Source organism: Paraburkholderia nodosa DSM 21604 (assembly GCF_000519185.1).
Lineage (GTDB): Bacteria > Pseudomonadota > Gammaproteobacteria > Burkholderiales > Burkholderiaceae > Paraburkholderia > Paraburkholderia nodosa.
Genome location: NZ_JAFA01000004.1, coordinates 228,857 through 285,195 on the forward strand (window position 1 = coordinate 228,857; position 56,339 = coordinate 285,195).

51 protein-coding genes (2 of these 51 running past the window's edge) are annotated in these 56,339 nt (G+C 65.2%); 14 read left to right on the forward strand and 37 right to left on the reverse strand.

Annotation, left to right across the window (positions count from 1 at the left end; all coding sequences use genetic code 11):
• The 4 genes from A3CW_RS0107475 to A3CW_RS0107490 all read left to right on the forward strand — a co-directional run.
• Positions 1-766: the 3' portion of a type 2 periplasmic-binding domain-containing protein gene (locus A3CW_RS0107475; protein ID WP_028203008.1), read on the forward strand. 128 nt of this gene lie to the left of the window's left edge; the window shows 766 of its 894 coding nt (coding positions 129-894); the start codon falls outside the window, past its left edge; its stop codon occupies positions 764-766.
• A gap of 25 nt (positions 767-791) precedes the next feature.
• Positions 792-2,105 (forward strand): MFS transporter, encoded by a 1,314-nt coding sequence (locus A3CW_RS45545; protein WP_051481292.1) that lies wholly within the window; start codon positions 792-794, stop codon positions 2,103-2,105.
• Positions 2,106-2,245: 140 nt separating this feature from the next.
• Positions 2,246-3,445, forward strand: a complete 1,200-nt coding sequence (locus tag A3CW_RS0107485; RefSeq protein ID WP_407669717.1) for an MFS transporter — start codon at positions 2,246-2,248, stop codon at positions 3,443-3,445.
• A gap of 502 nt (positions 3,446-3,947) precedes the next feature.
• A complete protein-coding gene (locus A3CW_RS0107490) occupies positions 3,948-5,537 on the forward strand; it encodes an aldehyde dehydrogenase (NADP(+)) (protein ID WP_028203010.1) in 1,590 nt (529 codons plus the stop codon).
• A gap of 139 nt (positions 5,538-5,676) precedes the next feature.
• On the opposite strand, the gene A3CW_RS0107495 is transcribed toward A3CW_RS0107490, so the two are convergent.
• Positions 5,677-6,840 carry a DegT/DnrJ/EryC1/StrS family aminotransferase gene (locus A3CW_RS0107495; protein WP_028203011.1) on the reverse strand — a complete coding sequence of 388 codons (1,164 nt, stop codon included), beginning with the start codon at positions 6,838-6,840 and terminating at the stop codon, positions 5,677-5,679.
• Positions 6,841-7,005: 165 nt separating this feature from the next.
• Here A3CW_RS0107495 and A3CW_RS54255 point away from each other — a divergent pair, with 165 nt between their 5' ends.
• Positions 7,006-8,538: a methyl-accepting chemotaxis protein gene (locus A3CW_RS54255; protein WP_028203012.1), complete on the forward strand. Its 1,533-nt coding sequence runs from the start codon at positions 7,006-7,008 to the stop codon at positions 8,536-8,538.
• 59 nt (positions 8,539-8,597) lie between these two features.
• On the opposite strand, the gene A3CW_RS0107505 is transcribed toward A3CW_RS54255, so the two are convergent.
• The 9 genes from A3CW_RS0107505 to A3CW_RS0107545 form a co-directional block, all read right to left on the reverse strand.
• A complete protein-coding gene (locus tag A3CW_RS0107505) occupies positions 8,598-9,761 on the reverse strand; it encodes a lactonase family protein (protein ID WP_028203013.1) in 1,164 nt (387 codons plus the stop codon).
• 249 nt (positions 9,762-10,010) lie between these two features.
• Positions 10,011-10,931, reverse strand: coding sequence for a helix-turn-helix domain-containing protein (locus A3CW_RS0107510; protein WP_028203014.1), 921 nt, complete (start codon positions 10,929-10,931; stop codon positions 10,011-10,013).
• A 221-nt stretch (positions 10,932-11,152) separates the two neighbouring features.
• The gene (locus tag A3CW_RS0107515; RefSeq protein WP_028203015.1) at positions 11,153-12,178 is read right to left on the reverse strand and encodes a porin; all 1,026 of its coding nucleotides are present in this window, start codon (positions 12,176-12,178) and stop codon (positions 11,153-11,155) included.
• Positions 12,179-12,452: 274 nt separating this feature from the next.
• Entirely contained in the window at positions 12,453-13,310 is an 858-nt protein-coding gene (locus A3CW_RS0107520) for an HpcH/HpaI aldolase family protein (RefSeq protein ID WP_028203016.1), read from the reverse strand.
• 46 nt (positions 13,311-13,356) lie between these two features.
• Positions 13,357-14,343 (reverse strand): DODA-type extradiol aromatic ring-opening family dioxygenase, encoded by a 987-nt coding sequence (locus tag A3CW_RS0107525; protein WP_028203017.1) that lies wholly within the window; start codon positions 14,341-14,343, stop codon positions 13,357-13,359.
• 128 nt (positions 14,344-14,471) lie between these two features.
• Positions 14,472-15,752, reverse strand: coding sequence for an MFS transporter (locus A3CW_RS0107530; RefSeq protein ID WP_028203018.1), 1,281 nt, complete (start codon positions 15,750-15,752; stop codon positions 14,472-14,474).
• Between the two features lie 97 nt (positions 15,753-15,849).
• Positions 15,850-16,701: an amidohydrolase family protein gene (locus A3CW_RS0107535; RefSeq protein WP_028203019.1), complete on the reverse strand. Its 852-nt coding sequence runs from the start codon at positions 16,699-16,701 to the stop codon at positions 15,850-15,852.
• 44 nt (positions 16,702-16,745) lie between these two features.
• Positions 16,746-17,771 carry an amidohydrolase family protein gene (locus A3CW_RS0107540; RefSeq protein WP_028203020.1) on the reverse strand — a complete coding sequence of 342 codons (1,026 nt, stop codon included), beginning with the start codon at positions 17,769-17,771 and terminating at the stop codon, positions 16,746-16,748.
• Between the two features lie 16 nt (positions 17,772-17,787).
• The gene (locus A3CW_RS0107545) at positions 17,788-18,762 is read right to left on the reverse strand and encodes an ABC transporter substrate-binding protein (RefSeq protein WP_028203021.1); all 975 of its coding nucleotides are present in this window, start codon (positions 18,760-18,762) and stop codon (positions 17,788-17,790) included.
• Between the two features lie 426 nt (positions 18,763-19,188).
• On the opposite strand from A3CW_RS0107545, the gene A3CW_RS0107550 reads away from it, so the two are divergent.
• Positions 19,189-19,413: a hypothetical protein gene (locus tag A3CW_RS0107550; RefSeq protein WP_028203022.1), complete on the forward strand. Its 225-nt coding sequence runs from the start codon at positions 19,189-19,191 to the stop codon at positions 19,411-19,413.
• Between the two features lie 86 nt (positions 19,414-19,499).
• Here the strand turns inward: A3CW_RS0107550 and A3CW_RS0107555 are convergent, their stop codons facing one another.
• The 6 genes from A3CW_RS0107555 to A3CW_RS0107585 form a co-directional block, all read right to left on the reverse strand.
• On the reverse strand, positions 19,500-19,862 hold the full coding sequence (locus A3CW_RS0107555; RefSeq protein ID WP_028203023.1) for a copper resistance protein CopC: 363 nt from the start codon (positions 19,860-19,862) through the stop codon (positions 19,500-19,502).
• Between the two features lie 28 nt (positions 19,863-19,890).
• A complete protein-coding gene (locus A3CW_RS0107560; RefSeq protein WP_051481293.1) occupies positions 19,891-20,772 on the reverse strand; it encodes a hypothetical protein in 882 nt (293 codons plus the stop codon).
• A 133-nt stretch (positions 20,773-20,905) separates the two neighbouring features.
• Positions 20,906-21,451 carry a DUF2946 family protein gene (locus tag A3CW_RS54260; protein WP_081771556.1) on the reverse strand — a complete coding sequence of 182 codons (546 nt, stop codon included), beginning with the start codon at positions 21,449-21,451 and terminating at the stop codon, positions 20,906-20,908.
• An 18-nt stretch (positions 21,452-21,469) separates the two neighbouring features.
• Positions 21,470-22,954, reverse strand: a complete 1,485-nt coding sequence (locus A3CW_RS0107575; protein WP_051481295.1) for an aldehyde dehydrogenase family protein — start codon at positions 22,952-22,954, stop codon at positions 21,470-21,472.
• Positions 22,955-22,972: 18 nt separating this feature from the next.
• Positions 22,973-23,923 carry an agmatinase gene (speB, locus tag A3CW_RS0107580; protein ID WP_028203026.1) on the reverse strand — a complete coding sequence of 317 codons (951 nt, stop codon included), beginning with the start codon at positions 23,921-23,923 and terminating at the stop codon, positions 22,973-22,975.
• A 151-nt stretch (positions 23,924-24,074) separates the two neighbouring features.
• Positions 24,075-24,905, reverse strand: a complete 831-nt coding sequence (locus A3CW_RS0107585) for a helix-turn-helix transcriptional regulator (RefSeq protein WP_028203027.1) — start codon at positions 24,903-24,905, stop codon at positions 24,075-24,077.
• 166 nt (positions 24,906-25,071) lie between these two features.
• Between A3CW_RS0107585 and A3CW_RS0107590 the strand changes: the two genes are divergently transcribed.
• From A3CW_RS0107590 to ampC, 5 genes are all read left to right on the forward strand, one after another.
• A complete protein-coding gene (locus A3CW_RS0107590; protein WP_028203028.1) occupies positions 25,072-25,416 on the forward strand; it encodes a cupin domain-containing protein in 345 nt (114 codons plus the stop codon).
• Between the two features lie 68 nt (positions 25,417-25,484).
• Positions 25,485-26,918 carry an NAD(P)/FAD-dependent oxidoreductase gene (locus tag A3CW_RS0107595; RefSeq protein WP_051481296.1) on the forward strand — a complete coding sequence of 478 codons (1,434 nt, stop codon included), beginning with the start codon at positions 25,485-25,487 and terminating at the stop codon, positions 26,916-26,918.
• Positions 26,919-26,930: 12 nt separating this feature from the next.
• The gene (locus A3CW_RS0107600) at positions 26,931-27,860 is read left to right on the forward strand and encodes a LysR family transcriptional regulator (protein ID WP_028203030.1); all 930 of its coding nucleotides are present in this window, start codon (positions 26,931-26,933) and stop codon (positions 27,858-27,860) included.
• Positions 27,861-28,021: 161 nt separating this feature from the next.
• Positions 28,022-29,602: a purine-cytosine permease family protein gene (locus tag A3CW_RS45555; RefSeq protein ID WP_051481297.1), complete on the forward strand. Its 1,581-nt coding sequence runs from the start codon at positions 28,022-28,024 to the stop codon at positions 29,600-29,602.
• An 88-nt stretch (positions 29,603-29,690) separates the two neighbouring features.
• Positions 29,691-30,863 (forward strand): class C beta-lactamase, encoded by a 1,173-nt coding sequence (gene ampC, locus A3CW_RS0107610; RefSeq protein WP_063750815.1) that lies wholly within the window; start codon positions 29,691-29,693, stop codon positions 30,861-30,863.
• Between the two features lie 25 nt (positions 30,864-30,888).
• Here ampC and A3CW_RS45560 read toward each other — a convergent pair whose 3' ends face one another.
• The 10 genes from A3CW_RS45560 to A3CW_RS0107660 form a co-directional block, all read right to left on the reverse strand.
• Complete coding sequence (locus tag A3CW_RS45560) at positions 30,889-32,289, reverse strand: ATP-binding protein (RefSeq protein WP_051481298.1); 1,401 nt, start codon at positions 32,287-32,289, stop codon at positions 30,889-30,891.
• Positions 32,286-32,948 carry a response regulator gene (locus A3CW_RS0107620; RefSeq protein ID WP_028203032.1) on the reverse strand — a complete coding sequence of 221 codons (663 nt, stop codon included), beginning with the start codon at positions 32,946-32,948 and terminating at the stop codon, positions 32,286-32,288. The genes A3CW_RS45560 and A3CW_RS0107620 overlap by 4 nt, the downstream gene beginning before the upstream one ends.
• A gap of 86 nt (positions 32,949-33,034) precedes the next feature.
• Positions 33,035-34,048, reverse strand: coding sequence for an Ldh family oxidoreductase (locus tag A3CW_RS0107625; RefSeq protein WP_028203033.1), 1,014 nt, complete (start codon positions 34,046-34,048; stop codon positions 33,035-33,037).
• Positions 34,049-34,142: 94 nt separating this feature from the next.
• Positions 34,143-35,057 (reverse strand): dihydrodipicolinate synthase family protein, encoded by a 915-nt coding sequence (locus tag A3CW_RS0107630; RefSeq protein ID WP_211254045.1) that lies wholly within the window; start codon positions 35,055-35,057, stop codon positions 34,143-34,145.
• 180 nt (positions 35,058-35,237) lie between these two features.
• On the reverse strand, positions 35,238-36,020 hold the full coding sequence (locus A3CW_RS0107635; RefSeq protein ID WP_028203035.1) for an AraC family transcriptional regulator: 783 nt from the start codon (positions 36,018-36,020) through the stop codon (positions 35,238-35,240).
• Positions 36,021-36,109: 89 nt separating this feature from the next.
• A complete protein-coding gene (locus A3CW_RS0107640; protein WP_028203036.1) occupies positions 36,110-37,378 on the reverse strand; it encodes an FAD-dependent oxidoreductase in 1,269 nt (422 codons plus the stop codon).
• On the reverse strand, positions 37,375-37,650 hold the full coding sequence (locus A3CW_RS0107645) for a 2Fe-2S iron-sulfur cluster-binding protein (RefSeq protein ID WP_028203037.1): 276 nt from the start codon (positions 37,648-37,650) through the stop codon (positions 37,375-37,377). Before A3CW_RS0107645 ends, A3CW_RS0107640 begins: the two co-directional genes overlap by 4 nt.
• Entirely contained in the window at positions 37,643-38,800 is a 1,158-nt protein-coding gene (locus A3CW_RS0107650) for an NAD(P)/FAD-dependent oxidoreductase (protein ID WP_035512517.1), read from the reverse strand. The genes A3CW_RS0107645 and A3CW_RS0107650 overlap by 8 nt, the downstream gene beginning before the upstream one ends.
• Positions 38,800-39,759 (reverse strand): 4-hydroxyproline epimerase, encoded by a 960-nt coding sequence (locus A3CW_RS0107655; RefSeq protein WP_281175084.1) that lies wholly within the window; start codon positions 39,757-39,759, stop codon positions 38,800-38,802. The genes A3CW_RS0107650 and A3CW_RS0107655 overlap by 1 nt, the downstream gene beginning before the upstream one ends.
• A 129-nt stretch (positions 39,760-39,888) precedes the next feature.
• Complete coding sequence (locus A3CW_RS0107660; RefSeq protein ID WP_051481317.1) at positions 39,889-40,605, reverse strand: TetR/AcrR family transcriptional regulator; 717 nt, start codon at positions 40,603-40,605, stop codon at positions 39,889-39,891.
• A gap of 64 nt (positions 40,606-40,669) precedes the next feature.
• On the opposite strand from A3CW_RS0107660, the gene shc reads away from it, so the two are divergent.
• Positions 40,670-42,706 carry a squalene--hopene cyclase gene (gene shc / locus A3CW_RS45565; protein WP_051481318.1) on the forward strand — a complete coding sequence of 679 codons (2,037 nt, stop codon included), beginning with the start codon at positions 40,670-40,672 and terminating at the stop codon, positions 42,704-42,706.
• A gap of 36 nt (positions 42,707-42,742) precedes the next feature.
• On the opposite strand, the gene A3CW_RS0107670 is transcribed toward shc, so the two are convergent.
• From A3CW_RS0107670 to A3CW_RS0107715, 10 genes are all read right to left on the reverse strand, one after another.
• The gene (locus A3CW_RS0107670; RefSeq protein WP_028203041.1) at positions 42,743-44,422 is read right to left on the reverse strand and encodes a purple acid phosphatase family protein; all 1,680 of its coding nucleotides are present in this window, start codon (positions 44,420-44,422) and stop codon (positions 42,743-42,745) included.
• A 225-nt stretch (positions 44,423-44,647) separates the two neighbouring features.
• Positions 44,648-45,820, reverse strand: coding sequence for a porin (locus tag A3CW_RS0107675; RefSeq protein WP_028203042.1), 1,173 nt, complete (start codon positions 45,818-45,820; stop codon positions 44,648-44,650).
• Between the two features lie 257 nt (positions 45,821-46,077).
• Positions 46,078-46,254, reverse strand: coding sequence for a DUF1328 family protein (locus A3CW_RS50780; RefSeq protein ID WP_028203043.1), 177 nt, complete (start codon positions 46,252-46,254; stop codon positions 46,078-46,080).
• Between the two features lie 251 nt (positions 46,255-46,505).
• Positions 46,506-46,802, reverse strand: coding sequence for a YciI family protein (locus A3CW_RS0107685; RefSeq protein ID WP_028203044.1), 297 nt, complete (start codon positions 46,800-46,802; stop codon positions 46,506-46,508).
• Between the two features lie 12 nt (positions 46,803-46,814).
• Positions 46,815-47,099 (reverse strand): muconolactone Delta-isomerase, encoded by a 285-nt coding sequence (gene catC / locus A3CW_RS0107690; protein ID WP_028203045.1) that lies wholly within the window; start codon positions 47,097-47,099, stop codon positions 46,815-46,817.
• A gap of 52 nt (positions 47,100-47,151) precedes the next feature.
• Positions 47,152-48,483 carry a short-chain fatty acid transporter gene (locus A3CW_RS0107695; RefSeq protein ID WP_028203046.1) on the reverse strand — a complete coding sequence of 444 codons (1,332 nt, stop codon included), beginning with the start codon at positions 48,481-48,483 and terminating at the stop codon, positions 47,152-47,154.
• 70 nt (positions 48,484-48,553) lie between these two features.
• A complete protein-coding gene (locus tag A3CW_RS45570) occupies positions 48,554-49,534 on the reverse strand; it encodes a 3-hydroxyacyl-CoA dehydrogenase (RefSeq protein WP_051481299.1) in 981 nt (326 codons plus the stop codon).
• Between the two features lie 2 nt (positions 49,535-49,536).
• Positions 49,537-50,238: an SDR family oxidoreductase gene (locus A3CW_RS0107705; protein ID WP_028203047.1), complete on the reverse strand. Its 702-nt coding sequence runs from the start codon at positions 50,236-50,238 to the stop codon at positions 49,537-49,539.
• Positions 50,239-50,283: 45 nt separating this feature from the next.
• Entirely contained in the window at positions 50,284-51,336 is a 1,053-nt protein-coding gene (locus A3CW_RS0107710; protein ID WP_028203048.1) for a cyclase family protein, read from the reverse strand.
• Positions 51,337-51,409: 73 nt separating this feature from the next.
• Complete coding sequence (locus A3CW_RS0107715) at positions 51,410-52,153, reverse strand: IclR family transcriptional regulator (protein WP_028203049.1); 744 nt, start codon at positions 52,151-52,153, stop codon at positions 51,410-51,412.
• 167 nt (positions 52,154-52,320) lie between these two features.
• Here A3CW_RS0107715 and A3CW_RS0107720 point away from each other — a divergent pair, with 167 nt between their 5' ends.
• Positions 52,321-53,106, forward strand: coding sequence for a DinB family protein (locus A3CW_RS0107720; protein WP_028203050.1), 786 nt, complete (start codon positions 52,321-52,323; stop codon positions 53,104-53,106).
• Here A3CW_RS0107720 and A3CW_RS0107725 read toward each other — a convergent pair.
• Entirely contained in the window at positions 53,103-54,068 is a 966-nt protein-coding gene (locus tag A3CW_RS0107725; protein ID WP_028203051.1) for a LysR family transcriptional regulator, read from the reverse strand. The two genes, A3CW_RS0107720 and A3CW_RS0107725, sit on opposite strands and share 4 nt — an antisense overlap.
• Before the next feature lie 140 nt (positions 54,069-54,208).
• On the opposite strand from A3CW_RS0107725, the gene A3CW_RS0107730 reads away from it, so the two are divergent.
• On the forward strand, positions 54,209-56,339 hold the 5' portion of the coding sequence (locus A3CW_RS0107730) for an NADP-dependent malic enzyme (protein WP_028203052.1). The gene runs 155 nt beyond the window's last position; only the first 2,131 of its 2,286 coding nucleotides appear in the window; its start codon is at positions 54,209-54,211; its stop codon lies off the right edge, out of view.

Sequence of the window (56,339 nt, forward strand, 5' to 3'; positions counted from 1 at the left end):
GGCGCACAACGGCTTCAAGGCCATGGTGCGCGAGAACAAGTTCGACGCGGGCGAGCTCGCGATCGTCACGTTCCTGCAGGCCAAGGCCTATGGCAAGCCGTATGTCCTGCTGCCGACGCCGATTTCGGGGCGTTTCCAGCATCACTGCGCGGGCTACAACATCGACTTCGGCCATCTGGATCCCAAGGATATCGAAGGAAAGAAGGTCGGCGTGCGCACCTATACGCAAACGACCGCGCTCTGGATTCGCGGCATCCTGCGCCATGAATACGGCGTGGATCTCGACAAGGTGACCTGGATGACGCTGGGCGACGGGCATCTGGCCGAGTACAGCGATCCGCAAAACTGCCAGCGCTTGCCGGCCGGATCGTCGATTCCGGAGATGATGCTCAAGGGCGAGCTGGCGGCCGCGCTGCTCGGCGAAGACATGCCGAAGGACGAACGCGTGCGCACGCTGGTGCCGGACGCGCATGCCGCCGCGAAGGACTGGTTCTCGCGCGCGGGCGTCGTGCCGATCAACCACATGTTCGTGGTGCATGAAAATCTGTCGAAGGAGCGCCCGGACATCGTTCGCGAGCTGTATCGCATGGTCGTGGAAAGCCGCTCGCTCGCCGAAGGCGTGCCGGCCATTTTCCCGCCAATCGGGCTGGAGGCGAACCGCAAGGGGCTGCAACTGGCGGTCGATTGGGCGCTCGATCAGAAGATCATTCCGCGCCGTCTCACGGTCGACGAGTTGTTCGACGACGTGACGGGCAGCCTGGGCTGAGCCCGGAAGTCATCGGAGACGACGCGTGGAGATCACAGTACGAAAAGCGGCGCGCCCGGAGAATCGCTGGGGCATTCTTGTGCTGCTCGCGCTCGGGCTGATGATCTCCTTCGTAGACCGAACGAGCATGTCGGCGGCGCTCGCGGACCATCATTTCGTGCACGAGTTCGCGCTGACGCACGTCGAGCGCGGCTGGCTCGGCTCCGCCATGTTCTGGTCCTACGGGCTGTTGCAGATGCCGATGGGCTGGGTGGTCGACCGCTATGGCGTGAAATGGCCCTATACGCTCTGCTTCCTGATGTGGTGCCTTGCGGCGGCGGCAACGGGTGTCGTGACCACGCTCTCCGCGCTGATCCTCGTGCGCCTCTTGATCGGCGTTGCTGAGGCGGTGGTGGTGCCCGCCACCTATCGCTATCTCGCCAATCACTTCGACGAGGCGCACAAGGGCACGGCGCTCGGCATTTACTCGATTGGCGGCAAGATGGGCCCCGCGCTCGGTGCGCCGATCGCGGCATGGCTCATCGCTATCGGTTCGTGGAAGACCATGTTCGTTGTGACAGGGCTTGCTGGCCTGGTGTGGCTGGTGCCATGGCAACTGATGCTCAACAACGATTTCCCGTCGAGAGCCGAGCTTGCCGTGGCGAAGCGCCGGGCGGCCTCGGTTCCGCTTGGCAATCTGCTGTCGAGCCCGGTGGTGTGGGGCGGCTTGATCACCAACTTCTGCTACAGCTATTTCGTGTTTTATTGCATGACGTGGATGCCGGCGTATCTGGTCGAGCAGCGCGGGCTCTCGCTGCGGCAGTCGGGGCTGTATACGTTCTTCAGCTTTGCCGGCATTGCAGTCGTGGCCGCGTTGGCGGGTTGGGCCGCGGACCGGTTGATCGCGCGAGGCCATGACGCGGTCGTGGTGCGCAAGTCGTTTATCGTAGTCGGCTTTATCAGCGGTACGACCGTGTTAATGGGCGCTTATTCGCGCTCGCCGCAAATGGCGTTGTTCTGGAATATCGTTTCTCTCTCACTGCTGGGCCTCGTGACCGCGAACAACCTCGCGCTCGTCAAGCTCACCTTGATTCCCAAACCGGCGGTGGGCCTGAATACGGGCTTGCAGCAGGTGGCCACCAGTCTTGCGGGTGGCGTATCCGCCAGTCTCTCCGGTTGGCTGCTTCACGTCGGGCACAGCTACACGCTGCCCATGCTGGCCATTTTTGCGTTCCTCATTCTGGGCGCGACGAGCACCGTGGTGTTGCTCCAGCGGAAGTGGGCGCCGAAAGTCAACGAGAGCGAGAGCGAGCGTGAAGCGCAGCACCCGGATACCGGTCAATACCACACGGATTCGTGAGGACCGGCCTTCCGTAGCCTCGGCTTTATGCCAGAAGAAGTCTTTAAAAATCACCTGCGCGTGAACCACGTGCAAGGCGGGAAGTCCTTATGAGCCAGGCTAACGAAACGTCCCCGCCGGCGCTGGAGGCGTCGACCGGCATGATGCCCTTGCTGCGGCACGCATCGCTCACGCGCTTCCTGATTGCGCGCGTCGGTTCCATCACCGCCCAGCAGATGCTCATGCTCGCGATCAGCTGGCATATGTACGACCTCACATCGAGTGCCTGGTATCTCGGTCTCGTCGGACTCTTTCAGTTCATTCCCGGGCTCGCCACGACGTTGGTCGCCGGGCATTGCGCCGATCGCATGCATCGCGGCCAACTTGTCGCGATCTGCCTCGCGGCCCAGGCGGCTATCGGCACCTTGCTCGCCGTGTCTTCCATGACGCACGCAGTGACTCGCGAACTGCTGCTGGGTCTCTCGCTCGTGCTTGGCGCCATCCGGCCGTTTCAGATGTCGGGTCAACAGGCGCTGTTGCCGATGCTCGTGCCGCAGAGCCTGCTGGCCAGGTCGATGGCGCTCAGCACCGTCGTGCAGCAGGTGTGTGTCATCGCGGGACCGGCGTTGGGCGGCTTGCTGTTCGCAACCGGCGTGAAGGCGCTCTATTTCACCTGCGCGGCGCTCTTTTGCGTGAGTGCCGCGATGTATGCCCTGATACGTTACGACCACGTGGCGCCGCCGCGCGAGCCCGTGACGGCCGAGACCGTGCTTGCCGGCTTGCGCTTCGTCTGGAGCCATCCGCTTTTGCTCGGCGGGATTTCGCTCGACCTTTTTGGGGTGTTGTTTGGCGGCGCCACGGCGCTCTTGCCGGTCTACGCGAAAGAGATTCTGCACGTCGGGCCGCAGGGTCTGGGCTTGCTGCGCTGCGCGCCTGCCGTGGGCGCGCTCTGTGTCGGGCTCATGCTGTCGCGGCGCGCCATCGGCAGGGGGGTGGGCAGGAAGCTGCTGATCGCCGTCGCGGTCTACGGCGCCGCCATTGCCGCGTTTGGATTTTCCCGTTCGTTTCCCGTCTCGCTGCTTCTGCTGGCGATCTCGGGCGGTGCCGACACGATTAGCGTGGTCGTTCGCCAGACGCTCGTTCAGCTGGAGACCCCGGACCGCATGCGCGGACGCGTCGCGGCCGTGAACACGCTTTTTATTGGCGCAAGCAATCAACTCGGCGAATTCGAATCCGGTCTGACGGCTACGGCATTTGGCGCGGTTGGCTCGGTTGTGCTCGGCGGATGCGCGACCATTCTCGTGAGCGCCGCCTGGAGCCAATTGTTCAAGCCGCTGGCCAGGCGCGAAACGCTGCATTGACAGTGCCGTGCATTAACCCTTCGGTTAAACGTTCAACGATTAACTTCAATGGACGATATGCGGCCCGCAACCGATGATGACCCTGCCGTCCTGCCTTCCCCAGTTGAAGCAAGCCAGATCGGGTCGTTCGATGTTGGCGCACGAACGAAAATGCTGCGTAAAGCTTTGTGGATTCGCCAACACGTCCGCGAAGCTCGGAGACGCTTATGAGCGGTCAGCACACATCCCTTCGCGCCCTGGTCAACGACTGGTTTGGAAATGGGGAAAATCTCAGCGTTACGCGACCCTGTCGCTCGACGAAAATGCCATGGCGGGCCGTACAGGTCGAAGTCGCACGTTCGTCTGGAACGTTCGCGATCGTCTTCTTCCGACACCATGACGGCTCATGGTGCGTCTATCCTCCTCCCATTGTCCGGCCCGCAGTTAACTGGCTATTCAACTAGCCGCCGTGCAGGCGCCATGGCGAAGAACAATTACACACAACGCGTTCCAGGAAATCGACATGACTATGAATGGCGACATGCTTATCGGCTTCTCTTCGGTGCGAGGCACCGAGGGCGAGCAGCGGGCATTCAATCCGGCCAGCAACTCGGAAATCGCAGACCCGGTGTTCGGGATGGGCGGCAGCGCGGAGGTCGATCGCGCAGCGTCGCTGGCAGCCGCTGCTTTCGACTCCTGGCGAAATGCCCCGCTCGCGCAGCGCGCGGCTTTTCTCGAGGCCATTGCGGAGAATATCCTCGCGCTCGGGGATGAACTGATCGAACGCGCGCAAGCCGAGACGGGTTTGCCTGCACAGCGCCTTCAAGGCGAGCGGGCACGCACGGTCGGACAGTTGCGTCTGTTTGCGAAAGTCGTGCGGGATGGTCACTTTCTCGCCGCCACGATCGATCATGCGCAGCCTGCGCGCGAGCCGCTGCCGCGTGCGGATCTGCGCCTGGCAAAAGTGCCGTTGGGTCCGGTCGCTGTGTTCGGCGCGAGCAACTTCCCGCTCGCATTCTCGGTTGCGGGAGGCGACACGGCATCCGCACTGGCCGCGGGCGCACCCGTCATCGTGAAGGCGCACAGCGCGCACCTGGGCACGTCGAAGCTCGTAGGCAGCGCCATCCAGAAGGCCGTCAAGGAACAGGGCTTGCCCGAGGGCACGTTTTCGCTGCTGTTCGGCGCCGGTCGCAAGCTGGGTGAAGCGCTGGTCTCGCATCCGGCGATCAAGGCGGTCGGCTTCACGGGCTCGCGGCAGGGCGGACTCGCGCTGATGCGGCTCGCGAACACGCGTCCCGAGCCGATTCCCGTGTATGCGGAGATGAGCAGTATCAATCCGGTCTTTCTGTTCCCGCACGCGCTCGCGAACCGGGCCGAGGCGATCGGCAAGGCGTTCGCCGATTCGCTGACCATGGGCGCCGGCCAGTTCTGCACGAACCCGGGCCTCGTGCTCGCCGTGGATGGTCCGGACCTCGACCGTTTCATCGAGGCGGCGGGAGCGGCGCTGGCCTCGAAGCCGGCCCAGACGATGTTGACGCCTGGCATCTTCGATGCCTACTGCAGCGGCAGGCAAAGCACGGGCGCGGTTGCGGGCGTGACGAAGGCGGCCGAGGGCGAGCCCGCCGGTGAGCGCCCGAACGCCGCGCAGGCGGCGCTCTATGTGACCGATGCGGCGCGCCTGCTTGCCTCGCCGGAACTGGAGGCCGAGATGTTCGGTCCGGCCTCCGTTGTGATTCGTGCGCGAGATTTCGGCGAACTGCTCGAAGTCGTCGAGCATATCGAAGGACAGCTTACCGTCACGCTGCAAATCGACGCGGCGGACCTGGCCGATGCGAAGCGCCTCTTGCCCGCGCTCGAACGCAAGGCCGGACGCATTCTGGCGAATGGCTTCCCGACGGGCGTCGAGGTTTGCCATGCGATGGTTCACGGCGGCCCCTATCCATCGACCTCGAATTCGATGTTTACGTCGGTGGGGGCCGCAGCGATCGACCGCTTCCTGCGTCCTGTCTGCTATCAGGACTTGCCGGATAGCTTGCTTCCCGACGCACTGCAGGCAGCCAATCCGCTAGCTGTCTGGCGTCTGGTCGATGGCGCACCCGTCGCGCCCGTGTAACAGGCGGGCGCGGCGGCTGCCGTTCGCGAAGTAACGCAAAGCCGTCAAGCCGGCTTGTGAAGGGGCGATGCGACTGTATAGCCGTATCGCCCGTTCTTTGCGCCGTTTCAATGCACAGCAGGTTCGCTGAATGCGCGACTCACCTGGCAAACTTCTCGCAAATTTCGTTCACCGCAATACACACGCGTGCCACGTCGGCTTCGGTCATCTGCGTGAAGAGCGGCAGCGTGACCGTGCTTGCGCCGAAGCGCTCGGCGTGCGGGAACATGCCCGCCTTGAAACCACGTTCGCGGTAGAGCGAGAAAAGATGAATGGCCGGATAGTGCGCGCCCGAGCCGATGCCGCGTTCCTTCAATTCAGCCATGAAGCCGGCGCGATTGATGGTGAGCCTGTCGAGTGGCAGTGTGATCTGAAACATGTGCCAGTTGCTGTTGGTGAAATCGGCGAGCGGCAGGCCGACACCGAGCTTAACCGCCGCGCCGCCTTCGAGGCGTGCGAAGTACGCTCGCGCCAGTGCGCGCCGGTGCGCCGTGAAGCGCTCGATGTGCCTGAGTTGGCCAAGTCCGACACGCGCGGCGACATCGGTCAGGTTGTACTTGCCGCCAAGCACGTCGCAGTCCATACCGTCGAAGCCCGTGCGTGTAATGCCCTGGAGGCGGTACTTCTGCGCGAGCACGGCCTCGGCTTCATCGTTGAGGACGAGCGCGCCGCCTTCGATCGACGTGAGGTTCTTGTTGGCGTGGAAGCTGAACGAGACGATGTCGCCGATCGCGCCGATGCGCTTGCCGTGCCAGCTCGAGCCGAACGCCTGTGCGGCGTCCTCGATCACGCGCAGCTTGTGCTGGCGGGCGATCGCGTAGAGCCGGTCCATGTCGACGGGCAGGCCCGAGAGAAAGACCGGGATGATGGCTTTGGTCTTCGGCGTGATGGCGGCTTCGAGCTTGTCGAGGTCGATATTGCGCGTAACAGGATCGATGTCGACGAACACCGGCGTCGCCCCCACCTCGTAGATCACGTTGCTCGTGGAAACCCACGACGCGGGCGTAGTGATGACTTCGTCGCCCTGGCCGACACCGGCAATGCGCAAACCGATTTCGAGCGTGGCCGTGCCCGAGTTGAAGGTGCGCACGGGGCGTCCGCCGCAATACTCCGAGAGCGCGGCTTCGAACGTCTGGTTCTGCGGGCCGGTGGTGATCCAGCCGGAGCGCAGCACGTCGACGACGCCCTGGATGGTGTCCTCGTCGATTTCGGAGCGCACGAACGGCAGGAACGGAAGGGATGACTGCGAAGATGACTGACTCATGAATGCTCGACTCTTTGCACTAGAAAATGAAATGAGGCACGCGATGGCTCGCGAATGAATGTCCCGGCGAATCGCGCTTTCGTCCAAAGGCACGGCCTCAATTGTCCGTTACTCTCGACAGTGGAGACAATCCCCTTAAAAAAAGGGGTTTTTACAAGGTGATACATGAAACTTGTCCATCAACTTCCGCTGGCGCTGGGCGCCGCGTTGCTGGTCGCTTCGGGGGCGGGGCTATTCGGCGTATTGCAGATGAACCATGCCGCGCACACCTATGAGCGGCTCGTTTCGGTCGACGATGCCCAAGCGCGCGAGGTCGACGATGCGCTGGTCGCATTCAAGAACCAGGTGCAGAACGGCAAGGATATTCTGGTGCGAGGCAAGGACCCCCAGCAATTCAAGAAGTACTGGGGCGCATTCCAGAAATACGAGGGGACGGCTCAGGCCATAACGGAAAAGCTTGCACGCGAACTGCCGCCCGGTGACGCGCGCGAGAAAATCGAGCGCTTCAATGCGTTGCACAAGCAGATGGGCATTTCGTTTCGCACGGCGCTCGAAAAGTTCGAAGCTTCCGGCTTCGATATCGCCGTCGGCGATCGGGCGATTGACGGCATCGACCGCGATTCCGCCATCACGCTGCGCGAATCGGGCGAGGCAATCGTAGCGCAGACGACCGCCGCCGTAGCACTTGCGAAAGCGAAGCAAAGACACGCCATGATTGCGAGCGTGAGCGTCATGGCGATCATCGTGCTCGCAGGGGTTGCGGCCGCATTGACATTCTCGCGCGCGATCACACGCAAGCTGGGTGGCGAGCCTGACGACGCGCGCGAGGCCGCCCGCCAGATCGCGAGGGGCAACCTCAGCGTCGATTTGCATCTGCGCCCCGGCGATACCGACAGCCTCATGGCCGCCATGCACGCGATGACGGCGGCGCTCGCGGGTATCGTCGAGCAGGTGCGCACGAGCAGCGACGCCATTGCGACCGGGTCGGCGCAAATCGCGTCAGGCAACGCGTATTTGAGCCAGCGTACCGAGGAGCAGGCGAGCGCCCTGCAGGAAACCGCGGCCTCGATGGAGCAGTTGAGCGCCACCGTGAAGCAGAACGCCGCGAATGCGCTCGAGGCCAGCGAGCTGGCGACCGGCGCATCGTCGATCGCGGTCGAAGGGGGGAACGTTGTCGAGTCCGTGATCGAGACGATGAAGGGCATCAACGAGGGCTCGCGCAAGATTGGCGAGATCATCGGCATCATCAACGACATCGCGGCGCAGACCAATATTCTCGCGTTGAACGCGGCGGTGGAAGCCGCGCGGGCGGGCGAGCAGGGCCGGGGGTTTGCCGTCGTCGCGACGGAGGTGCGTTCGCTTGCGAAACGCAGCGCGCAGGCCGCCCACGAAATTCGTGGATTGATCACGTCGAGCGTGGAGCGTGTCGATCAAGGCAGCGCACTCGTCGACGAGGCGGGCGCGACGATGACGCAGGTTGTTGCGGCGATTCAGCGCCTGAGCGTGCTCGTCGCGGAGATCAGCAATGCGAGTGCGGAGCAGAGCACCGGCGTCGGGCAAGTCGGCGAAGCCGTCACCCAGATGGATCAAACCACGCAGCAAAATGCGGCGCTGGTCGAAGAAAGCGCGGCCGCCGCGGAGAGCCTGAAACAGCAGGCTGCCAATCTTGTCGACTGCGTTGCGCAATTCAGGCTCTGAGGAACCTTTGAGGAGCGAACGGCGGCGCCACGACGCGGCGCCACTCGCGATGCATGGCGTTATTTCACGAACGCAACGCTGGTGGGATCGGGGACATCGGCCGACTGCCCGCTAGCGGAGACCTTGCCCGTGGTGCGATCGATGCGGAATACGCTCACATTGCCGCTGCGCTGATTGGCGACGAACAGCCACTTGCCCGATGGATCGATTGCAAAGCCCCACGGTTTGTCGCCGCCCGAGGGCGTGCGCTGCACTTCGGCGAGCTTTCCGGTGGCGGCGTTCACGCGATAGACGACCAATGCATTTTCGCCACGGTCCTCGACATAAACGAAGCGCCCGTCGTGGCTGAGCGCCATTTCGGCGCCGCTCTTCTGACCGGCGAACCCTTCGCTGCTGACAGGCAGTGACTGCACGAGCGTCAACTGCGCCTTCGACGCGTCCCAGCGCAACACCATGAGTTCCGCGCTGAGCTCGGTGAGCACGTACGCATATTCTCCCGATGCACCGAATGCAACGCGCCGCGGGCCGCTGCCCGAGGGCGCGACGAACCCACGCGGCGAGTCGCCGTCGAGTTGCGTCAAGGCATGGGTCTCTCGGTTGAAACCATAAATGAACACGCGATCGGAGCCGAGGTCGGGAACGAGGGCGTAGTGGCCGGACGGATCGACCGTGACGCCGTGTGCGTGCGCGCTGGTCTGACGCGGGCTCGGGCCGGAGCCGGTCTCCGCGATCGTCGATTCGAGCGTCCCGACGCTGCCGTCGCGATTGACCGCTACGCTCGATACGGACCCACTGTTGTAGTTCGCGCCGAGCAACGTGGAGGACGGCGTATCGAAGCGCAAAAACGTGGTGCCGCGGCCGCCCGTGAGGACGTCGTTGATGCGCGCCAGCGAGCCGTTGTCGCGATCGACTGCGTACGCGGTGATGCTGCCTTCCTTGTCGCGGTCGTCGTCGACGGCGTACAGGACGGGCAATACGGGATGCGCGGCGACCCACGTGGATTTGAGCCCTTGCGCGACCGAACCGATGGGGGTGAGTTCGCCGGTGGTCACGTCAAAGCGCAAGGCGCTGATTTGCTGGTGCAGCGTGCCCACGTAGACGTATTCCGTGCCGGCGGTCGCCGGTTCGGTCGCGGCCATCGCTTGCGCAGAGAACGCGCATGCGGCAAGACTGGCCAGAAGGGTGTGCCGCGCCGTGCGCGCGGGCTTCACGAGTTGCGCCATATTCGAATTACCCGGGGTAAGAGTGGGAGTGAAGCATTGGCCGCCTTCCTGCAACGGGGAAGCGGAAAACCGGAAAACGCGAAAAGGGTATTCGCAGCGCCCGGGCGGGTCCCTGCACAAAAGCGGGATTCGCTGGCACTTTTCAGTGGAACCAGGGAAGATACCGGTGCGAGATCGGCGGCGTGCGACGCAAGGGGAAAGGTGCGGAAAGGAATTGCCGCACGCGCCTCTGGCCGCGAAAGCTCGAAGCTATCGCCGCGCGTCGCTGCGAAACTGGCTTGGCGCCTGCCCGACTTCCCGGCGAAAGAAGCGCGTGAAATACGCGGCGTCCGCGAAGCCCAGCCAGAACGCGATTTGCTCCACCGACATGTCGCCGAAAATGAGTTCGCGTTTCGCTTCGGTGATAATGCGCGCGTGAATCATTTTGGTCGGGCTTTTTTCCGCGGCGGAGGCGCATGCGGCGCGCAACTGCACGAGCGACACCGCAAGCATCGAAGCGTATTCCTGGAGCGGCAGATTGCTGCGGTAGTGTTCGTCAATCAGCTTGCGGAAGCGCTCCACGAGGCGCACGTCGTGGCGCGGCGCGCTGTCGCTGACGGTCTGCTCGAGGCGCGCTTCGCGAATCAGCGTCAACAGCAGCATCGTCAGCAAGGCTTCGGTTCCGGCGACCTGGCCCACCGCGTCGGACTCCACTTCCTGCTTCAGGCGCTGAATCAGGGTGTAGAACTCGCTGGCGGCGTCGGCGCTATGCGCGAGCGGAATCATGCGTGGCGAGGACCAGAGCGCGATGAACTCGTGAAGCTTCGCGTTGACCTGCGTGAGATAGGACACTTCTATCGTGACGACCCACCGGTCGACATCGATTTCATAGTCGAGACCGTGGATACATTCGGTGGGCACCAGCAGCGCGCAGGGTCCTTCGAACGGCACGCTGCGGCCTTCCAGATTCATGACGCCGCGGCCGTTGCGCACGAAGATCAGTTGCCCGTAGGCCGGATGTGCGTGGGGCTCGGTGCGCCAGCGCCCGCGTTCGGTCACGTGGCCGACGTGCACAAACCAGTTTTCCTCTTCGGGCCGCTCGACGTAGAGCCGAACCTTGGGAACCGCGGTCAACCGGCTTTCACCGGTGGTTTTGCGCAGGGGTTTGCTGATCATTGCACCGTGTGCCATGCGGTCTCCTGGACGGCCGTTCAGGCGGGGCCGCCATTGCGATTGGAATTTCGCCTGAACGCTGCACCTTCAGGCTGGGCACGCGTGCGAATTTCTCGGTTTACCCCTCGAAAAAGGGGCGGTGGATATCGTCATATTTTTTCATGAGTTGGCGGCCAGGCGAATGGCGATATACCCCGAGACCGGCGCCGGAACTTTCCGGCGTCGATCCCACCCTGACATCAGAAGGTCTGCACCATGCCAAGGATCACGCCGCGCGTATTCGAGCCCGGCGCCACCGTGACCCCGCCATATGCGGTGCCGTTGAGCGTGAAACTCGCCTGATTGCGGTTGTTGATGAACCCGGCCGACGCGTACAGTGTCGTGCGCTTCGACAGATAGTGCTCGTAGGTCATGCCGATCTGCTGGGCGTTGTTGCCCTTGCCGGTGCGGTCGTGTACGTAGCCGTACATCAGCGCGAGCTGGTCCGCCGGGCTGAAGTTCCAGGAACCGGAGCCTTCATACACGTCGCGCTTGATGCTGTTGTCGGTCTGATGCTCCGTGTGGTACGCGAGATAGAAGCGCGCCGGGCCGACGCCGACCGACGCCCCCGCGTTGAACACTTTCAGTGTAGATGTGCCGGTGGCGTTGTCCGCCTGCTCGTAACCCGCCGCGATTCTGAACGGTCCGTTCTCGTAGCGAGCGGCCGCGTTGTAGAACTGCAGCCCGTTGCTCGGCTTGGTCGTGGCGTCGCGCATCGCGACCATGAACTGCGCACTCAGCCCATAGACCGTCGGTGTGAAGTAGGAGATCGCATTGTTGACGCGGATGGTCAGCGAGTTGAAGTTGAGCATGGGCGAGCCCATGCTCATCACCGCGACCGGATCGAGTTCCCGGTTCAGGAAAATATACTGCGGCGTGTTTTGCAGGCCGAATCGCACTTCACCGAAGCCGCCCGAGAGTCCCACCCATGCCTGGCGGTTGAAGGCTTCCGCGGAATTGGCGACGGCGCCGGTCATGGCGGAAAAACCCTGCTCGAGCTGAAAGTTGACGTGCAGTCCGCCGCCGATATCCTCGCTGCCTTTCAGGCCATAACGGCTCGCAAACAGGCCGCCCGAGGTTGCGCGCACGACGGCGCCGGCGCCGCCGTTCTGATATTCGACGGCGTTGTCGATCACGCCGTAGAGCGTGACGGACGACTGCGCATGAGCGGTATTAAACAGGCAGGCCGACGCGATGCCCGATGCCACTACCAACACTTTCTTCATTCTTGTCTCCGACGTTACTTATCGTTATTGCACTCATTGACCCGTAGGCGCGGGGGCGTTCGCCTCCATCGTTTGAAATAATTCGTAAACCTAATTAGATCGTTCAGATTCCATGCCACAGTCATTGCTGACGCCGCTGCCCCGGTGGGTCCTCAGCCCAGGCTGCCGGTCACATCGTCGAACAGCGCAGCGTGGGCACTTCGGTTGCCGTGGACATGTTGCACTCCTTAATCTTTGACGTTCGCGCCTCGAAGGCTGCCGTGCCGCAGGCGGATCAGTAGCCCGCCATTTCGCGTGCCGTGCCGACCACGCCGTAGCTGCGCGTGGGCGCCGACATGAGGAAGCGATAGCCTTCCTGAATGAGCCGCTGGTGGTTCTTCGCCGTCACGTGCGGATTGCCGAGCACGACGTTGTGCTTGTGGCAGGTCTCGACGATCCGGCGCATAGCGTCGAGCACTTCCGGGTGTTCGTACTGTCGGGGAAAGCCCAGTTCCTGGCTGAGGTCGCCTTCACCAATCAGGATGAAGCCGATGCCCGGCACATTGGCGAGGATGTCGTCGAGGTTCTCGATCGCCTGCGTGCTTTCGCACATGAGGCCCACGAGGATCTCGCCGTGCGGGGCGAGCGGCCATACGTCGGCCTTCTCGTAGTACTCCTGCATCGAAAGCCCCCAGTAGCGCGCCGCATTGGCCGGGCCGTCGCCGCGCACGCCCTTGGGCTCGTAGAGCGGTGCGTGTTTCGGGCGGGCGTACCGGCACGAGGCCACCGCGTTATACGCCTGCTCGACGGTGGCGATGTGGGGCCACACGACGCCGTACGTGCCGCGATCGAGCACCTGCTTGGCGAAGGCCTGGTTCATCTCCGCGCCGTTGGCGGGAATCCGCGCGATGGGGGTGACGCGTGGGGCGACGGTGCCCGACTCGGCGATCTGCTTGCGGTTGAGCATGTACTGCATGGCGTCGCCGAGCGCGGCGACGTCATACGGGTTGTGCTCCATTTCGAACACGATGCCGTCGTAGGGCGCCTCGCTCATCTCGATGGCGGTCTGCTTGTCGAGCTTGGCGAATGCGGCGAACGCGGGCTTGCCGGATTCGAACGCACGAATGATGCCGTTCAGGCGGGTGTTGCTCATCGGTCTGTCTCTCATCCACGGAAGTAAAAAGGGCGGCGCGTCTGGTTCACTCGTCCGCTTTCCAGTACATGAAGCCCATGCCCTCGCCGGTGCCGGCGGGCGTGCGCCAGCAGGGGACGTAATCGACCAGCGTCATCTCGGCGCCGGTCTCCTGCACCGCCTTCATCACGCTCACATAGAGCTTGATTTCCGAGGTGCCGGACTGATACGAGCGATCGTCCACGGCGGCGAGGCCGTCGTAGTCGTAAGTTGCCAGCATCTTCATGATGCGGTGGTCGAACTCCTCGTCGTTCACGAAGTGCGAGAGTCCGCCCGAGGCGAAGATGCCCACACGCACGTCTTCGGGCCAGGCCGTGATCGCATCGCGCAGCACGCGGCCAAACTCGATGCAGCGCGACATCGAAGGCTGCGTCGGCGGGTAGAAGCAGTTCATGATGATCGGCACGTGCGGCGGCGGATTGTCGTCCATGATCTGGTGATAGACGAAGCTATACGCGTGCGGCACGACCGGGTAATCCGGGAGCGGTTTCATCCACACGTTGTCGGGCCATGCGAACAAATCGGCGAGATCGAAGCCGTTCGCCTGGAAGTGGTTGATCAGGTATGCGGCCAGTTCCGGGTGGCAATCGTGCGTGACATGATGGTCGGGCGCGTAGACGGATCGCTGCGGCGGACCGTTATGGACTTCCTCGCCGCTGAAGATCGCGATGGAAGGCGAGAATTCCGTGAAGATCTCCTTCTGGTCCTTGCCGAGAATGATCGCCACGTCGATCTTCGCGTCGCGGTACGCGGCCGCCATTTTGTCGAGCGCGACACGGCAGCGCGCGGCGCGCGCGGTGCGCTCTTCGAGCGTGAGGAACGGCGCGAACGCGGCCTCGCGGTGTGCCTCGAGTTCGGGGTAAGTCCACGTCCGGTTGCGGAACCACAATTCCGGATTGTTGCGGTCGCGCTCGCCGTTCTTCAGCCAGTCTTCCGGTGCCTGGCCGAGCATGCCGCTATGCGGCACCGCCATCCCGAATACGATCTTCGCCATGTATGTTGTTTCCAGTTTTACAGTCGGTCGCCACGGAGGGCCGTTGGCGTTATTTAGGTCGCAGGCGCTCGCAGGCGGGCGCCACCGTTGCTTTGCTTTGGACTACGATGGTTCGCTTGCCCTGCGGATCACGCCTCGCGCAGTTCGCGCTGCGGCTCGCTGACCTTCGGCGCCCACTCGGGGCGATAGAGGGTCGCCGTGGCCGCCGCGCCCACGAGCAGGAACACGAAGATCACCATCATCGGCAGGTCGTAGCTCCCGCCCACATGCAGCAGCCAGCCCGAGAGGCTTGCGGCCACGCCGCCGGCGAGGCTGGTCGCGACCTGCTGCACGCCGGTCACGAGGCCCACGGTTTGCTTGGGGATCAAGGTGAGGCGCGAGAGCACGAGATTGTTCGCGGTGGTCAGGCCAAGCAGCGAAAGCGAGAGCACGTTCCAGAAGAGGGCGGCTTCGAGAGTGTTCGCGTAGGCGCCCAGCAGGACTGTGCAGCCGCCAACGAAGCCCGCGATGATGAACGCCTTGCGCACGAAGATCGCATTGCCGCCGCGCGCGATGATGCGGTCCGCCGCCCAGCCCGCGATGGCCGCGACGATCGCGATGCCGGCGAAGCTGAAGAACGTGAAGATGCCCGATTTGCCGATCGACAGGCCGCGTTGCTCGACAAGGTAGGCGGGCATCCACGTCATGCAGTAAAACGTGAAATAGCCGTAGCAGAAGTTCGTGATCATGCCGCCCCACACCACCGGGCTCGACAGGATGCTGCCGAAACTGACCGTGCGGGCGCTGCGATCGGCCTGGCGCACGGAGTCGCGCGAGGGCAGGTCGTTGCGCACGAGGAGCAGCCAGGGCACGAGCCAGAGCAGCCCGACGAGACCGGTGGCGACGAACATCGCCTTCCACGAATAGTTGACGATGAACCATGCGGCGACTGGCGCGCCGATTGCCGGGCCGAACTTGTTGCCCATGGCGAGAATGCCCACGGCGAGGCCGCTCTGGCTTTCGTGAAAGTTGTTGCGAATCCAGCGGTAGCTGGCCGGGATCACGATGGCTTCGGCAATGCCGACGAGCAGGCGCATGACGACGAGGCCCGCAATCGTCGTGACGGCGCCCATCAGCGCAGTGGCCGCACACCACAGCGCAAAGCAGATCGCATAGGGCCATTTCACGCCGTAGCGGTCGGAGATCCAGCCCATTGGCACCTGAAAGAGCCCATACGACCAGAAGAACGCGGAGTTGATCCAGCCGCGGTCGACGTTGGTCAGCGCAAAGTGCCGGATGAAGTGGCTATCCGCAAGGACGCTGGAAATGCTGGTGCGGTCGATAAAGGACGTCAACACGCCGATCGCGAGCAGGGCAAGCACGCCCCAGTTGCTCACGACGCTCGATCGTTCTGATTTGCTCGTCTCCATCTGCTTTTTCTTACCTCAATCGATTCTGTTACATGGCCTGGCGGCGCGCAGGTTGCGTGCCGCCCGACCGCAATGACCGCCGGTTGGCGGCGTCGGCTCAGACCAGAGCCGGATAGAGCTTGAGTGCTGTCTTGCCGAAAATCCACGCACGGTCTGCCGCGTTCAGGCATTGCAGCCCTGCCTGCGCCGTGGCCAGGATGTCCTGTAGCGTACCCGGCGAAGTGGGAAAATTCGATCCCCACGCCATACGCTGCGCGCCGAAGGCGTCGACTACGCGCGGGAAAAACGTCTCGGCGCTCGCCCGTTCCTTCTTCACGTCGCCGAAAATGCGCGGCGTGAGCTTCAGGAAAATGTTCTCGTACTGCGCGAGGTCGAAGAGGCTTTGCGCCTTCGCGTACGGCGCACCATCGGTCACATCGGGGCGGCCAAGGTGGTCGAGGATGATGGGCACACCCGGAAAGCGCCTGGCGAGCGCCGTGATCTGCGGCAGTCCGACCGGACCCGTCTGGATGCACATCGGCAGCCCGAGGTCCGCGCACAGTTCCCACGCGGGAAACGCGCGCGGATCGTCCAGCTCGCTCGGGTCGAATTCCTTCGTACTGCCACCGGTAAAGAGGCGCAGCCCTTCGAGACCGCGCTCGACCCATTCGCGAATGCGCTGCGGCGCGTCGGGTTGCAGCACGTCCACGGAGCCCACGGCCACGAGGCGATCTGAGTAGCGCGCGCAACTGTCGGCCACGTAGCTGTTGTCGAACCCGTAGGTGGTCGACGAATGCACCACGGCGGCCTTGCCGACGCCGGCTTCGTCCATCGCGGCGATCAACGTTTCGACGGTGGTGGGGCGCTCCTGCGACCACTCCGAGCGCTTGCCGAAGAGGGGCGCGGGCGGATAGCGGTCTTCGTTGCCGGAAATGATGTGCGGGTGAATATCAACGATTGGGGATGGCATGGGTGTCCCGGTTGTTTTTCGATTGCCTGCAGGAGGAGCGAAAATCATTGGCCGCGCGCCTTCAGCCGTGCGTCGAGTCGCGGATAGACGCGGCGAGCGTTTCCTTCGAAGATCTTGAAGCGGTCGTCGTCGGTGAGCGCCGGACAGGCGTCGAGATAGCGCTTCGTGTCGTCGAAGTAGTGGCCCGTAGCGGGGTCCTTGCCGCGCACCGCGCCGATCATCTCCGAGCCGAACAGCACGTTGCTCGACGGAATCACCTTCGTGAGCAGTTCCACGCCAGGCTGGTGATACACGCAGGAATCGAAGAAGATATTGTTCAGCAGTCCTTCGAGCGGACGATCGCGCATGTCGAGCGACATGCCGCGGTAGCGGCCCCAGTGGTAGGGCACCGCGCCGCCGCCGTGCGGAATCACGAGGCGCAGCGTTGGGAAGTCCCTGAAAAGATCCGACTGGAGAATCTGCATGAACACCGAGGTGTCCGCATTCAGATAGTGCGCGCCGGTGCCGTGAAAGCACGGATTGCACGAGGCGGCCACGTGGATCATGGCGGGCACGTCGAGATCGCAGAGCGCCTCGTAGAGCGGATACCACTCGCGGTCCGTCACCGGCTTGCCGGTCCAGTAGCCGCCGCTCGGGTCCGGGTTCAGGTTGCAGCCCACGAAGCCCATTTGTTCGACGCAGCGGCGCAGCTCGGCCACGCTGTTGGCGGGCGCCACGCCCGGAGACTGGGGCAACTGGCAGACCGGCGCGAAGTTGTCCGGGAACATCTCGGTCACGCGGTAGACGAGATCGTTGGAGATCTCGGCCCACTCGAGGCTCGTGCGCTCGTTGCCGAGATGGTGGCTCATAAGACCGGCGATCGGCGAGAACAGCGTGAGGTCGCTGCCGCGTTCGCGCTGCAGCTTGAGCTGGCCGTTGCCGATGGCTTCGCGGATCTGCTCGTCGCTGACCCAGGCGCCGGCGCGCGAAGGCGCGTTCGTCGGGTCGCTGGGGAACTCGACCTGGGTGGCGCGCCAGTTCCTGAACGAGGCGGGAACCGTCGTGAAGTGGCCGTGGCAATCGATGATCATGGTGTCTTCCTGCGGATCAGCGGGCCAGCGGGTCGACGAACAGCTCGCTCATGGACAGGCGGCGCGGCGTGAGCCCCTGCTTGAATGCAGTCGCCTCGAGCGCTTCGATGGTCTTGCGGTTTTCCTCGATGCCGTAGGGCAGTGGGTCGTGGCCGACGATCTTGCGCAGCTCCAGATACTTTTTGTCCCCGGCGCTTACGGCCTCGCCTGCGTCGAGACGCGCGAGCCATTCCTGCCTGGCTTGCGCGAAGGCGTCGTAGAGCGACTTCGCGATCCAAGGATGCTCGGCGAGCACCGAGTCCTTCACGACGATGGTGCCGTGCATCGGGTAGATGCCGGTGCGCGCGTAATACTCCTTCTCGAGTTCGACAGCGTTCGGCAGCAGGTCGGGGTAATCGGCCTCGACTTCCTTCCAGCCGCCCGTGGGCGCGCCCGTGCGGCCGATGCCGGCCGCCGCCGCGAAGCCCGCCGCGAGTTCGCCGCTCGCCATCATGTCGGCAAGCGAGCGGCCGGCCGGGGCGTGCACGACGTTCGAGGGCAGCTTGAGTTGCGTGACGTGCTCCTCGTCGTCCACGACCCACGTGACCTTGGACGAATCGAGCCCGAACTCGTCGATCAGGACCTGGCGCGTCCAGACGCCCGTCGTCACGGAGTAGGCGCGCACGCCGACCTTGCGGCCTTCGAGGTCCTTCGGGTGCTTGATGCCGGCTTCGGGGCGCACGAGCAGGCCGCCGTGGTGGAAGCGGCGCGTGACGAAGATGGGCAGGCCGACGAAGGGCGCGCCGTAGGCGCGAGCGATGATATAGGTGGTCGGGGCCAGTTCGCAGACGTCGAACTCGACGTCGCGCACCATGCGGCGGAATGCGCCGATCTGCGGCTGGACCGTGACGAATTCGGCATCGACGCCTTCGATGGGGATCGATCCGTTACGAATTGCCGAGGTATGCGGGTGTTCACCGACCGCAAGTTTGAGCCGCACTTTCTGAGCCAACGTCCTTCTCCCTGAAATTCGCCGTCGGGGCCCGGACAGGGGCCGACGCCGGACGGAACACTTCGATGGAGAGAGAATATTTGACCTGAGTACGCGCGTCCCTATACAAAAGGGAGATTCGATGGCACTTTTTGCAGCTAGATAGCGGGCGGCGGGCGGGGCATTAGCGTTTTCCCGCACGCGCCGCCATGCGCCCCTGCCGGGCCGCCGTTCGATTTCTTGCCGGCCCCAGGGTGCGCCCGCGCCCGGGTTGTCCAAACCGTCATGGTGAGGGCGCTTCGGAGATTGATCGGATAACTAAGCATTTCGATGAATCGGCGTATGCCGCATTGCGGGAACGAAGCCGAATCGCCCCCGTTTTTTTTGCCAGCATTTCTGCGCGGTTCCCCTTAAAATTGCATGATCCTGCTGTACCGGAGCACTACCATGGAACGAAAGAAAGCTGAACACATCCTGCTCGAAGCCGACGAAATCGCCGGTCTGGTTCTCAACGGCTTCGACATGACGATGGAAACCAACGCCGGGCGCGCGCTCTACGATCGTACGTTTACCGCCTATATCCATAACGAAATCGGCGACTTGCCCGTTGGGGAGCTGTACGACGCCTTGACCGGCTCGCCCGAAGCCTTTACCGCCACCACGCCGCAGTAAGCCGGCGCCCTCCCAGAAAATCGCCAACGAGCCACGCTGCGAAAGCGCAAGAAGTCGCAGCATGGCCTCATCTCGTCGTTACACGTTCACTTCACGTCGAACGAGTAATGTCCGGTCGTGCGATGCCCATCGGCGGCAACCGCGACCCACACCACCGAATACTTTCCAGGCGTCAGTGCGTTGAGCGCAACCGACATGCGCTTGTTGTTGCCCGCATCGACCTTGGCCTTGTCGCGAATGACGGATTTGCCCTGCGCGTCGGTCACGTCGATGGAACTGAAGGCGGGTTCGAGCCCGTCATCGAAGTCGATCACGACGGCGTTGAGCGTGGCCGGCGCGGTCGATCCAGCAGGCGGTTCCTGATGCTTCGGATAAGCGTGCGCCCACGCGAGGTGGGCGGCGAGCAGCGCGACCGAGGCGACGGCTGTGCGCAATGTAGCAAGTTTCATGGCGATATTCCTGTGTGAAGGTGCGGGCTTACTGGAACAGCGGCTTGCCGATCGTGCGCGGCGCGACATCGTCGAAGAAGATGTGCACCTGCGCGAGGATGCCGACGTGCGAGCCGCTCGCCCGGTTGATCGGGATCTGCGCTTCGATGCCGAGCTGGCCGTAACGGTTCATCCAGATGAAGCCGGGGTTGACGGTCCCGGTCGTTTGCCCCTGGCTGCGCGAGAGGGGCACTTCGACCAGCGGGATGAGGTTGGAAAACGGCTGCGGCATGCCGAGGTCGTGGACGTGCTGCTGCAGGTAGGGCAGGCTGTACTGGAACGTGAAGCCATAGTCGAACGAGTTCGGCTGGCCGCCGCCGGTCGTGAACGACGGTCCCGCTTCGCCCGTGATGGCGATGGGCCGCAGCCATGCGAGCGAGTCAGGCAGATCGCCCATGCCCTTGCCGGCGAAGACCGTGGGCGAGATCGTCGAGAAGTTGGCGGCGATCGCGCGGCTGCCGGTGCCGCCGAGTTCGGCGTTCACGCCGACCGAGGTCATGAATTCATGCGCGTCGTTCACGTAGAGCAGGTACTTGAGCCCCACGCCGAAGTTGTCGAAGCCGCGCGCGGTGGGGTTGTTCTGCATGACGTAGCTGCCGTCCACGGAGAAGGCCAGCCGCGGCGTGATGAGCTTGTCGTACTCGAAGCTGTAGGTGTTGATGCTTTGGTCGCCGGCGTCGCCCGGCACGCGCTGGTGCCCGAATTCGAGGTTGGCTTCGTCGCCGACGCCGGGGTCGTCGACGGAGAGCGTGGAGGGGAAAACGCGGTCGCCCGCGATGGCGTGAGCATGGGCCGCGCACGATCCGAGCAGCAGCGCGCAGCCGATGAGCCGGGTCAGTGCGCGAATGGGGGCAAGCTCGCCCAGCGCCATGCGGCTGGACGGCGATTGGTCAGACATGAGTTGTCCTGTCGAGGAGCGAGGCACGCGCGCGAGCCAGGGCGGCGCGCGTGCAGGCCCGGCGACACGCTGGGCGCGTCGTCCGGGGTTGGCCGGGTCGATCCAGTCAGGACAGGGGTGGGGCGCGTGCGTGGATGTGGCTCGCGGGCGCGACGAGGCGAACGCTTTCGAACTGCGCCGCGATGCGCGCCTGCACGAGCCGGCCGACGACGAACAGCGCCACGGGTACGCCGGACACGACGGGCAGGTGCGCGAAGAAGCTGCAATAGCCGCAGTCCTGCATGTCGCCGGACGTCGCGTTCGTGGCGTGCGCGCCCGCTGCGCCGCTCGCGCCGTGCACGTGGCGCTCCATCGAAGGCATGCCGCAGGGCGCGCGTTCCACCGTGCCGGGTGCCGTCTGCATGGCCTGGGCGGCAAGCAGGTGCGAAACCACGGGCGCGAGCGTCGCCATGAGGAGCGCAAGCGTCCCCAGTAGACTGCCCAGCCTGAGATGGAATCGGCGCACGGCGTGAAGTGGCGGAAATAGTGCGGGAATTATGCCACGCGAGCCGCCACCCCCGCCGCGCCGCCTACGGCCGCGCCGCCCGTCAAAGCGTCGCGGCCGCGCACCTTGCGTGCGAGGCCGCGATCCAGCCCGCGCGAGGCGGGGCATGAAGCCGGCATGAAGCGGTCAGGCGCGCAGGCCGACCGTGTGCCGCAATTCCTGGTAGCTGCGCAAGCCGGCCACGCCCAGCTCGCGGCCGATGCCGCTCAGGCCGAAGCCGCCCCAGCACACTTGCGGAAAGATCAGTTGCGGAGTGTTGACCCAGACGAGCCCGGCGCGCAGCTGTGCCTTGTAGCGTCGCGCGGCCTTTGCGTCGCTCGTGACGACCGTGGCGACCAGTCCGTAACGCGTATCGTTGGCGAGGGCAATTGCTTCGTCATCCGAACGGAATGATTTCACGCACGCGAGGGGTCCGAAGATCTCGTCGGACCAGAGCACGTTGTCCGCCGCGGGTTCCGCGATGACGACGGGCGCCATGAAGAAGCCATCGGCGCATGCGGGATCGAGCTGGCCCGCGAACGCGATCTGCGCGCCCGCCTCGACGCCTTGCGCCACGAGCGCGGCCACGCGCGCGTGCTGCGCCGCGCTGATGAGCGGTCCCATCGCCGCGTCCGCACCCTGAGGCGGCGCGACCACGATGGCTCGCACCGCTGTCTCGAATGCGGCCATGAACTTGCGATACACGTTGTCGTGCACGAGGATGCGCGCGGTGGCCGAGCACATCTGGCCGGCGTTGGTGAACGCGCCGCCCACCGCGAGCGAGACGGCCTGCACCACGTCGGCGTCTTCGCGCACGATCAGCGCGGACTTGCCGCCCAGTTCGAGCGTGAGGCGCTTCATGTCCTGCGCGGCGGCCCGCATGACCTTGCGGCCCGACGCCGTGCTGCCGGTGAACGAGATCTTGTCGACGAGCGGATGCGTCGTCAGCCATGCGCCGACTTCGCCGCCGCCGTTGACCACGTTCACGACGCCATCCGGCACGCCCGCTTCGCTCACGATTGCGGCGAGCATGTGCTCGGTGGGCGAGGTGAGTTCCGAAGGCTTGATGACGACCGTGCAGCCCGCGGCCAACGCGGGTGCGAGTTTCCATGCGGTCGTGACCATCGGGAAATTCCACGGCACGATCAGCGCCGCGACGCCCACCGGTTCGTGCAAGCGCTCGGCCAGCAGCGCATCGTCCGGTAGCGCGACCGGTTCCGCGGCGAACATCGACGCGTCTTCGCACAGGCCCGCGTAGTAGTTGAACGTCGCGATGGCGTCGCTCACGTCGAGGTCCGCTTCGAACGGCGGCTTGCCGCTCACCTGCATCTGCATGGCAGCGAGGCGTGCGCGGTCGGCTTCCAGCAACTCGGCGATCTTGCGCAGCAGCCTGCCGCGCGCGGCGGGCGTCGTGTGCCGCCACGCGATGAGCGCATCGTGCGCGGCGTGTACGGCGCGATCGACCATCTCCGCCGTGGCGTGCTCCTGCCAGCCGATCGTTGCGCCCGTCGCCGCGTTGCAGATGCGCGAGCACACTTCGCTGTCCGCAGCGCAAAAAGTTGCGCCCGCAATCGTGGCGGCGGGCAGCACAAAGGCCTCGCCGTCGATCTGACGTTCGGTATTGGTAGCCATGATGTGTCTCCTCGCGCCCTAGCGGTAAGCCACGCCGGGCATGATGCAAAGCATTTCGAAGGCGAGATTCGCGCCCACGAGCGCGGTCGTGCCGGCCTGGTCGTACGGCGGCGAGACTTCGACGAGATCGGCGCCCACCACGTTGAGCCCCTTCATGCCGCGCACGATTTCGAGGCCCTGGTGCACGGTCAGCCCGCCCACCTCGGGCGTGCCGGTGCCGGGCGCGAACGCGGGGTCGAGCCCGTCGATATCGAAGCTCAGGTACACGGGCGTGTCGCCCACGCGAGCACGCACCTCTTCCATGAGCGGCGCGAGCGAGCGGTTCCAGCAGTCCTCGGCTTGCACGACGGTGAAACCCTGCTTGCGGCACCAGTCGAAATCTTCGGCGTGATAGCCGGTGCCGCGCAGGCCGATTTGCGTGACCTTGTCGCATTGCAGGAGGCCATCTTCGACGGCGCGGCGAAACGGCGTGCCGTGCGCGATCTTTTCGCCGAACATGGTGTCGTTCACGTCGGCGTGAGCGTCGATGTGGACGACGGCGACCTTGCCGTATTTCTTGTGCAGCGCGCGCAGGATCGGCCATGCGATCGTGTGGTCGCCGCCGAGCGTGATCGGGCGGCAGCCTGTTTCGACGATGCGGTCGTACGCCGCTTCGATCAGACGAATCGAATCCTTCAGGTCGTACGGATTCGTTGCGACGTCACCGATATCGGCCACCTGCAGCGAATCGAACGGCGCCGCGCGCGTGGCCATGTTGTACGGCCGCAGCAGCACCGATTCCGAGCGGATCTGGCGCGGCCCGAAGCGCGCGCCGGAACGGTTCGAGGTGCCGATATCGAGCGGCACGCCCACGAAGCAGACGTCGAGGCCCTCGGTGGTCTCGGCCTGCGGCAGGCGCATCATGGTGGCGATGCCGCCGAACCGCGGCATCTCGTTGCCGCCCTGCGGCTGGTTGAACTGGCGCTCCATCTGGTGTGTCTCCGATCGTTAGAGTCAAATCGATCGGGCGATGGTAGGGGAGATCCCGCGCGGCCAAATATTGAAGTTGAGATGTTTACATCGATGAAAATCGATGTATGTGAGCTTTTAATTGACTAAACAGCGTGACTAGACACCGTGGCTAAACCGCGGCGTGGCCCCAGGCGATCAACTCGCGCTTGGTGCGCACGCCCAGCTTCGCGAAGGCGCGCTTCACGTACGACTCGGCGGTAGCCACCTGCACGCCCAGGATCTGCGCGGCTTCGGGCACAGTCTTGCCCGTGATGAGGTGCGCGCAGGTTTCGTATTCGCGTTTGGAAAGGCGCACGTTGTCTGCCGCAATGCGCGCGTCGAACTGCGCGAGCGGATGCATGAACGGAGCCGCATGGGCAATGCGCCGGGCCGCGCTCGTGGAGGCATGCAGTTCGAGCAGCGGAAACAGAAACTCGCTCACGCCGCGAAAACGGTTCATTTCCATGAGCGTAAACGGCGGTTCGCGCAGCCCGCGTTCGAGCGCGATGGAGTCCTGCGCGTGGCGCGTGCCGCGTGCGAGCACGCATTCGTGGGCAATGCGCGCCTCGTCGAAGAGCCGCTGGCGGAATTCGCCCGGCGGTATCGCGCCGATGTCGCGCACCACCAGCATCGTGCCGAGCTTGCCGCGAATGCCCGCGAACAGCGGATCGCTTTCGTAGAAGCGGTCGTAATACAGGGTCATCACGTCCGAGATCGCACCCGAATCCATTCCGACCCCGCCACTGCCGATCCATTCGCCGCGAAAGCCCGTGGGCATCGTGCTGTCCGCGCGCGAGCGCTCGATATGCACGACATTGACGGGCACGACCTCGTTGAGCAGCAGCGTAAGACGCGGCACGAAATCGGGCGTGCCGACGGCCTCGATCACGTTGCCGAGGGTCTTGAACGAGAGCGGAAAGTTCGGATGATCGCGGTTGAGCGGGGGGACGTTGAGCAGCATGGCGCGCCCATTCGTGATGGCTGATTCATTATAGCCGATGGCTATTGGCCGCCAAAAAAGCCCAAATCAGGCAGCAAAACATCGCTTGCCCCCCCTGAGGGGGGGCATACCGCGGCCGCGCCAGTCGGTAACTTTGGCGTCACTCAATCAACCGGAAGCGACGCAAATGAGCAAACTGATTCAGGACATCGTGCCGCTGGGCGCTGGCATCGGCGAATTCACCAGGCTGGAGTATGGCATGGACGAAAGCGACTGGCGTGCCACGGTCGGCAAGAACAACAACTATGTGATCGGCTGGTGGGAAGGCAAGGTCGGCGCGGTGGATTTCCCGGCCACGACCGCCGACGAAGCGGTATGGCTCGTAGAAGGCAAGATCGCCCTGACCGACGCGAACGGCGCTCGCAAGGAATTCACGGCGGGCCAGGGCTACCTCCTGCCCGCCGGCTTTGCAGGCCGCTGGGAAACCCTCGAGGACGCGAAGAAGTTCTACGTCGTGCTCGAACAGGCCTAAGGACCATGGCGAGCCGCCTCCCACGGGAGGTGGCTTTGTTTCTCCCGTTTCGTGCAGTGAAGCCAATCATGAGTACCCCTGCAGAAGTTGAAATCGAATCGCGCCGGCGCGTCACGCTCAGCGTGCAAGAGGCGCTTTCGCGCACACGGTTCTTTCCGTACTGGCTCGACAACCCGGCCGAGCCGCCGACCGAACCCAGGCTCACCGCCAACGTAGAGGCCGATCTGCTGATCGTCGGCGGCGGCTTTACGGGGCTCTGGGCCGCCGTGCAGGCCAGGGAGCAGATGCCGCATCTGAATGTCGTGCTGATCGAGGCGGGCAAAGTCGCGCACGGCGCGTCGGGCCGCGCGGGCGGCATCATCTCGACTTCGGTGATGCATGGCTTGCCCAATGCCGTGCGGGTATTCCCCAACGATATTGCGCAGCTCGAAGAATTCGGCCATCACAATCTCGACGGCTTCGAAGAAACGCTCAAGCGCTACAACATCGACGCCGACATCGAATGGAACGGCGAGATGACGGTGGCGGTCGATCCCGAGCATATCGAGCACTTGCGCGGCGACTACGAGCTGCACACACGCTACGGGCACGATGTCGTTCTGCTCGATGGCGAAGCGACGCGCACGCAACTGGATTCGCCGTTGTTCGCCGGCGCGCTGTGGTCGCGCAATCGCAGCGGCATCGTGCATCCGGCCAAGCTTGCGTGGGGCCTCAAGCGCGCGGCGCTTTCGCTCGGCGTGAAGCTCTATGAGCACACGCCGCTCATCGATGTCATCGACGAAGGCCAGACTGTCTACGTGAAGACGCCCGAAGGCAGCGTGCGCGCACCGCGCGTGGTGTTCGGCAGCGGTACGGCAAAGGTTGGCATTCCTGATATCAACCGGCGCGTGCTGCAGGTGCGCGACCACGTGCTCGCCACCGAGCCGCTCACCGAAGAACAGCTCGCGCGTATTGGCTGGAAGAATCGCCAGGGCATTTACGACACGCGCACGCAGCTCAATTACTTCCGCCTCACGAAGAACAACAACATCATCTTCGGCGGACTCGTGAGCTATCACTTCGACGGCGATCCGAATCCCCCGCAGGACCAGAAGGCCGAGACCTACTATCGGCTCGCGCAGGCGTTTTACCGCACCTTCCCGCAGCTTGCCGACGTACGCTTCTCCCATGCGTGGGGCGGACCGATCGACTACTGCTCGCGCGGCTCCGTGTTCGCGAAGCGCTATCTGAACGACAAGGCCGTTTTCGTGGCGGGTTACACGGGCTTTGGCGTGGCGGCGAGCCGCTTCGGCGCGTTCATGGGCCTGAATATCCTGTTCGACCGCAACAGCCCCGAGCGCGCGCTCGATATCGCCAACCAGAGCCCGACTTATATCCCGCCGGAGCCGGCGCGCTGGCTGGCCGCCAAGGTCACGTTCCATGCGTTCGACGGCGCCGACGCCGAAGGCGGCTGGAAGCGCGCGTGGATCAAGGGTATCAAGGCGATGGGCTTTCCGATGTGAGGGATGAGCGGCATGTTCTCCAATACTTCCGATCTCGACCTGCGGCTGATCCGCGTGTTTCTCGCCGTGGTGGACGCGCGCGGCATCACCGCGGCCGAAGCGACGCTAGGCGTGCGGCAGTCCACCATCAGCACGCAGCTCTCGGCGCTCGAGGCGCGCGTGGGCTTCAAGCTCTGCGAGCGCGGGCGCGGCGGCTTTCGTCTCACGTCGAAGGGCGAACGCTTCGTGCCCTCGGCGCGTGCGCTCGTTGCGGCCACCACCGAGTTCGTTGCGCGGGTGCGCGATATCGACCGAAAACTCGTCGGCACGCTCGGCATCGGCCTGATAGGCCAGGCTTCGCACGTCGAGAATGCGCGGCTCGCGGAAGCGATCGGCGCATTCCGCCAACGCGACCAGGCCGTGCGCTTCACGATGAAGGTTGCGGCGCCGCAGGAACTCGAAGAAAGCCTCGTCAACAACCACCTCGACATTGCGATCGGCTACTTCTGGCATCGCGTGGCGGGGCTCGACTACACCGAGCTGTTCAGCGAGCGCCAGGTGCTGTGCTGCGGGCGCGGGCATGCGCTTTTCCATAGTGCTCCGCACGTCAACGTCGATGACCTGCGCGAGCACGACTGGGTCTGGCGCAGCTATTCGATACCGGAGGAGCTTGCCGGTATCGGCGACCGGCAGGTGACGGCGATTGCCGACAGCATCGACGCCGCCACGGTCCTGATCCTGTCGGGCAGCCATATCGGCTATCTGCCCGCGCATCACGCCGAACCGTTCGAGCAGCGCGGCCTCATCAGGGCGCTCGGGCGCACCACGTTCGGCTTCGACGTGCCGATGCATCTGACCGTCAAGCGCAGCGCCGCGGAAAAGCCCATCGTGCGCGCGTTCTGCGACGATCTGCTGGGCGTCTATGGGCAGCATGCCGCCGTGCCCGAAGCGCTGGTCGAATGAAAGAAGCGCTGCGCGCCATACATTGGCTGCGCAAGATGTAAACGTATGGAATGCAGAATAATTAGCCCGCCGCGATCGATTAAAGTGGGCGAGAGACGTTGATAGTGCGTTGACCGGTTGTTTGCAAAAACAACCAGATCGGCGCGGCAAGGAGTGAGACAATGAGCGACAACAGCATTACCCAGATCGAAACATTCGGTTTCGAACGCATTCCCGATGCCTCGCGCTACGCGCGGCCCATCGATCTGTTCCGGCTGCTGTTCGGCGGCTGCAATACCTTCTCCACCTCGGTGCTGGGCAGCTTTCCAGTGCTGGTGGGCCTCTCGTTCAAGGCCGGCGTGTGGTCCATCGTGCTCGGCGTGCTCGCCGGCACCTGCATCCTCGCGCCCATGAGCCTGTTCGGTCCGCGCAACGGCACGAGCGATCCCGTTTCGTCGGGGGCGCACTTCGGCATCCACGGGCGGATCGTGGGCTCGTTCCTCGCGTTGCTCACGTCGATCGCGTTCTTCGCACTTGCCGTCTGGAGTTCGGGCGATGCACTCGTGGGCGGCGCGCACGACATGGTCGGCGTGCCGGTCAACACCTGGACGCTCAGCTCGGCCTACATGGTGTTCGCCGTGCTCGTGGTGGTGGTGTGCATCTACGGCTTTCGCTTCATGCTGTGGGTGAACAAGATTGCCGTGTGGGCAGCGAGCCTCATGTTCGTGGTGGGCGCCTTCGCGTTTGCGGGCGCGTTCGATCCCAACTATGCCGGCACGCTGCATGAAGGCGGCGCGGGATTCTGGGTGGCCTTCGTGAGCGCCGTGCTCGTCGCATTGAGCAACCCGGTGTCGTTCGCCTCGACGCTCGGCGACTGGGCGCGCTACATTCCGCAGCACACGCCGCGCCACCGCGTGATGGGCGCCGTGTTCGCCGCGCAGATCGCCACCTTCGTGCCATTCTTCTTCGGCCTCGTCACGGCCACGCTCATCGCAACGAAGGCGCCGAGCTATATCGCCTCGAACGACTATGTGGGCGGACTGCTGGCCGTGTCGCCGCGCTGGTTCCTGCTGCCTACGTGCCTCATTGCGATCATCGGCGGCATGTCCACCGGCACGACCGCGCTCTATGGCACCGGCCTCGACATGTCGAGCATGTTCCCGAGGCTCCTGAACCGCGTGCGCGCGACCATGCTGATCGGCACGCTGGCCATCGGCTTTATCTTCGTCGGGCGCTTCGCGTTCAATCTCGTGGAAAGCGTCTCGACGTTCTCCACGCTGATCTGCACGTTCAGCTGCCCGTGGATGGCGATCATGGTGATTGGCTTCGTGACGCGCCGTGGCCACTATCTCGCCGACGATCTCCAGGTCTTCAATCGCGGCGGCCGTGGCGGGCACTACTGGTTCACGCACGGCTGGAATCTGCGCGCGATGGGTGCCTGGCTGCCGGCGGCGTTTCTCGGTCTTGCGTTCGTGAATCTGCCGGGGCAATTCGTCGGTCCGCTTGGCTCGCTGGCGGGCGGCCTCGATCTGAGCGTGCCGGTTTCGCTGGCGGTGGGCGGCATGATCTATATCGTACTGCTGACGATCTTCCCCGAGCCGGATGCCGTGTATGGCCGGGAAGGGCGCCGCTTCGTGCGCGGCGGCGCGCGCGGGCAAGGCCGCCGGCAATCCGTTACGCCGGTTCATGCCCCGCGCATGCGCGAAGAGCAGGCTGCTGGCGCGGTGCGTGAACTGCAACGCAGCCCGGAGTATGCCGAGTAAGTTGGCAAGCACGGGGTCGCCTTGCCGGAGGCCGTTGCGCAGAGACCGGGTAAGATCACGGCTTTGCGCAGCGCGTAAGGAGGCGATCTTGCTTCGTTCACTCGTCAGGGGCTGTGCCGGTGCCCTGTTGTTCGCCATCGCCCTCAGTAGTCCCGCCTTTGCCGCCGAACCCGCCACCGGCAGCGACGCACCCATACGCGAAGCCGCGCTTGCGTTCATGCGCGAGAACGGCATCCCCGGTCTCGCGATCGGGGTCGCCGTGAACGGCACGGAGCGCTTCTACAACTTCGGCGTCGCATCGAAGGAAACGGGCGAACCGGTCACGAGCGAAACGCTGTTCGAACTCGGCTCGATGAGCAAGACGTTCGCCGCCGCGCTCGCCGGGTGGGCGCAGGTGACCGGCAAGCTCTCGCTCGACGCGCCAGTGAGCAGCTATCTGCCCGGGATGCGCGGCACGCCGTTTGGCGCGCTTACGCTCGTCAATCTCGGCACGCACACGGGCGGCGGCTTCCCGCTGCAGGTGCCTGACGAAGTCACGAACGACGCGCAGCTGACGGCGTGGCTCAAGGCATGGCGACCGCGCTATCCGGCGGGCACGCAGCGCACCTATGCAAACCCGAGCATCGGCATGTTTGCGCGCATCGCGGCGCAGCAGCTCGGCATGAGCTATGCGGATGCGGTGGAGAAACTGCTCTTTCCGAAGCTAGGGCTCGCACACACGTTCATTCGCGTGCCGGCTGCGGAGCGCGCGGCCTATGCGCAGGGCTACAACAGCAAGAACGCACCGGTGCGGCTGAATCCCGGCGTGCTCGCCGACGAAGCCTACGGCGTGAAATCGGATACGCGCGACATGCTGCGCTTTCTCGAAGCGAACCTGGGTCAGGTCGAGGTGGAGCCGGAGTTGCAGCGCGCGCTGGAGGCCACGCATGTGGGCTATTTCCGCACGGGTCCTTTCATTCAGGACCTCGTATGGGAGCAGTACGCGCAGCCCGTGGGCCTGAACGATCTCGTGAAAGGCAACGCGAACCTCATGGTGCTGGAGGACAACCCGGCCACGGCGTTGATCCCGCCGCTGCCGCCCCAGCCCGATGCGTTGCTCGACAAGACGGGCGCAACCAATGGTTTTGGCGGCTATCTGGCGTTCGAGCCGTCCCGCAAGACGGCCATCGTCATTCTCGCCAACCGCAATCACCCCACCGAGTCGCGCGTGCGGTTCGCGTATCGCGTGCTGGAACTGGTGCAGGGCGCGGCTGCGCCTTAGGGCCTGTAATTAGTGTGAACAGGCCCTAAGCCGAATCACTCGTCGCCCGCGCGGTTCGGCTGGCGGGCGCATTCGTGTTGGCGGCGGGGCTGTCGTGTGCCGGCAGCCCGCTCACCGCAGCCGTGAGCCCGCGCCCGCCCGGGTTGTTGCGCAGCGTGAACGTCAGGCCCTGACGCTGCGCGATGCGCGCCACGATCGAAAGACCGAGCCCGCTGCCCGTGCCCTGGGCGTGATCGCCGCGAAAGAAGCGGTCGAGCACGCGCTCGAGATCGGCTTCGGGAATCCCGGGCCCGTTATCGATGACTTCGAAGCCGAGGGTGTCCTGCGAACGCGTGAGCACGAGATCGATCTTGCCGCCTGCCGGCGTGTAGCGGATCGCGTTGTCGAGCAGGTTGTTCAGCGAGGTGTTCAGGCCGTGCGCGTCAGCGTGCACGTTGCAGATGCACTCGGGCGTCACGGGCGGCCGCGACTCGAGGCCCAAGTCGATGCCTTTCTCCTCCGCGAGCAGCGAGAAGTCGCCGATGGCCTGCTCGCCCAGCCGCCGCAGGCTCACGACAGTCGCCGGCGTGCTCGCTTGCGCATCTTCGCGCGCGAGCGTGAGCAATTGCTGCACGAGGCGGATCGTGCGGTTCAGGCGCGTTTGCATGCGCTCGAGCGTGCGCGGCTCGCCGTTGAGCGTGCCGTCGTGCAGTGCCGCCTGCCATTGCAGCTTGAGCGCGGCGAGCGGCGAGCGCAGCTCGTGCGCCGCGTCGGCGATGAAGGTGCGCTGCGCCTGCGAGGCCGTATTCAGGCGGTCCAGCAGGTCGTTGAGCGCGACGACGAGCGGGCGCAGTTCGACGGGCACCGAGCCATCGAGGCGCAACGGCTCCAGCTCATGCACCGAGCGCGAAGCGAGCAGCGCCGACAACGCGCCCACCGGCGCGAGGCCGCGCGTCACCACGAACAGCAGCAGCACGATGGCCACCGGCACGAGCAGCGCGAGCGGCCACAACGTATGCAGCGCGAGGTGCAGCGCCAGCCCGTCGCGCACGGAAATGGGCTGCGCGACCTGAACGAAGCGGTCCGTTTGCGCGAGGCCGTACACGCGCCAATGCACCTCGTCGTGCTCGATCGTGCGAAAGCCCGTGGCCTGGCGCGGCAGCACGGGCGTTTCCTGCGAGCGGTAAACCAGCTTGCCGTCGTGATCCCAGATCTGGATGAGAATGCGGTCGTCGGCGATCTCGTCGAAGCCGGGACCGGACTGCTCGACCTCGCGTGCCGTCGCGGCGTTCACGGGCATGGAAAGCGCCACGGCGTGCAGCTCGTAATCGAACAGCTCGCCCGCTTCTTCGCGCGCGCTGTGAAAAATGCCGAAGCCCGCCACCAGGGAAGCGGCCGCGAACCCGCAGATGAGCCAGCCCAGCAGGCGGCGGCGGATGGAATTCATTCCGATCTCTTGAGCCGGTAGCCCACGCCGCGCACCGTCACGATCTGGTCGGTGCCGATCTTGCGGCGCAAGCTGTGCACATGCACCTCGATCGCGTTGCTGCCGACTTCCTCGCCCCAGCCGTACATGCGCTCTTCGAGTTCGGCCTTCGTGAACACGCGCGCGGGCTGCTCGATGAGCACGCGCAGCAGCGCGAATTCGCGTGGCACGAGCGCGACGCTTTCGCCGTCTTTCGTCACCTCGTGCGCGGCGGGGTCGAGCGCGAGGCCGCTGTGCGTGTAAACCGGCTGTTTCTGGCCCGTGCGGCGGCGGAGCATGGCGCGCGTGCGGGCGGCCAGCTCGTCGAGATCGAAGGGTTTGATCAGGTAGTCGTCGGCGCCGGCGTCGAGCCCGGCGATGCGGTCCGTCACCGAGTCGCGCGCGGTCAGGATCAGCACGGCCGCTTCGCCGCCCTTGCGGCGGTAGCCGTTGAGCACCTCGATCCCGTCCTTCTTCGGCAGCCCGAGGTCGAGCAGCACGAGGTCGTACACGTCGTTGTCGAGCGAAAGCTCCGCTTCGCGCCCGTCGCGCGCCCAGTCGACGGCATGACCCTCGCGGCGCATCGAGTCGAGCACCGTTTCGGCAATCATTTCGTCGTCTTCCACCAGCAACAGGCGCATCGCTCGCTCCCCTAATTTCAGCCTTATATTGTCGCTCATCCCGGCTTAACCGGTGCTTAAGCGGCACGCTTAAGGGAGCCTGGCAATCAGTCGAGGAGTTTCAGCACGTCGTCGTAGAGCGCGCGCGGCACCTTCACGCCATCGCGTTCGCTGCGCGCGCGTGCCTCGAAACGGCGCTGCGACGGCAAGCGCGCGCCCTGGGCGGTGATGGCGGCGAACATCCGCTCGGCGCGCGCCTGACCGGCTGCGTAGCCGTCGCCGCCGAAGCGCCGGGGATCGATGGCGATGACGAGTTCGCCATGGCAAGGGCTCGCGCCCGCGCCGCCGTCGAAGGCCTGCGACTCCATGCTGGTGAGGTCGCCGATCAGCGCGCCCGCGAGCAGTTCGATCATGGCCGCGAGCGCCGAGCCCTTGTGGCCGCCGAACGTCTGCATCGCGCCGTCCAGCGCGGCGCGGGCGTCGGTGGTGGGCTGGCCGTCGCGGTCGAGCGCCCAATGCGGCGGAATGGGCTTGCCCTCGCGCGCGTGCAATTCGATGTCGCCGCGCGCGATCGCGCTCGTGGCGAAGTCGAACACGAACGGCAGGCCGCCTTCGCGCGGCCATGCGAACGCGAGCGGATTCGTGCCGAACACGCCGCGCGTGCCGCCGGCCGGCGCGACCCAGCTATGGCTCGGATTCATGGCGATGCCCACGAGCCCTTGCGCCGCGATGGCTTCGACCTCGGGCCACAGCGCCGAAAAATGAAAGCAGCGGTTGATGGCCATCGCCGCGATGCCCTGGCTGCGCGCTTTCTGCGCGAGCACGGGCAGGCCGGTTTCGAAGGCGAGCAGCGAAAAGCCAAAGTGCGCGTCCACGGCCAGCACGCCGGGCGCGATATCGCGCAGCGTCGGTTCGGCGCGTGCATCGACCTTGCCGCTCTTGAGCGAGCGTGCGCAGACGAGCAGGCGATAGATGCCATGCGAATGGCATTCGTCGCGCTGGCCTTGCGTGATCACGCGCGCGATCGCATCGGCGTGCGCCTCGGACATGCCGTGCCGCAGCAGCACGTTGCGCGAGAGCGTGAAGACTTCGTCGAGCGTGAGGACGATGGTGGTGGACATGGCATCCCGTGTAAAAAAACAAACCGGGCCAACGTGGCCCGGTTTCGGTGATTCGAATGAAGATTGGGAGAGAGGCGCGCTGAGTTCGTAACGCTTACAGACCGACGTCCGGCAGGGCGGGGCGCGTGGCGAGCGCCTTCTCGACCACGGCCTTCACATGCGCGAGCGCTTCGCCTTCGAGCGCCAGGCGCGGCGGGCGCGTGGTCGCGCTGCCGCGGCCCACCAGCTCCTCGCACAGCTTGATGCACTGCACGAGGTCGGGGCGCGCGTCGAGGTGCAGCAGCGGCATGAACCAGCGGTAGAGCGCGAGCGCTTCGTCAAAACGCTTTTGCTTCGCGAGACGGAACAGCGTTTCGCCTTCCTTCGGGAACACGTTCGACATGCCCGAGACCCAGCCTTGCGCGCCCACGGCCACGCTTTCGACCACCACGTCGTCGAGGCCCGCGAACAGCACGAAGCGGTCGCCCACGGCGTTGCGCAGATCGATGAAGCGGCTCGTATCGCCCGACGAATCCTTGAAGCAGACGATATTTTCGCAATCCTGAAGAGCGATCAGGATGTCGGGCGTCACGTCGTTCTTGTAGATCGGCGGATTGTTGTAAACCATCACCGGCACGTCGGTGCTGGACGCCACGGCGCGGAAATGCGCGGCCGTCTCGTGCGGCTTCGAGGAATACACGAGCGCCGGCATGACCATCACGCCGTCCACGCCCACGCGCGCCGCTTCTTTCACGGTTTGACGCGCGAACTCGGTGGTGAATTCGGCGATGCCCGCGATCACCGGCACCTTGCCGCCTGCCGCGTCGCGCGCGGCCTCGATCACCGCAATCTTTTCATTCGTCGCGAGCGACGTGTTCTCGCCGACGGTGCCGCACACCACGAGGCCAGACACGCCGTCCTTGACGAGATTGCTCACCACCCGGTGCGTGGCGTCGATATCGACCGAGAAGTCCGCCTTGAACTGCGTGCTGACGGCGGGAAACACCCCGCTCCACTGGATAGCGCTCACTGTGACTCACTCCTTGAATGCGTAGCGGCTCGCGCCGCTACCTGTTGAATATGAGTGGAGTATCGCTGTCCAGATCGTTTGACGCTTGGGGCCTTTCGCGCCTCAAAAAGACGAAATCTGCATAGTCCGGCGCTTTCTTAAAGCGGCCCAGGGGCAACCCTGGGCACGCCGGCGCGAGGCTCAAGCGCCGGACGTTTGCGCGCTTTCGGGCGTTTGCAGCAGCGCACGATACTGGCTCGGCGTGACGCCCACCGTGGCCTTGAATTGCCGCGTGAACGCGCTGTGATCGTTATAGCCGCACTGCGTGGCGATGTCGGTGATGCTCAGGTCGCTCGCGAGCAGCACCGAGGCCGCGTCCAGACGCGTTTTCAGCAGCATCTGGCGGGGCGTGAGGTGAAAGATCTTGTGGAAGTAGCGCTCGATCTGCGCCACCGACATATTGATGAGCTTCGCCAGGTGCGCGAGCTTGAGCGGTTGCGCATAGTTGTCCTGGATGTACTTCGCGGCGACCGCGAGCCGCTGGTATGCGGGATGCGTGCCTTCGGCGGCCTGCAGGTCGCGCGAAATGCCCGCCACGCCCAGCACGCGGCCGCACGCGTCGTGCAACGGGACTTTCGAGGTGAGACACCAGCCCGGCTGCCGGCCCGGATACAGATGCAGTTCGAGCTGGTCGATGAGGCTGCTGTCGAGCCGCACCACGGCCTGGTCCTGCGCGGTATAGCTGTGGCCGAAGCGCGAGGGAAAGACCTGCTCGGCCGTCTTGCCGAGCAGCGCGCGCTTTTCCTTGAAACCGCAGCGCGCGGCGAGCGTGGTGTTGGCGATCACGTAGCGCGCCTCGTGGTCCTTCACGAAGAACACCACGTCGGGCATGGCGTCGAACAGCGGTTCGAGCATGGTGAAATGCGCGACCATCTGCGCAAACGTGGCGTTTTCGAGGGCGGCGGGCAGGACCAGTTCGGGCATCGCGAGGCGCTTGGGGCGGGATCGGCGGAAACCGCCATTGTGCCGATTTGCGCACGCGCGCGCATCTGCAACAAAAAACCCGTGTGGCGCTATTCCGTCGTTTCTGCGTGCAGCAAGGTGTCGATGCGCACGGGCGAGAACGGCGGGCGCTGGCCGTTTTGCGGCCAGCCGAAACAGAACGCGGCCGCCTCGCCGCAAATCTTGCCCTGGCAGGGGCCCATGCCGCAGCGCGTCTGCAGCTTGGCGTCGCGCCACGAGGCGTGACGCGCAACGTCGCGAAAGGCGACGTCCTCGCAACGGCAGAACACGGTGTCGGGCTGCGGAAGCGCCCGCAACGCGGGTGCGAGTTCGAACGCTGCGTGCAGGCGCGTGGCGAAACGGCGGTAACGCTCGCGTTCGGCGAACAGGTGCCGGGCGTTCGCGTGGTCGCCGAGCGCGGCGTATGCCGCGATGCGTCCTTCCACCGCCGCGAGTTCCATGCCGCCCACGCCGGTGCATTCGCCGGCCGCGTAAATGCCTTCGGCGGAGGTTTGTTGCCATTCGTTCACGGCGATGGCCGGAGAACCCGCATGGGTGTCGAGGCGGCAACCCAGCGCCGCGCCGAGGCCCGTATTCGGTACGAGGCCATAGGCGCACGCGATCCGGTCGCAATCGACCAGTACGTCGTCGTTGCCGCGCCGCACGCGCGCCTGCGTCACGCGCGTCGTGCCGATGGCTTCGGCAACGTACGCATCGCACCAGTAAGGCGTCGCGCGCAGATCGAAGCGCATGCGCAGCGCCTGGGCGAGTTTCGTTGGCGTATGGACAAGGCCCGCCGCGAAGCGGCGCACCGCCTGGGGCGGCGCCTGCTCGACGATCGCGGCGATCGTCGCGCCATGCTGGCGCGCGGTCACGGCGGCGGCCCAGAGCAACGGCCCGCTGCCCGCGATGACGATGCGTTCGCCGCGCACGGGCATGCCGCCCTTGATGAGCGCCTGCAAGCCTCCCGCGCCCGTGATGCCCGGCAAGGTCCAGCCGGGATAGGGCAGGAAGCGCTCGCGCGCGCCCGAGGCGACGATGAGCTTGCCGTAAGCGAGCGTGAGCGCGCGGTCGGGGCACTGGGCGAGCAGTTGCCGCCCGGGGAGCGCCTGCACGATGCGGGTTGCGCTCAGCAGCGTGACGCTGGTGCGCGCCGCGAGGGCGTCGAGCACGGCGCGCGCGGGGCCAGTGGCACGATGGCCGGGACCCTGACGCCAGATCTGGCCGCCAGGCAGCGCATTGTCGTCGACGATGCAGACGCTCGCACCCGCCTGTGCGGCGATGCGCGCGGCGTTCAATCCGGCCGGTCCGGCGCCGATGATCAGGATATCGAACTTCATGGCGCTGCATTCCCGGTAACGACCTTCATGCCCGCGACGCAAACCGTCTGGCAGGCAAGCCGATGCGGCACGCCGTCGATGGTGACGCGGCATTCCTGGCAGATGCCCATGCCGCACAACGGCCCGCGCAGTGCGCCGCTCACCGAACGCCGCGTGACGGGCGCCGCGTGTTCTGCATGCGCGGCAATGGCGATGGCGGCTGCAACCGAGCTGCCCGGCGCGACGCCCACTTTGCGCCCATCGATCGTCAACGTCGTATTCGATTCAGGCATGCACGGCCCCCTGGGCAGCGAAGCGCGCGGGGAGATACGGCGTCGCGTCGATCTCGGCGGCGCGTCCGAGCATCTGCGCGGCAATCAGCTTCGCGGTGCCGAGCGCCGTGGTGACGCCGAGGCCCTCGTGTCCGGTGGCGAGCCACGTGGACGGATGGCTGTCGTCATCGGCGAACGAGGCCGCGGGGCCGATCAGCGGCATGCCGTCGCTCGATGCCGGGCGAAAGCCCGTCCATGCGCGAATCGCATTGAGCGCGGGCAGTTGCGGCAGATATTCGGTGGCGCGGCGCAGCATGCGCGCGAGAATCGCCGGCTCGACGGCGGGATCCGTGCTGTCGAACTGGCGCGACGAGCCGATCAGCAATTGCCCGGTCGGCCGCGGTTGCACGTTGAACGCCACCGAGGTGCCGCTCGCGTTGTGCGCGCTCTTGATATAGCCGAGTTCGAGAATCTGGTGGCGAATCGTGCCGGGATAGCGGTCGGTAATGAGCAGGTGTCCCTTCTTCGCCTGGAGCGGCAGGCGTGGCAGCAAATCGAGCGCCGCCAGGCCGTTCGCGATCAAGACCGCGCCCGCTCCGATGATCTCGCCATCGGCGAGGTGCACGCCCGCGCGGTCGATACGCGCGACCTCAGTTTGCGTGCGCCGGGTCAAGCGGCCGCTGACCGGCTGTTCGAGCAACCATGCCGCTACGGCCGGCGCGTAGACCACGGCGTCGTTGTCGACGATCATGCCGCCGACGAGGCCATTGCGCAGACCCGGTTCCGCTTCGTGCAACTGGCGCGCGTCGAGCATCGAGCACGCCACGCCCTGGCGTTGCAGGGCCTGCTGGCGCGTCTGCGCGAGCGCCAGTTCTTCCTGGTCGGCGGCGACCCAGAGCGTGCCGCAGCGCAAGAACGCATGGCGCGCGTCGAGACCGGGAGCCAGCGCGTGCCACAGTGCCAGCGACCACGCGCTCAGCGCGAATTCGGCGGGCGTGTCGTCCATCACGACGAGGTGGCCCATGCCGGCGGCCGTCACGCCGCCGCCAACGCCGGCGCGCTCGATGACGAGCACGTTCAGACCCTGCGCCGCGAGTTCATGCGAGCATGCCGCGCCCACGATGCCCGCGCCGATCACGACGACATCGTGTTGACCGCTCGAACCCCGCATCACGCGGGAATGCCCCACGCGAACGGATCGTCGTCGGCGAAAATCAGTTTGGACTCCGCGCTAATATGCGCGCTGCCGCGTATGCTCGGGCGCACATGGCCCGCGGGGAGTTCGGGCGTGATTTCATAGCAGGCTTCGAACACGCTGCCGATGATGCTTTCCTGGCGCCACTGCGCGCCGGGCGCGAGCATGCCGTCCGCGGCGAGGCACGCGACCTTCGCACTCGTGCCGGTGCCGCACGGCGAACGGTCGTAGGCCTTGCCGGGACACAGCACGAAATTGCGGCTGTCGATGCCCGCGACGTCCGGGTGCGCGAACAGTTCGATATGGTCGATCGGCGCGCCGTCCGCGCCCGTAATGCCGTTCGCCTCGAGCGCCTGGCGCATGGCCCACGTGGCTTCGGTGAGCGCTTCGACGTTGCGTGCTTCGAGCGTCAGGTTGTGATCGGCGACGAGGAAGAACCAGTTGCCGCCCCAGGCGATGTCGCCATGCACGCGGCCGTAGCCGGGCACGTCGAGCGGTACGGCCTGACGGTAGCGATACGCGGGCACGTTGCGCACGGTGACGCTGCCGTCGGCGTGCAGTTCGGCTTCGACGTTGCCGACCGGCGTTTCGATGCGATGCAGGCCGGGCGCGATGCGCCCGAGATGCGCGAGCGACGCGATGAGGCCGATGGTGCCGTGCCCGCACATGCCGAGAAAGCCGACGTTGTTGAAGAAGATCACGCCGGCGGAGCAGGACGGATCATGCGGCTCGCATAGCAGCGCGCCGACCATCACGTCCGAGCCGCGCGGCTCGTTCACGACGCCCGCGCGCACGCGGTCGAAGTCGCGACGGAAAACGGCGAGGCGTTCGGCGAGCGGGCCGTGGCCCAGCTCGGGGCCGCCGGCGATCACGAGGCGCGTGGGCTCGCCGCCCGTGTGGGAGTCGATAACGGTCAGGGTTTTCATGCCGACAATCGTAGGTCGCGCCATTTTGGCCGTCTTGCTCGAACGACCCATGCGCGGTGACGATTTCGGCATAGTGCGCCGGGCGTGAATGCGCGGCGCTCGGGGGGAACCCTGGCGCGTGCTTTCTTTATCCGCCGTTCACCCTTTGGCGAGCGCCAGCTGCTCCAGTTGGCGCACCACTTCGGCGCGCAGGCGCGGCGGCATGTTCTGGTAGCCGAGCAGGTCGGAGATCCACAGGCCGTCCGCCGCGAGCCGGCAGATCATGAGGCGGGCGGCGGCTTCGAGCGGCAGCGGGTCGGGACGCGTCCACTTGCGCATGGGCGCGGCGTAGCGTTCGCGAATCGCGGGGTCCGTCATCATCGCGGCCACCAGCACGCGCAGCACGTTGGTGCTGGCGGCGGGGCTCGTTTCGTCGATCGTGGTGTGCAGGTAGGCGCGTGCGGCGGCGCCGTGTTTCGGCGCGCCTTGCGCCACACCTTCGTCGATGCGCGTGTGCATCTGCTGCTCGAAGCGCGTCAGCGTCTGCTCGAAGAGGGCATCGAGCAAGCCCTGCTTGTTGGCGAAGTGATATTGCAGCGCGCCCTTGGTCACGCCCGCGCGTTCGGCCACGGCGTCGAGCGTCACGGCGGGCACGCCTTGATCGGTGGCGATATCGGAAGCCGCTTGCAGCAACTGCGCGCGCACCTGAACCGGGGCTTTCTTGCGTCGCGTGCCGGCGGCAGGCGCCGCGTCCTTGCGTGGGGAAGGGGGCTTCGGGGCCGAGGAGGCCGGTGGAGCCGAGGGGGCCGCTGCGTCAGCCGCCTTCGCGCTGCGCCTTGTCGCGCGCGCGGGCGCCTTGACGGAGGAGTCTTTCATGGCGGCGATCATACCATTGCAGGCGTCGCTGCTAAACATTCCGTACGGATGGTATGATCCGCCGATGCAAAATTCCAACCCGCCTTTTACCGCCTCCGCAGCCGCCATGGCGGCGCTCGACGCCTCGATCGTTCGCGGCCGCGAGGCGCTTGTGCGACAGCAGGACGCCGATGGAAGCTGGTGCTTCGAACTCGAGTCGGACGCCACGATCACCGCCGAATACATCCTCATGATGCATTTCATGGGCAAGATCGACGTGGTGCGTCAGGAGAAGATGGCGCGCTATCTGCGCGCCATTCAGCGTTTGCAAACGCACGGCGCATGGGACCTCTACGTGGATGGTGCGCCCGATGTCTCGTGCAGCGTGAAGGCGTACTTCGCGCTGAAGGCGGCAGGGGATTCGGCGAACGCGCCGCACATGGTGCGCGCGCGGGAGACCATTCTGAAGCTCGGCGGGGCCGCGAAGTCCAACGTGTTCACGCGCATTCTGCTCGCCACCTTCGGTCAGGTGCCGTGGCGCGCCACGCCGTTCATGCCGGTCGAATTCGTGCTGTTCCCGAAGTGGGTGCCGATTTCGATGTACAAGGTCGCCTACTGGGCGCGCACGACCATGGTGCCGCTGCTCGCGCTCTGTTCGCTGAAGGCGCGCGCGGCCAATCCGCATGACGTATCGATTGCCGAACTGTTCGTGACGCCCCCCGAAGAGGAGCGCGAATACTTTGCGCGCGGCAAGGGCGTCCGCCGGCTCTTGCTCGCGGCTGACCGGGCGCTGCGCCATATCGAGCCGCTGCTGCCGCGCGCGCTGCGCCAACGCGCCATGAAATACGCCGAGGCCTGGTGCGCCGAGCGCATGAACGGCGAGGACGGCATGGGTGGCATTTTTCCGCCTATCGTGTACAGCTACCAGATGATGCAGGTGCTTGGGTATCCTGAAGATCATCCGTTGCGCCGCGACTGCGAGAATGCGTTGGAAAAGCTGCTGGTCGAGCGCCCGGACGGCAGCGTGTATTGCCAGCCATGTCTCTCGCCCGTGTGGGACACGGCGTGGAGCACGATGGCGCTCGAGCAGGCGCGCACGGTCGTGCCCGCCGATCCGGCGTCGGCCGCGATCAGCGACCTGGAACTCCAGCAGCGCATTGCGCGCGCGTACGACTGGCTCGCCGGGCGTCAGGTGGACGACGTGCGCGGCGACTGGATCGAGAACGCGCAGCCCGACACGCCGGTTGGCGGCTGGGCCTTCCAGTACGAGAACCCGTACTATCCCGACATCGACGACACGGCCGTGGTCGCCGCCATGCTCCATCGGCGGGGCCGCGGGGAGGCGCGCAAGACGGGCGTGGACCCGTATGCGGCGCGTGTCGCGCGCTCGCTCGACTGGATGCGCGGCCTGCAATCGCGCAACGGCGGCTTCGGGGCCTTCGACGCCGATTGCGACCGCCTCTATCTGAACGCGATCCCGTTCGCGGATCACGGCGCCTTGCTCGACCCGCCAACCGAAGACGTATCGGGTCGCGTGCTCCTGTGCTTCGGCGTAACTGGCCGCGCCGAGGACAAGGCGGCGCTTGCGCGCGCCATCGCGTACGTGAAGGCCACGCAGCGAGCCGACGGCAGCTGGTGGGGCCGCTGGGGCACCAACTATATCTACGGCACGTGGAGCGTGCTGGCAGGTCTCGCGCTCGCGGGCGAGGACCCGAGGCAGCCGTACATCGCACGCGCGCTCACGTGGCTGCGTGCACGCCAGCACGCCGATGGCGGCTGGGGCGAGACCAACGACAGCTATATCGACCCGCGCCTTGCCGGCACCAACGGCGGCGAAAGCGCGTCGAACTTCACCGCGTGGGCGCTGCTCGCGCAAATGGCGTTCGGTGACTGGGAATCCGAATCGGTACGGCGCGGCGTGGCGTATCTGCTATCCGTGCAGCAGGAAGACGGATTCTGGTGGCATCGCTCGCATAATGCGCCGGGGTTCCCGCGCATTTACTACCTCAAGTATCACGGGTACACGGCCTATTTTCCGCTATGGGCGCTGTCGCGCTACCGGCGGCTGGCGAGCGGTGCGGTCGTGGTGCGGGAAGTGGAAGAAGCCGCGCTCGCAGTCTGAATTCGAAGCGGGGCGCAAGCGCCCCGCGTGGTTCGCTTAGCGTGACTTCGCCAGCGTAATCGTTTCGAACAACTCATAATTGCCGGTCGGCGTTTGATCCGCACCGGGCGCGTGATAGTAGTTCATGGTGATCGTCGTCTTGCCGCCGTGCGTGCCGGGATCGACGTCGAACACCGCAATGCCATAGCCCGTGCCCGTATCGCGCTGCGCCGACCAGATCGCGTCTTCGAGCGCATCCGCCGTGGGGCGCGCGAAGGTGCCCGCGGTCGTGCCCGCCACCGGGTGGTTGGGCTTCGTGAACACCTGGGCCTGCGGATTGCCATTGCCGGCGTCCACGCCGTACACGTCGAGCGGCGCGCTCGTGCCGCCGCCGCCCAGGATCAGGTGGACGGTGCCGTGGCTCGTGTCGAAGGTGTTGCCCGCGCCCTCGGCGTGCGTGACGGGACGCGGCTGAAGCGTGTCGACGCTCGCGCCAGTCTTCGCATCGACGCCCGCGTGATGATTGCAGCCGCGCACCGGGTAGCTGCGCTCGTAGTCGTGATCGTGGCCGCACACCACGAGGTCCACGCCATAGCGGTCGAACAGAGGCAGCCACGCTTCGCGAATGCCCTTGTCCGAGCCGTTGCCCGTTTTCGACGAGCTGAGCGCGTCCTGGTGCATCTGCACCACGATCCAGTCGATATCGTCGTCGTCCTTCGCCTGCTTCAGGGTTTGCTCGAGCCAGCGCGTCTGCGCGCCGTTGCTGTAGCCGCGCACATAGAACGACGTGCCCGGCTGAACCGGCGCGTTGCCCGTGCTCGCGGCAGGCACGAGCGGCAAGGGGCCGGCCACGAACGCGGCGGCGTCCTGGTAGACCACGTCGTCGGCGTCGAGCGAGACGAACAGCACGTTGCTCACGCGGAAGCTGTACCAGCGGCCCGAAAACTGCGTGCCGTTATGCGGCAGCGTATAGCGCGTGAGATACGAATTCAGACCCTGCGGGCCGTTGTAGAACTCGATCTCGTGATTGCCGGGGCACGGCATCCACGGACGATTTGCCGACGACGTCTGATTGTTGTTGCCGAAGTCGCGCCACACATCGGTCTGGTGCGCGGGATTCAGGTTCGCGTAGCAGAGGTCGCCATTGAGCAGATGAAAGAGCGGCTGGAAGCGCTCTACGGCCTCGACGGCGAAGCGGCTTTGCGGCGACGACAGCACCCAGCCCGTGTTCGGCGTGGCGAGGTCGCCGTAGCTCGTGAAGCGGAACTTTGCACGCCCGCGCGGCGCCGTGGCGAAGCTCGAAGAAAACGGGCTGCTCGCGTGGCTGTCGTTATCGGCGGTGACTTCGTAGCGGTAGGTCGTCGCCGGGTCCAGACCGCGCAGCCGCGCGTGATACGTGAACACGACGCCGCCGGTGAGCCCGTCGGTATAGGTGCGTTGCACGGCGTGCACCGTCTCGCGTTTGCCGCGATCGGCGCTGTAGATCACACGCGGATTCGTGGAGGAGGCGAGCGATGCCCACGAAACGACGACTTCGCGTGTCGGGTCTTCGCCCCAGGTGAGGTGGATCTGCTCGGGCGTGCCGTCCGGAGTGGCGGCGTCGGCTTTCGCGCTGCCCGCGAAAGCCGACGCCGCGCTCGCGAAGCCGGACGCGCCGGCGAGCTTGAGGAAGCCGCGGCGCGAGACACTGGCGCCGCTTTCGGTGGATGCATTCTCGGGGATGTCTTTTTTCGTCATGTCGTCTCGCCTCGGGAGCAGAGGGCGAAGCCTGCGCTGGCGGACTTGCATGACTGACGCGCGCGGGCGCAAGCATCGCAGGGTGAGTGTCTGCGCAACGATGGCGCGCTTGCATGACCCGGCGATGACATTGCCCTTATTTTACGCAGCACGACGGGCCGCGCTCATTACGCGCGACCCGCTGTTACGCCGCTGTTACTGCGCGTCTACCCGTTAAGCATGGGCTTAGAACTTCAGGCGCATGCCTGCCGCGACGACCGCTTGCGTATTGCTGGACGAAGCCGCGAGGTTGTAGATCGACGCATTGCCGAGCACCGGAATGCCCTGCGCGCCAGAAACGCGCTGATAGACGCCTTCCAGATACACGTCGGTGCGGCGGCTCAGCGCGTAGTCGGCCTGCAGCATGAACTGGTTCCAGTGCGGCGACGCGTTGCCTTGCGCGCGGCTCACCGAGCCGTCCGTATAGGTATAGGCGCCGCCCAGACTCAGTTGCGGCGTGAGCGCATAGCGGCCGTTCACTTCGAAGTTATTGAACGTCAGGTAGTCGGCGTCGAACGTATTGAGCGAGCCGCCCTGGGCGATTTGCGTGGGCTCGGCGACCATCGTGCGCGTGAACACGAGGCCCACTTTCGCCGGCCCGATCGTATAGCTGCCGCCCGCGCCGAGCGTGCGTGTGCGTGCAGCCACGAACATCGGATCGTTGTCGGTGCCGCTGCCGGCGCTCAGTGCGCCGTTCGTGGTCGAGCCGGGCTCGTTGCCCTGGAAGTACGCTACGGCCAGGTTGACCGGGCCGCCGTTCCACGAAGCGCCCATCGTGTAGGCGTTATTGTTCGCGAAGCCGCCGCCCTGGTTGCTGAACGCGTAGGCGCCTTCGACCTGGAAGCCCGCGTAGGTTGCGCTGCGGAACTTGACGGCGTTGTTCATGCGCACGTCGTTGTTGAGGTTGTCGTTGTCGAACGGGTGCATCGCGATGTTGCCGCCGAAGCCCGAGCCCGTGGCCGACATGGGCGCGATCATGTCCACGAGCGCGTCGTACTGGCGCCCGAGCGTGAGCGTGCCGTACTGGTCGCTGGAGAGGCCCAACCATGCCTGGCGGCCGAACAGATAGCCGCCGTTGGAGCCCTTGCCGTTGACGACCGAGAAACCGTTCTCGAGGTCGAAGATCGCCTTGAGCCCGCCGCCCAGGTCTTCCGTGCCGCGCAGGCCCCAGCGGCTCGTGCTCACGTTGCCGGACTGCATGCCCCACGTCGTGCCATGACCCGTGGACGACTTCTGATTGCTGACGTAGTCGAGGCCCGCATCGACCGTGCCGTAGAGCGTAACGCTGCTTTGTGCGTGAGCGCTCGTGCAAGCGGCGGCCGCCGCGAGCGCGAGGAGGTTCAACAACGTTTTTTTCATTTCGGTTCCGTAGAGAAGGAGGATTCTTCGTGTGTGGCGGAACCGGAAATTTAGGCGAGGGCGATTACGCAAACGTGTCGAAAATGGCCCGTAAAATGAAACTTCGTTTAGGTTCTTGATACGTTCGGTTCATGAGAAAAGCCGGTTGCGATATGTGGTTGAGAAGTCAACCATAGGCGCCGCGCCTTTCAGTACGCGGGCGCGGCCCGATGGGGCCCGGGGCGGCGTCGGCGCCCCGGGCGTCGTTTGCGCTTCGGTCAATCGACGATCTTCTTCGTGACCACGAGGGCGATCACGAGGAACACCACGCACAGCACCACGAAGATAAAGAACAGGATCTTCGCAATCGCGGCCGCGCCGGCCGCAATACCCGTGAAGCCAAACAGAGCCGCGATCACGGCGATCACGGCAAAGAACAGGGCCATTTTTAGCATGATCGGTTTCCTCTTCGCGTGAAGGCGCCGCCACATGGGCCGCGCTGCTTGATGGACTGACGGCGTACCTGCTCAGCAATCGATGTGCCCAGCACGGGGCGCGCAGCAGGGGCGCCTAACCGCGCGGGAATGAAAAACGGCCCGGCGTGCGCAGGCACACGCCGGGCCAACACGGCGCCGCACAGGGGAGCGCGGCGCCGTCGAGGGTCGAAAACGAACTGATTGGTCGCGGGACTGCAGGCGCTTTGCGCTTACAGGTAGGAGGTTCCGTCGATATAGGCCTTGCGCCAGCGAACGATCTTCACGCTCTCGAACAGCCCGACGTGCGTGAACGGATCCTGCGCGATGAAGCGCTCGGCCTCCTCACGCGTTTCGAGGTCGACGATATAGATGCCGCCGCCTGCGCCGCTGCCGTCGTCGTTGAGCTTCGCGCCGCAGGCCAGCAACAGCGCCTTGTTGTGCGCGAGAAACTCGAGATGTGCATCGCGCTCGCGCGCGCGTACCTCGGCGTGACCGGGCTTGTCGAACGTCTCGATGAGAAAAGGCATGGCGCGTTCCTCTCAGTTGGGCACGATGGCCGACGGATGCTGGGCGAGCGGCGTCACGCTGATCTTCAGGAACGGGAAAAGCGGCAGCGCGGTAAGCAGCGTATGGAGTTCGTCGTTCGACTCGACGTCGAACACGCTGTAGTTCGCGTATTCGCCGGCCACGCGCCACAGGTGGCGCCACTTGCCTTCTCGTTGCAGCTTCTGCGAAAACGCTTTTTCCTCGGCTTTCAGGGCGTCGGCGAAGGCGGCGTCGGTGCCGTGCGGAATCTGCACCTGCATGTGCACGAGATACAGCATGAATGGTCTCCAGTGAGGGGGTAGTTCAGGGAAGGCCGCGTATAAGTTCCGGTCAGCCCCAGGCGAGAATCGCAACCGAATAAACGATGCCGATCCAGAACATCATGATGACCGTGTAGCCCATGATGTCCTTGAGTTTGAGCTTGGAAAGCGCGAGGGCGGGCAAAATCCAGAACGGCTGCACGAGGTCGTTCCATGCGTTGCCGAGCATCACGGCCGTCGACGTATGGCCCACGGAGGCGCCGATGGTCTTCGCCGCTTCGATCATGAACGGTCCCTGAATGACCCAGTGGCCGCCGCCCGAAGGCGCGAAGAAGTTGATGACGAACGAACTGATCAAGCCCCAGAACGGCAGCGTGGCCGGCGTCGCGATCTTCACGAATGCTTCGGAAAACGTATTGACGAGACCCGAAGACGCCATGATCGCCATGATGCCCGCATAGAACGGGTACTGCAGAATGATGCCGCTAATCGTGCGAATGCCTTCGTTGAGCTTCTCCACATAGCGGATCGGCGTGCCGAGCAGCAGGATGCCGAGGAACAGAATGAAGAAGTTGATGAGGTTCAGGTCGATCGAGCCGCCCTGCACGAAGTGCAGCGCGACATAGCCCATGCCGATCAGGCCGATCACGTAGCTCAGAATACGGCTGTTGTTCAGGCGGTTGGCGAGCGTGTTGCCTTCGTCGAGATCCACGCCGAGCGCGGCCGCCTTCTGCTGCTTATCTTCCCGGGCGCGATCGATTTCCCTGATCGGCTGACCAGGCTTGGGGTGCAGCCATGCGTTCAGGAGCGGCAGCGTGAGGATGGTCACGAGGCTCGTGATGAGCATGGTGTGCGAGAAAATCGTTTCGGTGAGCGGAATGACGCCCATTTGCGCTTCGAGCGGATGTCCCTTCGTGGAGATCAGCACGGGAATGCTGGCCGAAAGCCCGAGGCCATAGAGCGTAAAGCCGCTATACGCCGAAGCGATGATGAGCGGGTAGTGCACCCCTTTCACACGCAGCGCGAGCTTGCGCGCGACGATACCGCCCACCACGAGGCCGAAGCCCCAGTTCAGATAGCTGCCGATGCCGCCCACCAGCGTCGCGACGACGATCGCCATGCGCGGATCGTTCACGCGCGCCACCACGCGGTTCAGAAAGCGGTCGGTCAGTGGCGCGGTCGCCAGCACGTAGCCCATCGCGAGAATCACCGCCATTTGCGTGGTAAACGCGAGCAGCGCCCAGAAGCCCTTGCCCCAGCTCGTGGTGAGGGCCGTGACGGCTTGCCCCTGCACGATCACGGCAAGGGCCATCGTCAGCAAGGTGAGGCCGATCGCGAACACGAACGGATCGGGCAAATACCGGCGCATCAGCTCGGTAAAGAAAGCGGTGACTTTCTGCATGGAAGTGTCTCTGATTGAATCGTAATAGTTGTCGGGTCTCTTCGGCTCTCAGCGCGTGCGTTCGAAGCGCTTATGAGTCGTCGTGGCTTTGGGTCTTGCGATGGCGGGCGAGCTGCATGAGCTGGCGGTCGCGCCAGCCCACACGCTCGTCCCATTGATCGAGCGGCAACGCCGCGCGTCTCGCCGCCTCGACCTGGGCGACGAGTTCGGGCGTCCACGGGTCGTGCTGGCCGTGTTCGGCGCCCATGCGTGCGTACGAAGGGCCCATCTTCTGCGCATGCGAGGCGATGCCGCCGCGCGTGTTCAGATCGACGGTCTCGAACGGGCCGATCACCGACCAGCGCGGGCCGAGGCCTTCACGCATCACGGTGTCGATGTCTTCCACCGACGCCACGCCGTCGCGCACGAGGCAATACGCTTCGCGCAGCACGGCGCCTTGCAGGCGGTTGAAGATGAAGCCTTCCACCTCGTGCTTTACGCGCACGGGCTTCATGCCCGCTTCGGCGTAGAGCGCGATCGCGCGCGCGGCCGCCGCTTCGGACGTGAACGGTGCGGGCACGACCTCGATCATGGGCACGAGATAGGGCGGGTTGCCGGGATGGGCGACGAGGCAGCGCGCGCGGCCGGGCAGCGTAGCGTCGACGAATTTCGAAGCGGCGAGAAACGACGAAGCGCTCGCGAGGATCGCTTCGGGCGGCGCGGCGCGGTCGAGCTGCGCGAAGATCTCGCGCTTGAGTTCGGCGCGCTCGGGCGCGCATTCCTGCACGAGGTCGGCTTGCGCCACCGCGGCTTCGAGCGTCTCGACGATCGCGACGCGCGCGGCGATTGCCTGCGCGCTTTCGTCGAGCAGGGCGAATTGCGTGAGCGCGTCGAGGCGCAGCGCAATCTCGTCAGGCGCGGCGGCGCGGCGTGCAGCGTCGGGATCGTAGAGGCGCACGCGCCAGCCGGCCCGCGCAAAGCAGATCGCGAACGCCACGCCAATGCTGCCCGCGCCGACGATGCCGGCGCGGCGCGGTTCGCAGGCTTGCGCAGGCGTTTCGGGGGCTGCCATCTTCAAACCCCCGCGACGCCAACGGTCATGCCGCCGCACACATAGAGCACCTGGCCGGTGACGAAGCCGCTGCGCGCGTCGAGCAGATACGAGGCCGCGTGCGCGACATCGTCGGGCGTGCCTATGCGCCTGACCGGCACGGCATTGATGATTGCTTCGGTGCGCGGCGCGCCAGGCGGATTGGCACGGTCGAACAGTTCGGTGCGGATCGGGCCCGGGCCAATGGCGTTCGCGGTCACGCCGAACGCGCCGAGTTCGAGCGCCCATACACGCGTCATGCCGATCAACGCGGCCTTGGTGGCCGAATAGGCCGTGCGCAGCTCTTTGCCAAGCGCGGCGCGCGACGACATGTTGACAATGCGCCCGAAGCCCGCGGCCTTCATGCCGGGCAACAGCGCCTGCATGCACTGCTGCGCGCAGCGCACGTTGAGGGCCCATGCACGTTCGAGTTCTTCGAGCGACTGGTGCTCGGCGTCGTTGGGCACGACCACGCCCACGTTGTTGATGAGGCGCGTGATGGGGCCGCCTTCCAGCGCGAGGGCGAGCGCCGCTGCCGTCGCCCGGGTGTCGGAGAGATCGGCGATGATGCCGTCGCCCACGCGGTCGATCACGACGGCCTCGTAACCGTCGGCCTCGCAGCGTGCGGCGCACGCGGCGCCGATGCCGGCGGCGCCGCCGGTAATCAGGACTCTTTCTTTAGCCATGTCTTTCAGGAATACAGATAAAACAAAGGATAACGAATCAGTTCGTCAAACCGTCGCGACAGGCGTGACGGGCGAGCCCATGGCGCCCGGCAGCCGCAGCGGCGGCGCGGTGAGCATGAAGCGCGAGCGCTGGTGCTCGCGCAGCCACTGGGCGAGATCGCGCAAATACCAGAGCTCGCCCAGCGGCAGGCCGAGCTTGAAGAGGCAGTGGTGATGCAGCGGCATGAGCGGGTGGTCGCCGGGTGTGGAGGCCGCACGCGCGGGGTAACGTTCAACGGCGTAGTTGTCGGCCGCGAGCGCCGCGATGCCCGAATCGCTGATCCATTGCAGCAGGCGCTCGTCGCGCCCGTCGAGTGCGCTGCAGTGGCTCGACAACACGGCTTCGTCGGGCTGGCGGTTCATTTCGAGCACCATCTCCGCGAAGCCGGTGCGCAGCACGAGCATGTCGCCGCGCTCGACTTCCACGCTGTCGGCCTCGATCACGCGCATCAGGTCGTCGTAGCCCACGGTGCGAAACTCGCGGCCAAAATGCGCGGCGAAATCGATCAGCACGCCGCGGCCCTGCATGCCCTTGACGGCAAGGTGCTCGATGCCGAGCACATCGGCATGGCTATGCTCGCCGCCGCACGCGTGAGGCGCGAAGTTGTCTTCCGCGCGATATTCCATCGGGCCGACCACGTCCACGTTCGCGCGATAGCCGTTGTAGTAGACGCTCTCGGCCGCACCGTCGCCGTTGGCGTCGAAGCGCGCGCCGACGTGCGCGAGCGAATCCCACTGCGTGGAGTATTGGAGCGAGAGCAGCACCTGGTCGTCGCTCACCACGTCGGTCGCGCCCGCAACGTTCCGCGCGAACGGGAAGTTCACATAGGGCAGGCCGTCGCGGAAGGTGGGACGCAGCACCGGCGGATGGCGGCGCACGTTGAGCTTGCTGTCGCCGGGAAAGTCGAGCGGCAGCGAAAGGGTGAACGTGAGACCCGCGCGTATCTCCTGCGCGCCCTTGAGCACCTGCTCGGCGCCGATGAGATTGGGGCGGCCCAACTGATCGTCAGGACCGAAGTCGCCCCAGTTCGAGCCTTCCGGCCGGTTCTTCCAACGCATGCTTAACCCTCCACTTCAGGAATTCCGCGTTTCGCGCCTCGCTGCATTCAGCGCCCGAGGCGCTTGATGTGCCTCACGCGGCAAGCAGCGTTGGCGGGATTTGCGCGTACACCTCGAGCAGCGCCTTCACGGCGTTCTGCTCGTTCTTGAGAAGACGCGCCTTGGGTGCGCCGATGACGAGCGCAAACGCCTCGCCATGAATCAGGAAACCGCGCGCGAGGCCGGCTACGTCCTCTACGCTCTCGCCCGTCGAGCGATGCCAGCCGTCCGTCACGCCCTGCTCGACGTCGCGCTCGAACGCGCCGCGGTCGATCACCGCGCCATTGGCCGAGCGCAACTGCGGCTCGCAACTGTCGAGCAGTTTGCGGCGCGCGGCCGGGGCGAGCGCGCCGAGCAGCGCCTTGCCCGCGGCGCTCGCAATGGTCATGAAGCCGCCGGGCTCGTCGCTGTAGCGGATCTTCTGGCGCGACTCCATCACGTCGAGATAGACCACGCGGTTGCCCGCAAGCGTGGCGAGCGCAGCGGTTTCGCCGGTCGCGTCGCGCAACGCGGAAAGCAGCGGCTGGAACATCAGCGTGAGCGGGTCCTCGCTGCAAATGTCGCGCGCCACGTGCAGCAGACGCTGCGTGGGGTAATAGCCCGCTTTCACGCCCGGCGCGTACAGATAGCCTTTGGCCACCATCGTCTGCAACAGCGCGTGGCAGCTCGACAGCGGGATCTCGGTTCGACGCGCAATCTCGCTGTAGATCATTGGTTGCCGGACTTCGGCAAAGAGGTTGATCACGTCGAAGACGCGCACTGCAGTTTTCACATCCATGAGAGCATTATCGGCATACCGATAACCAGCTGACAATACGATTACGGGTAAACACCTAAATCGTCGCAGTGATTGAGTTCGCCCCCGTCTGCGTTTGATCGCTTGCTTCTTCGCGTTTTGTAACGTATCGTTTTGATACGTTACGATTCGAGCTATTAGGAGGCAACGTGCATTCACGCTTCGACCGTTTTAAGGCGACACCGCTCGCCAGCCAGCTGGAAGCCTTGATCGACGCGCCTGGGCGCTATGTGGAATATGCGGTGCTTTCGCGCGTCGGCGTGGCGGCGATTGCCGCGGTGGCCGAGGAAATCGCGCTGAAGTTTCCGGAAATCGGCGAAGACACCACGGCGCGCCAGTACTGCGGCGCGCTGGTGGCCGAGGTGATGCGCCGCCACGGCCACGAAGTCGCGCAGGCGCGCGGCCGTGTGAGCGGGGCGCTGTTCAGCTATGGCGCGGTGTTCAGCGCGCAGCCGGTCGTCCTGCCGTTCGAAGCGGTGATCGAAGCGCTCGCAACCATGCCGGAACGCTTCGCGGCGCTCGTCAAGCGCGTGCCCATCAATCTATGGGCGCGCCGGCCAGGCGGCACGGGCTTCTCGTTGGTCGAACACGCATGCCATTTGCGCGATCTCGACGCTGTTTTCGCCGAACGGTTCAGCGTCGTACGCAAGGCTCAGCTGCCGGACATCGCATCGGTGAACGGCACGGCGCTCGCGGAAGAACGCGAATACATGAAGCAGGATCTTGTCGCCGCAATGGGCGAGTTCAGTGAAGGGCGGCGCCGTCTTTGCGCCTCGCTCAAACGCCTCACGCCCGAGCAGCGTTTGCGCTGCGGGCTGCGCGACGGTGTACGCCGCATGACGCTGGAAGAACTCGTGCGCGAACTGCTCGACCACGACCGTACGCACGGCCTGGAGCTGGAGGAGCTGGAAAGCGAGCTGCAGGAAACGGCTTAGCCCCGCGCTTTTTCCGCCTCCTGATAGAACTCGCGCAGCGACTGCCCGAAGGTGGCGTCGACATCGCGCAGCACGCCCGCGCGCGTGAACATCGCAACGGGAGGCAGCGTCCAGTCGAGCGTGTACGGCACGATCGCCACGCCCGCGAAGTGCACGAGTTCCTCGGCAATATCGGCGGGCACGATCGACACGGCGTTCTCGTTCGTGCTGATCATCTCGCCGATCAGCCGCGACGTGTAGCTCTCCACGATCGGCACGGGCGGCGCCACGCCCGCATGCAGGAAGAGGTCGGAAATCTGCTCGCGGATGGGCGTATGCGGCGCGCCCAGGATCCAGTCCAGTTCGACCAGCTTTTCCCAGTCGAGCTTGCCGCGCGCGAGGCGCGCCGCGAGCCGGCGGCTGGCGATGAGCCGCGGCTTTTGCTGATGCAGCACCTCGAAGCGCAGCTGCGAGACATCGACCGCCGAAGACGCGCGCCCGATCACGATATCGAGCGTATGGTCGCGCAGCTGCGGCAGGAGCGCGTCGCTCGTGCCTTCGTGAATCGTCATGGTGACGCGTTGCGGCAGCCGCGACTGCGTGAGGCGAATGGCGGCGGCGAGCGTGCGGCCCGAGATGAACGGAATCACGCCCACGTGCACGCGCGTGGCGTGGCCGGCCACCACGGCTTCGATGTCGCGCGCGAGGTGGTCGAGGTCGTGCAGCATGGCCTGGGCGCGCGCGAGTACCACGTTGCCGAGCGCCGTGGGCGTCATGCCGCGCGGCGTACGGTCGAAGAGCGGCGCGCCGAACATGCTCTCCATTTCCGCCAGCGCGTTGGTGACGGCCGGCTGGCTCGTCGCCATGTGTTCCGCCACGCGCGTGAGCGAGCCGTGCTGGCGGATCTGCAGGAGCAGGACCAGATGGCGCATTTTCAGGCGCGTATTCAACCGCCTCGTCACGTCGTCAATGCTGAAAGACACGATTCCCCAGGGTATTACCAAAAAATGATGGCCCCATACTAAATCAAAATGAGCAGGTTATGAGGGCTCTCTAGAATCGCTTCATTCGAACATGACCGCCGCGCCTTCCGTGCGTGGGGCACACCATCAGAGTGAGGAACATGAACAAGACCGATCGTCAGGCCGCCCTCGAATATCACGAATTTCCCACGCCGGGCAAGATTTCGGTGACGGCCAGCAAGCCGCTCGTCACCCAGCGCGACCTCGCGCTCGCCTATACGCCGGGCGTGGCCGTGGCCTGCGAGGAGATCGTCGACAATCCGCAGAACTCGTTCCGCTACACGGCGCGCGGCAATCTGGTGGGCGTGATCACGAACGGCACGGCCGTGCTGGGTCTCGGCAACATCGGCGCGCTGGCCTCCAAGCCGGTCATGGAAGGCAAGGCGGTGCTCTTCAAGAAGTTCGCCGGCATCGACGTGTTCGACATCGAAATCACCGAAAGCGACCCGGACAAGCTCGTGGACATCATCGCGAGCCTCGAAGCCACCTTCGGCGGCATCAATCTGGAAGACATCAAGGCCCCCGACTGCTTCACGGTCGAGCGCAAGCTGCGCGAGCGCATGAAGATTCCGGTCTTCCACGACGATCAGCACGGCACCGCCATCACCGTTTCGGCCGCGTTCATGAACGGCCTGAAAGTGATCGGCAAGGACATTTCGAAGGTCAAGGTCGTGACCTCGGGCGCGGGCGCGGCGGCGCTGGCCTGTCTGGACCTCATGGTGGATCTGGGCCTGCCGCTCAAGAACATCTGGGTGACCGACATCGACGGCGTGGTCTACCAGGGCCGCACGACGCTCATGGACCCGGACAAGGAGCGCTTCGCGCAGGACACCTCGGCGCGCTCGCTGTCCGACGTGATCGAAGGCGCGGACGTGTTCCTCGGCCTGTCGGCTGGCGGCGTGCTCAAGGCCGAGATGGTCAAGAAGATGGCGGACCAGCCGCTGATTCTCGCGCTCGCCAACCCCACGCCGGAAATCTTCCCCGAGGTCGCGCTCGAAGCGCGTCCGGACGCGGTGATCGCCACGGGCCGTTCGGACTTCCCGAACCAGGTCAACAACGTGCTGTGCTTCCCGTACATCTTCCGCGGCGCACTCGATGTGGGTGCAACGACCATCACGCGCAACATGGAAATCGCAGCGGTGCACGCGATCGCCACGCTCGCGGAAGAAGAGTTGAACGACTCCGTGGCGGCCGCATACGGCGCCTATGATCTGCGCTTCGGTCCGAAGTACCTGATTCCGAAGCCGTTCGACTCGCGTCTGATCGTGCGTATCGCGCCGGCTGTTGCGAAGGCGGCGATGGAAGACGGCGTGGCCACGCGCCCCATCGACGACTTCGGCGCCTACACGAACGAGCTTCAGCAGTTCGTGTATCACTCGGGCGCGTTCATGAAGCCGATTTTCGCGGCCGCGAAGCAGTTCGTGCGTGACGGCAGCAAGTCGCGCATCGTGTTCGCCGAAGGCGAGGAAGAGCGCGTGCTGCGCGCGGTGCAGGTGATCGTCGACGAGAAGCTTGCGCGTCCGATCCTGATCGGCCGTCCCGAAGTGCTGCTCGCCCGCATCGAGAAGTTCGGCCTGCGCCTGAAGCTCGGCGAAGACGTGGAAGTCACGAACCCCGAGTACGACGAGCGCTTCCACCAGTACTGGACGACCTATTGGGAACTGCGTTGCCGCGACGGCATTTCGAAGGAGATGGCGCGCGTGGAAATGCGCCGCCGCCTCACGCTGATCGGCGCGATGATGGTGCGCTTGGGCGACGCGGACGGCATGGTGTGCGGCACGGTGGGCGCGTATCACGACCACCTGCGCTTCGTCGACGAGGTGATCGGCAAGCAGCGCAACGCGAATACGTATGCGGCGATGAACATCCTGCTGCTCGACAAGCGCACGGTCGCGATCGTCGACACGCACGTGAACGACAACCCGAACGCCGAGCAGATCGCCGAATTCACGCTGGCTGCAGCACGCCAGATGGAATGGCTGAATCTGCAGCCGAAGGTCGCGCTGCTCTCGCGTTCGAACTTCGGCTCGGGCAGCTCGGCTTCGGGCACGAAGATGCGCGAAGTGCTCAAGCTCGTGACGGAAAAGAATCCCGATCTGGAGATCGATGGGGAAATGCACGGCGACTGCGCGCTGGACGAAGCCCTGCGCCTGCGCATCCTGCCGCATTCGAAGCTCAAGGGCGCGGCGAACCTGCTCGTGTGTCCGAACGTGGACTCGGGCAACATCGCCT

Excerpts from the sequence above, each read along its gene's own strand:
- A3CW_RS0107555 (WP_028203023.1), bottom strand. The coding sequence starts at position 19,862 with ATGAAACTTGCTACATTGCGCACAGCCGTCGCCTCGGTCGCGCTGCTC.
- A3CW_RS0107715 (WP_028203049.1), bottom strand. The coding sequence starts at position 52,153 with ATGGATGTGAAAACTGCAGTGCGCGTCTTCGACGTGATCAACCTCTTT.
- A3CW_RS0107495 (WP_028203011.1), bottom strand. The coding sequence starts at position 6,840 with ATGAGTCAGTCATCTTCGCAGTCATCCCTTCCGTTCCTGCCGTTCGTG.
- A3CW_RS54260 (WP_081771556.1), bottom strand. The coding sequence starts at position 21,451 with ATGCCCCGCCTCGCGCGGGCTGGATCGCGGCCTCGCACGCAAGGTGCG.
- A3CW_RS0107510 (WP_028203014.1), bottom strand. The coding sequence starts at position 10,931 with ATGGCACACGGTGCAATGATCAGCAAACCCCTGCGCAAAACCACCGGT.
- A3CW_RS0107625 (WP_028203033.1), bottom strand. The coding sequence starts at position 34,048 with ATGTCCACCACCATCGTCCTCACGCTCGACGAAGTCTTCACGCTCTCG.
- A3CW_RS0107530 (WP_028203018.1), bottom strand. The coding sequence starts at position 15,752 with ATGGAGACGAGCAAATCAGAACGATCGAGCGTCGTGAGCAACTGGGGC.
- A3CW_RS0107485 (WP_407669717.1), top strand. The coding sequence starts at position 2,246 with ATGATGCCCTTGCTGCGGCACGCATCGCTCACGCGCTTCCTGATTGCG.
- A3CW_RS54255 (WP_028203012.1), top strand. The coding sequence starts at position 7,006 with ATGAAACTTGTCCATCAACTTCCGCTGGCGCTGGGCGCCGCGTTGCTG.
- A3CW_RS0107645 (WP_028203037.1), bottom strand. The coding sequence starts at position 37,650 with ATGCCTGAATCGAATACGACGTTGACGATCGATGGGCGCAAAGTGGGC.
- A3CW_RS45560 (WP_051481298.1), bottom strand. The coding sequence starts at position 32,289 with ATGAATTCCATCCGCCGCCGCCTGCTGGGCTGGCTCATCTGCGGGTTC.
- A3CW_RS0107535 (WP_028203019.1), bottom strand. The coding sequence starts at position 16,701 with ATGCCATCCCCAATCGTTGATATTCACCCGCACATCATTTCCGGCAAC.
- A3CW_RS0107695 (WP_028203046.1), bottom strand. The coding sequence starts at position 48,483 with ATGCAGAAAGTCACCGCTTTCTTTACCGAGCTGATGCGCCGGTATTTG.
- A3CW_RS0107595 (WP_051481296.1), top strand. The coding sequence starts at position 25,485 with ATGAGTACCCCTGCAGAAGTTGAAATCGAATCGCGCCGGCGCGTCACG.
- A3CW_RS0107675 (WP_028203042.1), bottom strand. The coding sequence starts at position 45,820 with ATGAAAAAAACGTTGTTGAACCTCCTCGCGCTCGCGGCGGCCGCCGCT.
- A3CW_RS45570 (WP_051481299.1), bottom strand. The coding sequence starts at position 49,534 with ATGGCAGCCCCCGAAACGCCTGCGCAAGCCTGCGAACCGCGCCGCGCC.
- A3CW_RS0107560 (WP_051481293.1), bottom strand. The coding sequence starts at position 20,772 with ATGGCGCTGGGCGAGCTTGCCCCCATTCGCGCACTGACCCGGCTCATC.
- A3CW_RS0107515 (WP_028203015.1), bottom strand. The coding sequence starts at position 12,178 with ATGAAGAAAGTGTTGGTAGTGGCATCGGGCATCGCGTCGGCCTGCCTG.
- A3CW_RS0107540 (WP_028203020.1), bottom strand. The coding sequence starts at position 17,771 with ATGATCATCGATTGCCACGGCCACTTCACGACGGTTCCCGCCTCGTTC.
- A3CW_RS0107520 (WP_028203016.1), bottom strand. The coding sequence starts at position 13,310 with ATGAGCAACACCCGCCTGAACGGCATCATTCGTGCGTTCGAATCCGGC.
- A3CW_RS0107660 (WP_051481317.1), bottom strand. The coding sequence starts at position 40,605 with ATGAAAGACTCCTCCGTCAAGGCGCCCGCGCGCGCGACAAGGCGCAGC.
- A3CW_RS0107620 (WP_028203032.1), bottom strand. The coding sequence starts at position 32,948 with ATGCGCCTGTTGCTGGTGGAAGACGACGAAATGATTGCCGAAACGGTG.
- A3CW_RS0107650 (WP_035512517.1), bottom strand. The coding sequence starts at position 38,800 with ATGCGGGGTTCGAGCGGTCAACACGATGTCGTCGTGATCGGCGCGGGC.
- shc (WP_051481318.1), top strand. The coding sequence starts at position 40,670 with ATGCAAAATTCCAACCCGCCTTTTACCGCCTCCGCAGCCGCCATGGCG.
- A3CW_RS0107505 (WP_028203013.1), bottom strand. The coding sequence starts at position 9,761 with ATGGCGCAACTCGTGAAGCCCGCGCGCACGGCGCGGCACACCCTTCTG.
- catC (WP_028203045.1), bottom strand. The coding sequence starts at position 47,099 with ATGCTGTATCTCGTGCACATGCAGGTGCAGATTCCGCACGGCACCGAC.
- A3CW_RS45555 (WP_051481297.1), top strand. The coding sequence starts at position 28,022 with ATGAGCGACAACAGCATTACCCAGATCGAAACATTCGGTTTCGAACGC.
- A3CW_RS0107710 (WP_028203048.1), bottom strand. The coding sequence starts at position 51,336 with ATGCGTTGGAAGAACCGGCCGGAAGGCTCGAACTGGGGCGACTTCGGT.
- A3CW_RS0107640 (WP_028203036.1), bottom strand. The coding sequence starts at position 37,378 with ATGAAGTTCGATATCCTGATCATCGGCGCCGGACCGGCCGGATTGAAC.
- A3CW_RS0107550 (WP_028203022.1), top strand. The coding sequence starts at position 19,189 with ATGGAACGAAAGAAAGCTGAACACATCCTGCTCGAAGCCGACGAAATC.
- A3CW_RS0107670 (WP_028203041.1), bottom strand. The coding sequence starts at position 44,422 with ATGACGAAAAAAGACATCCCCGAGAATGCATCCACCGAAAGCGGCGCC.
- A3CW_RS0107600 (WP_028203030.1), top strand. The coding sequence starts at position 26,931 with ATGTTCTCCAATACTTCCGATCTCGACCTGCGGCTGATCCGCGTGTTT.
- A3CW_RS50780 (WP_028203043.1), bottom strand. The coding sequence starts at position 46,254 with ATGCTAAAAATGGCCCTGTTCTTTGCCGTGATCGCCGTGATCGCGGCT.
- A3CW_RS0107575 (WP_051481295.1), bottom strand. The coding sequence starts at position 22,954 with ATGGCTACCAATACCGAACGTCAGATCGACGGCGAGGCCTTTGTGCTG.
- A3CW_RS0107590 (WP_028203028.1), top strand. The coding sequence starts at position 25,072 with ATGAGCAAACTGATTCAGGACATCGTGCCGCTGGGCGCTGGCATCGGC.
- A3CW_RS0107705 (WP_028203047.1), bottom strand. The coding sequence starts at position 50,238 with ATGGCTAAAGAAAGAGTCCTGATTACCGGCGGCGCCGCCGGCATCGGC.
- A3CW_RS0107685 (WP_028203044.1), bottom strand. The coding sequence starts at position 46,802 with ATGCCTTTTCTCATCGAGACGTTCGACAAGCCCGGTCACGCCGAGGTA.
- A3CW_RS0107635 (WP_028203035.1), bottom strand. The coding sequence starts at position 36,020 with ATGCCCGAACTGGTCCTGCCCGCCGCCCTCGAAAACGCCACGTTTGCG.
- A3CW_RS0107525 (WP_028203017.1), bottom strand. The coding sequence starts at position 14,343 with ATGGCGAAGATCGTATTCGGGATGGCGGTGCCGCATAGCGGCATGCTC.
- A3CW_RS0107490 (WP_028203010.1), top strand. The coding sequence starts at position 3,948 with ATGACTATGAATGGCGACATGCTTATCGGCTTCTCTTCGGTGCGAGGC.
- A3CW_RS0107585 (WP_028203027.1), bottom strand. The coding sequence starts at position 24,905 with ATGCTGCTCAACGTCCCCCCGCTCAACCGCGATCATCCGAACTTTCCG.
- speB (WP_028203026.1), bottom strand. The coding sequence starts at position 23,923 with ATGGAGCGCCAGTTCAACCAGCCGCAGGGCGGCAACGAGATGCCGCGG.